General features: G+C 72.1%; 47 protein-coding genes (2 of these 47 running past the window's edge). 22 read left to right on the top strand and 25 right to left on the bottom strand.

Going from position 1 to position 57,225, the window contains the following annotated elements; genetic code table 11:
* Positions 1-1,083: the 3' portion of an effector-associated domain 2-containing protein gene (locus ACLQ27_RS05400; RefSeq protein ID WP_425865814.1), read on the top strand. 39 nt of this gene lie to the left of the window's left edge; 1,083 of the gene's 1,122 nt are visible here — the last part of the coding sequence; the start codon falls outside the window, past its left edge; it ends in the stop codon at positions 1,081-1,083.
* 352 nt (positions 1,084-1,435) lie between these two features.
* Positions 1,436-3,310, top strand: a complete 1,875-nt coding sequence (locus tag ACLQ27_RS05395; protein ID WP_425865813.1) for an aKG-HExxH-type peptide beta-hydroxylase — start codon at positions 1,436-1,438, stop codon at positions 3,308-3,310.
* Positions 3,311-3,333: 23 nt separating this feature from the next.
* Here the strand turns inward: ACLQ27_RS05395 and fxsT are convergent, their stop codons facing one another.
* The 4 genes from fxsT to ACLQ27_RS05375 all read right to left on the bottom strand — a co-directional run bounded on the left by fxsT (position 3,334) and on the right by ACLQ27_RS05375 (position 10,411).
* On the bottom strand, positions 3,334-7,224 hold the full coding sequence (gene fxsT, locus ACLQ27_RS05390) for an FxSxx-COOH system tetratricopeptide repeat protein (RefSeq protein WP_425865812.1): 3,891 nt from the start codon (positions 7,222-7,224) through the stop codon (positions 3,334-3,336).
* 88 nt (positions 7,225-7,312) lie between these two features.
* Positions 7,313-8,809, bottom strand: coding sequence for an effector-associated domain 2-containing protein (locus ACLQ27_RS05385; RefSeq protein ID WP_425865811.1), 1,497 nt, complete (start codon positions 8,807-8,809; stop codon positions 7,313-7,315).
* A 48-nt stretch (positions 8,810-8,857) separates the two neighbouring features.
* Positions 8,858-9,223: a hypothetical protein gene (locus ACLQ27_RS05380; protein WP_425865810.1), complete on the bottom strand. Its 366-nt coding sequence runs from the start codon at positions 9,221-9,223 to the stop codon at positions 8,858-8,860.
* Between the two features lie 207 nt (positions 9,224-9,430).
* Positions 9,431-10,411: a helix-turn-helix domain-containing protein gene (locus ACLQ27_RS05375; protein WP_425865809.1), complete on the bottom strand. Its 981-nt coding sequence runs from the start codon at positions 10,409-10,411 to the stop codon at positions 9,431-9,433.
* Between the two features lie 250 nt (positions 10,412-10,661).
* On the opposite strand from ACLQ27_RS05375, the gene ACLQ27_RS05370 reads away from it, so the two are divergent.
* A complete protein-coding gene (locus ACLQ27_RS05370) occupies positions 10,662-11,630 on the top strand; it encodes an MBL fold metallo-hydrolase (protein ID WP_425865808.1) in 969 nt (322 codons plus the stop codon).
* 122 nt (positions 11,631-11,752) lie between these two features.
* Here the strand turns inward: ACLQ27_RS05370 and ACLQ27_RS05365 are convergent, their stop codons facing one another.
* A complete protein-coding gene (locus ACLQ27_RS05365) occupies positions 11,753-12,691 on the bottom strand; it encodes a helix-turn-helix transcriptional regulator (RefSeq protein ID WP_425865942.1) in 939 nt (312 codons plus the stop codon).
* Between the two features lie 105 nt (positions 12,692-12,796).
* Here ACLQ27_RS05365 and ACLQ27_RS05360 point away from each other — a divergent pair, with 105 nt between their 5' ends.
* The 4 genes from ACLQ27_RS05360 (at position 12,797) to ACLQ27_RS05345 (ending at position 18,427) form a co-directional block, all read left to right on the top strand.
* Positions 12,797-13,495: an SDR family NAD(P)-dependent oxidoreductase gene (locus ACLQ27_RS05360; protein WP_425865807.1), complete on the top strand. Its 699-nt coding sequence runs from the start codon at positions 12,797-12,799 to the stop codon at positions 13,493-13,495.
* Between the two features lie 24 nt (positions 13,496-13,519).
* Positions 13,520-13,642 carry a hypothetical protein gene (locus ACLQ27_RS05355; RefSeq protein WP_357574129.1) on the top strand — a complete coding sequence of 41 codons (123 nt, stop codon included), beginning with the start codon at positions 13,520-13,522 and terminating at the stop codon, positions 13,640-13,642.
* A gap of 104 nt (positions 13,643-13,746) precedes the next feature.
* Positions 13,747-14,334 (top strand): hypothetical protein, encoded by a 588-nt coding sequence (locus ACLQ27_RS05350; RefSeq protein ID WP_357574128.1) that lies wholly within the window; start codon positions 13,747-13,749, stop codon positions 14,332-14,334.
* 157 nt (positions 14,335-14,491) lie between these two features.
* Positions 14,492-18,427 (top strand): ThuA domain-containing protein, encoded by a 3,936-nt coding sequence (locus ACLQ27_RS05345; RefSeq protein ID WP_357574127.1) that lies wholly within the window; start codon positions 14,492-14,494, stop codon positions 18,425-18,427.
* A 137-nt stretch (positions 18,428-18,564) separates the two neighbouring features.
* Here ACLQ27_RS05345 and ACLQ27_RS05340 read toward each other — a convergent pair whose 3' ends face one another.
* Positions 18,565-19,047: a septum formation initiator gene (locus tag ACLQ27_RS05340; RefSeq protein WP_357492619.1), complete on the bottom strand. Its 483-nt coding sequence runs from the start codon at positions 19,045-19,047 to the stop codon at positions 18,565-18,567.
* Between the two features lie 103 nt (positions 19,048-19,150).
* On the opposite strand from ACLQ27_RS05340, the gene ACLQ27_RS05335 reads away from it, so the two are divergent.
* The 5 genes from ACLQ27_RS05335 to ACLQ27_RS05315 all read left to right on the top strand — a co-directional run bounded on the left by ACLQ27_RS05335 (position 19,151) and on the right by ACLQ27_RS05315 (position 22,975).
* On the top strand, positions 19,151-19,834 hold the full coding sequence (locus ACLQ27_RS05335) for a response regulator transcription factor (RefSeq protein ID WP_357492617.1): 684 nt from the start codon (positions 19,151-19,153) through the stop codon (positions 19,832-19,834).
* Positions 19,831-21,120, top strand: coding sequence for a sensor histidine kinase (locus ACLQ27_RS05330; protein WP_357492615.1), 1,290 nt, complete (start codon positions 19,831-19,833; stop codon positions 21,118-21,120). The genes ACLQ27_RS05335 and ACLQ27_RS05330 overlap by 4 nt, the downstream gene beginning before the upstream one ends.
* Positions 21,121-21,148: 28 nt before the next feature.
* Positions 21,149-21,703, top strand: coding sequence for a DUF5872 domain-containing protein (locus ACLQ27_RS05325; RefSeq protein WP_234582732.1), 555 nt, complete (start codon positions 21,149-21,151; stop codon positions 21,701-21,703).
* A 94-nt stretch (positions 21,704-21,797) separates the two neighbouring features.
* Positions 21,798-22,343 carry a PepSY domain-containing protein gene (locus tag ACLQ27_RS05320; RefSeq protein WP_357574124.1) on the top strand — a complete coding sequence of 182 codons (546 nt, stop codon included), beginning with the start codon at positions 21,798-21,800 and terminating at the stop codon, positions 22,341-22,343.
* Between the two features lie 191 nt (positions 22,344-22,534).
* A complete protein-coding gene (locus ACLQ27_RS05315; protein ID WP_374109256.1) occupies positions 22,535-22,975 on the top strand; it encodes a cold-shock protein in 441 nt (146 codons plus the stop codon).
* A gap of 21 nt (positions 22,976-22,996) precedes the next feature.
* Here the strand turns inward: ACLQ27_RS05315 and trxA are convergent, their stop codons facing one another.
* The 4 genes from trxA to ACLQ27_RS05295 form a co-directional block, all read right to left on the bottom strand.
* The gene (trxA, locus tag ACLQ27_RS05310) at positions 22,997-23,344 is read right to left on the bottom strand and encodes a thioredoxin (protein ID WP_234582734.1); all 348 of its coding nucleotides are present in this window, start codon (positions 23,342-23,344) and stop codon (positions 22,997-22,999) included.
* Positions 23,314-23,706 (bottom strand): MerR family transcriptional regulator, encoded by a 393-nt coding sequence (locus ACLQ27_RS05305; protein WP_234582735.1) that lies wholly within the window; start codon positions 23,704-23,706, stop codon positions 23,314-23,316. Before ACLQ27_RS05305 ends, trxA begins: the two co-directional genes overlap by 31 nt.
* Before the next feature lie 133 nt (positions 23,707-23,839).
* Positions 23,840-25,054 (bottom strand): chitosanase, encoded by a 1,215-nt coding sequence (locus ACLQ27_RS05300; protein ID WP_425865806.1) that lies wholly within the window; start codon positions 25,052-25,054, stop codon positions 23,840-23,842.
* Between the two features lie 147 nt (positions 25,055-25,201).
* Positions 25,202-26,098, bottom strand: coding sequence for a LysR family transcriptional regulator (locus tag ACLQ27_RS05295; RefSeq protein ID WP_357492608.1), 897 nt, complete (start codon positions 26,096-26,098; stop codon positions 25,202-25,204).
* 70 nt (positions 26,099-26,168) lie between these two features.
* Here ACLQ27_RS05295 and ACLQ27_RS05290 point away from each other — a divergent pair, with 70 nt between their 5' ends.
* Positions 26,169-27,047: a dihydrodipicolinate synthase family protein gene (locus tag ACLQ27_RS05290; RefSeq protein ID WP_425865805.1), complete on the top strand. Its 879-nt coding sequence runs from the start codon at positions 26,169-26,171 to the stop codon at positions 27,045-27,047.
* 33 nt (positions 27,048-27,080) lie between these two features.
* On the opposite strand, the gene ACLQ27_RS05285 is transcribed toward ACLQ27_RS05290, so the two are convergent.
* Positions 27,081-28,706, bottom strand: a complete 1,626-nt coding sequence (locus tag ACLQ27_RS05285; protein ID WP_357492604.1) for a glycoside hydrolase family 43 protein — start codon at positions 28,704-28,706, stop codon at positions 27,081-27,083.
* Between the two features lie 249 nt (positions 28,707-28,955).
* On the opposite strand from ACLQ27_RS05285, the gene ACLQ27_RS05280 reads away from it, so the two are divergent.
* The 4 genes from ACLQ27_RS05280 (at position 28,956) to ACLQ27_RS05265 (ending at position 33,209) form a co-directional block, all read left to right on the top strand.
* Positions 28,956-30,251 carry an extracellular solute-binding protein gene (locus tag ACLQ27_RS05280; RefSeq protein ID WP_357492602.1) on the top strand — a complete coding sequence of 432 codons (1,296 nt, stop codon included), beginning with the start codon at positions 28,956-28,958 and terminating at the stop codon, positions 30,249-30,251.
* A 52-nt stretch (positions 30,252-30,303) separates the two neighbouring features.
* Entirely contained in the window at positions 30,304-31,302 is a 999-nt protein-coding gene (locus ACLQ27_RS05275) for a carbohydrate ABC transporter permease (protein ID WP_357492600.1), read from the top strand.
* Positions 31,299-32,138, top strand: coding sequence for a carbohydrate ABC transporter permease (locus tag ACLQ27_RS05270; RefSeq protein ID WP_425865804.1), 840 nt, complete (start codon positions 31,299-31,301; stop codon positions 32,136-32,138). The genes ACLQ27_RS05275 and ACLQ27_RS05270 overlap by 4 nt, the downstream gene beginning before the upstream one ends.
* Positions 32,139-32,228: 90 nt before the next feature.
* Positions 32,229-33,209: a LacI family DNA-binding transcriptional regulator gene (locus ACLQ27_RS05265; RefSeq protein WP_425865941.1), complete on the top strand. Its 981-nt coding sequence runs from the start codon at positions 32,229-32,231 to the stop codon at positions 33,207-33,209.
* 346 nt (positions 33,210-33,555) lie between these two features.
* On the opposite strand, the gene ACLQ27_RS05260 is transcribed toward ACLQ27_RS05265, so the two are convergent.
* The 5 genes from ACLQ27_RS05260 to ACLQ27_RS05240 form a co-directional block, all read right to left on the bottom strand.
* Entirely contained in the window at positions 33,556-34,161 is a 606-nt protein-coding gene (locus ACLQ27_RS05260) for a response regulator transcription factor (protein WP_234582745.1), read from the bottom strand.
* Positions 34,158-35,300, bottom strand: coding sequence for a sensor histidine kinase (locus ACLQ27_RS05255; RefSeq protein ID WP_425865803.1), 1,143 nt, complete (start codon positions 35,298-35,300; stop codon positions 34,158-34,160). The genes ACLQ27_RS05260 and ACLQ27_RS05255 overlap by 4 nt, the downstream gene beginning before the upstream one ends.
* Before the next feature lie 20 nt (positions 35,301-35,320).
* Positions 35,321-36,052 carry an ABC transporter permease gene (locus ACLQ27_RS05250; RefSeq protein WP_357492590.1) on the bottom strand — a complete coding sequence of 244 codons (732 nt, stop codon included), beginning with the start codon at positions 36,050-36,052 and terminating at the stop codon, positions 35,321-35,323.
* A gap of 1 nt (position 36,053) precedes the next feature.
* Entirely contained in the window at positions 36,054-36,947 is an 894-nt protein-coding gene (locus tag ACLQ27_RS05245) for an ABC transporter ATP-binding protein (protein ID WP_425865802.1), read from the bottom strand.
* Between the two features lie 184 nt (positions 36,948-37,131).
* Positions 37,132-38,466: an extracellular catalytic domain type 1 short-chain-length polyhydroxyalkanoate depolymerase gene (locus ACLQ27_RS05240; protein ID WP_425865801.1), complete on the bottom strand. Its 1,335-nt coding sequence runs from the start codon at positions 38,464-38,466 to the stop codon at positions 37,132-37,134.
* Between the two features lie 363 nt (positions 38,467-38,829).
* On the opposite strand from ACLQ27_RS05240, the gene ACLQ27_RS05235 reads away from it, so the two are divergent.
* Positions 38,830-40,896: a cellulose binding domain-containing protein gene (locus tag ACLQ27_RS05235; RefSeq protein ID WP_425865800.1), complete on the top strand. Its 2,067-nt coding sequence runs from the start codon at positions 38,830-38,832 to the stop codon at positions 40,894-40,896.
* 86 nt (positions 40,897-40,982) lie between these two features.
* On the opposite strand, the gene ACLQ27_RS05230 is transcribed toward ACLQ27_RS05235, so the two are convergent.
* From ACLQ27_RS05230 to ACLQ27_RS05205, 6 genes are all read right to left on the bottom strand, one after another.
* The gene (locus ACLQ27_RS05230; RefSeq protein ID WP_425865799.1) at positions 40,983-43,325 is read right to left on the bottom strand and encodes a VWD domain-containing protein; all 2,343 of its coding nucleotides are present in this window, start codon (positions 43,323-43,325) and stop codon (positions 40,983-40,985) included.
* A gap of 5 nt (positions 43,326-43,330) precedes the next feature.
* Positions 43,331-43,942 carry a hypothetical protein gene (locus ACLQ27_RS05225; protein ID WP_357492580.1) on the bottom strand — a complete coding sequence of 204 codons (612 nt, stop codon included), beginning with the start codon at positions 43,940-43,942 and terminating at the stop codon, positions 43,331-43,333.
* A 137-nt stretch (positions 43,943-44,079) separates the two neighbouring features.
* The gene (locus ACLQ27_RS05220) at positions 44,080-44,673 is read right to left on the bottom strand and encodes a hypothetical protein (RefSeq protein WP_425865797.1); all 594 of its coding nucleotides are present in this window, start codon (positions 44,671-44,673) and stop codon (positions 44,080-44,082) included.
* Between the two features lie 5 nt (positions 44,674-44,678).
* Complete coding sequence (locus tag ACLQ27_RS05215) at positions 44,679-46,010, bottom strand: EndoU domain-containing protein (protein WP_357492576.1); 1,332 nt, start codon at positions 46,008-46,010, stop codon at positions 44,679-44,681.
* Between the two features lie 12 nt (positions 46,011-46,022).
* A complete protein-coding gene (locus tag ACLQ27_RS05210) occupies positions 46,023-46,319 on the bottom strand; it encodes a WXG100 family type VII secretion target (RefSeq protein WP_234582755.1) in 297 nt (98 codons plus the stop codon).
* Positions 46,312-46,623 carry a hypothetical protein gene (locus tag ACLQ27_RS05205; protein WP_234582756.1) on the bottom strand — a complete coding sequence of 104 codons (312 nt, stop codon included), beginning with the start codon at positions 46,621-46,623 and terminating at the stop codon, positions 46,312-46,314. The genes ACLQ27_RS05210 and ACLQ27_RS05205 overlap by 8 nt, the downstream gene beginning before the upstream one ends.
* A 171-nt stretch (positions 46,624-46,794) precedes the next feature.
* Here ACLQ27_RS05205 and ACLQ27_RS05200 point away from each other — a divergent pair, with 171 nt between their 5' ends.
* Both ACLQ27_RS05200 and ACLQ27_RS05195 read left to right on the top strand, forming a co-directional pair.
* Entirely contained in the window at positions 46,795-49,350 is a 2,556-nt protein-coding gene (locus tag ACLQ27_RS05200) for a WD40 repeat domain-containing serine/threonine protein kinase (protein WP_425865796.1), read from the top strand.
* A gap of 10 nt (positions 49,351-49,360) precedes the next feature.
* Positions 49,361-53,626, top strand: a complete 4,266-nt coding sequence (locus ACLQ27_RS05195) for an FtsK/SpoIIIE domain-containing protein (RefSeq protein WP_425865795.1) — start codon at positions 49,361-49,363, stop codon at positions 53,624-53,626.
* An 87-nt stretch (positions 53,627-53,713) separates the two neighbouring features.
* Here the strand turns inward: ACLQ27_RS05195 and ACLQ27_RS05190 are convergent, their stop codons facing one another.
* On the bottom strand, positions 53,714-54,700 hold the full coding sequence (locus tag ACLQ27_RS05190; RefSeq protein WP_425865794.1) for an endonuclease domain-containing protein: 987 nt from the start codon (positions 54,698-54,700) through the stop codon (positions 53,714-53,716).
* Entirely contained in the window at positions 54,637-55,389 is a 753-nt protein-coding gene (locus ACLQ27_RS05185) for a hypothetical protein (RefSeq protein WP_425865793.1), read from the bottom strand. The genes ACLQ27_RS05190 and ACLQ27_RS05185 overlap by 64 nt, the downstream gene beginning before the upstream one ends.
* Positions 55,390-55,627: 238 nt before the next feature.
* Between ACLQ27_RS05185 and ACLQ27_RS05180 the strand changes: the two genes are divergently transcribed.
* Complete coding sequence (locus tag ACLQ27_RS05180) at positions 55,628-56,428, top strand: helix-turn-helix domain-containing protein (RefSeq protein ID WP_357492567.1); 801 nt, start codon at positions 55,628-55,630, stop codon at positions 56,426-56,428.
* On the top strand, positions 56,419-56,610 hold the full coding sequence (locus ACLQ27_RS05175) for a DUF397 domain-containing protein (RefSeq protein ID WP_357492565.1): 192 nt from the start codon (positions 56,419-56,421) through the stop codon (positions 56,608-56,610). Before ACLQ27_RS05180 ends, ACLQ27_RS05175 begins: the two co-directional genes overlap by 10 nt.
* A gap of 174 nt (positions 56,611-56,784) precedes the next feature.
* Here ACLQ27_RS05175 and ACLQ27_RS05170 read toward each other — a convergent pair whose 3' ends face one another.
* Positions 56,785-57,225: the 3' portion of a hypothetical protein gene (locus ACLQ27_RS05170; protein WP_357492563.1), read on the bottom strand. The gene runs 6 nt beyond the window's last position; only the last 441 of its 447 coding nucleotides appear in the window; the start codon falls outside the window, past its right edge — the gene reads right to left on this strand; the stop codon is at positions 56,785-56,787.

The raw sequence follows: 57,225 nt of genomic DNA, 5'->3' as shown, positions 1-57,225 counted from the left end.
GTGGTCGGTATCGACAGGTACGCGGCGGGCCCCGAGTGGAGCCTGGCCGGACCGGTCGACGACGCCGTCCGGTTCGCTCGCTGGTTCGTGGCCCAGGGCGTGCCGCCCGGGCAGGTGACAGTGCTGTCCTCGCCCGATCCCGGCCCGGACGCCCTCGCGCCGGGAGTCGTGCGGCGTCCGGCCGACCGGGCGACCGTACGCGAGGTGCTGTTGCGCGACCTGCCGGCGCGGCGGGCGCCGATCCTCTATGTGATCTGGGGCGGGCACGGCCAGGTCGACACCGGCCGGCACCGGCAGCTCTACTACGCCGATGCCACGGTCACCGATGCCGGCTCCCTCGACCTCGACGCCATGCTTGCCTCGTACGCCTCGGACCTCGTACCGGCATGCGACCGGCAGGTGTGGATCATCGACGCGTGTCAGTTGCACGGTCGATCGGACGGCGCTCACGTGCCCGGCAGCGAGACCTTTCCCGTGGGTGCGCCGGTTGTCGGCCGCCAGCAGGACGTCCTGTTCGCCGCCGGTCTCGGCCAGGTCGCGGCCAACCTGAGTGTGCGGCGTACCGGGTTGTTCAGCCGGGAGGTCCTGCGACTGCTCGACGGCGGGGAGGCCGGCGGCCTCGCGCAGCCGGAGCGGCTCATGGCCCTGCTGCGGGAGCGGTTCGTCGCGCTGCGGGCGAACGGGCTCACCGCGCAGACCCCGACCTACCTCTGGCACCGCAACGCCCTCGGCGACGAGGGCCTGGTCCTGCACGGGCCCGCGGCCGGGAGCGCACCGCCACCGGCTCCGGCGCCGCCGTCCCCGGCCCTGCTGGGTCCGTTCGTGGAGGCCCTGCTCGAGGTACCGGAGTTCCTGCGGCCGAACGACCGTGAGGAGATCCTGAGCCTGCTGCGTGGCCAGGTGTACGCGGCCATCCGGCGCAGCAGCGCGGCGCGGCTCGACGCGATCAGTGTCGTGCGCACCTGCCTGCGGTATCCGGGCGCCCTGTCCGAACTCGTCGAGGCGGTTCGCTTCTTCGCCACCGACGAGGCCGCGATGGCCCGGGTCGAGAACGCCGCCACGCGGCTGGTACCGAATCCCTGACGTCCGGCGCGGGTTTCGCCGGGCGTCCACATCGGATGCCGGGAACCCGGTTCCACCCTGGTGCCCGTCGCTCGCCGCTTTCGCCGCATGCAGCGGTACGTAATAATGTCGCTATCGACTGTCATCACTTGGGGGTTGCCGTACATGGAGGAACGCCTCGCCGGTATCGAGTCTGAGCTGCCTGACTTGTCGGCGGTGACCGTGGCGACGCTGCGATCCCTTGACCCCACCGGCATGACTGCGGCGATCTCGCGGGTAGCAGAAAGAGTCGCTGACTCGGGGGGCAGCATCAGTGGCTACAGCGGCTCCTTCCCGAGCCGGATACGGTCCGCCGGGCCGGATTCGGAGGAGCATGTCGTCTGATCCCCTCCCGTTAGGTCCGACCCGCCTCCCACACGCACACTTCCACGCCCTGGCCACCGGGGCCGGCGACGACCAGAGCATCGCGGCGCTCTGGCGCTCCGAGCGCAGCTGGCGGCTGATCGTGCTGCGGGCCCTGTTGGACATCTGCGCCGACCGGGCCGACGCCTGCGGTCCGCTCGCCCCCGCCAGTGACGCCTGGGACCTGCTGGTCCGGGCGTACGACGCCGCACCAGAGATCACCGAGGACATTCTGGCCCGGCCGCAGGTCGGCAGCTGGGCCGCACACACCCTGCGCCGGCTGCGTACCAGCGGCGACCCTGCACCGTCCTGGCCCGACGTCGGCTACCTGCACGCACTCGCGGCGGCGAGTGCCGTCCGGGCCGGCCTCTCGTTCGAACTGGACATCCCGGCGCGGCACGGGACGGCGGTCCTGCCCACCGTGGGCGCCGCGTCGGTACCGCCGGAGGCCGACGTCGTCCGGGTCCGGGCCCACGGTGGGGGAGAGGTCGACCTGGAGACCGGCGCCCGCACCGTACGGTGCCGAGCCGGCGACCCGGACTGGCACGAACCTGTTGTCATCGAGGTCCGCGCGGGCGGCACCGGGCTCCGGGTCGAACTGCTCGACCGCGACCTGTACCGCGACCTGCGCGGCCCCACGCCGCCGGACCAGCTGTCGCAGTCCGAGATCGCCGGCTGGCGCGCGGACCTCGCCCGCGCCTGGGCGTTGCTGGTCGACGAGCAACCCGGCCCCGCCGAGGCGATCGGCGGCATCGTGCGCACCTTCACGCCGGTGCCGTCCCGCGAGCGGTTCCGCCCGCTGTCGGCCTCCGGCACCGAGGCGTTCGGCGGCATCCTGCTCTCCCGACCCGACGACCCGCTGCAACTGGCGGTGACCCTGGTACACGAGTCCCAGCATCAGAAGCTCGGTGCCCTGACCCACCTGCTCACCCTCTGCGAGGCCGACGGCCGCCTCCGCTACTACGCCCCCTGGCGGGACGATCCCAGGCCGCTTCCCGGCCTGCTCCAGGGTGCGTACGCGTTCGCCGGCATCACCCAGTTCTGGCGGGTCCACCGACAGCGGGCCGCGCCGGGGCAGCGGGCAGCCGCCGACTTCGAGTTCGCGCTGTGGCGGCGACAGACCCTGAGCATCCTGCGGGCGCTCGCGGGGTCCGGTCGGCTGACCGGGCATGGTCAGCGGTTTGTCGACACCCTGTCCGCGGAGCTGACGGCATGCCAGGACGAGCCCGTGTCGGTCGCCGCCGGCGATGTGGCGCACGCCGCCGCCGTGGACCACCACGCGTTGTGGCGGGGTCACAACATCGTCCTCGACCCCGCCGACCACGACGCGCTCGCGGCAGCCTGGCGGCGCGGTACCCCGGCAGCGGACGCGGTACGCGCCGTCGGCACCGCGAAGGTGCGGGCCGAACCGCCGGTGGGCCTGCTCGACGCGCGGGCCGTGCTGAGCCGGTACCTGCTGTTCGACCCGGACGCCTTCAACCGGCTGGCCGCTCAGCCCGACGATGTCGGTGCGACGGTGGCCGGCGCCACAGCGGCCGACCTGGCCCTCGTCGCCGGCGACGTCGAACGGGCGCGTGCCGACTACCTCGGCGAACTGCGGCGGGACCCATTCAGCGTGCACGGCTGGGTGGGTCTCGGCCTCGCCCACGTCGACCAGCCCGGCGATCCGGTGACGCGGGCCCTCCTGGGCCGGCCGGAACTCGTCCTGGCCGTGCTCCACGGGCTGCGGTCACGCGGACCGGCCGCGGTCATCCCGGATCCGCTGGAGTTGGCCGGCTGGATCGGTGCCGGGCTGGGGGACCGGGAGCTCGACAGCGCAGATCCGGCGGGCTGGCCTACTGCCTGACCCGCCGGACCGCACGCCGGCCGCTACAGCGGCAGCGGGTCGATGTCGCAGTTGGCCCGTACGCCGGCGCCGACCGCCGCGACCGCCGGGTGCCGGGCGCCGAGGGTCTGCCGGAGTTGCTCGAGGCTCGTGTCGAACAGCGCGCCGGCCTCCGCGTCGCGTCCGAGATCGCGTAGGTCCATGGCGAGGTTCAGCGCGCACACGAGGCTGGTGGGATGCGTGGTGCCCAGCACCCGACGGCACTGTTCGAGGGTGTCCGCGTCGAGGGCCCGCGCCGCGGCGGCGTCGCCGAGGTCGTAGTGGTCGCTTGCCAGGTTGATCCGGGCGACCAGCACCAGGGCGTGCGCATCGCCGAGCCGCCTGGTCAGCCGGTCCAGCGCCGCCTCGTCGAGCTCGCGGGCCTGTTCGCTCTCGCCCAGCAGGCGCACCGTCACGGCCAGGTCGACCTGCGCGCCCGCCGCGTGCGGGTGGTGCTCGCCGTACAGCCGACGCAGCCCGTCCACCGCCACCTCCGCCGCTTCCCGGGCGGCCCGCAGGTCACCGGTCAGCCGCTGGTCGATGGAGAAGGTCAACGTCGCGAGCACGGTGTCCGGATGGTCGTCGCCGTAGCGCGTACGGAACCGGCGGAGCACGTCGCTGGACAGGTCGAGGGCGTCGTGGTGGTGGCCGGCCTTGCGCCTGAAGCTCGCCAGCATGTGGCTCTGCCGCAGGACCTCCGGGTGGTCGTCGTACCTCAGCATCCGGCGGGCCGTGGCCACCACCGTCTCCTGGTTGGCATGCGCCGCGACGTAGTCACCCAACTCCCGGCGGTCGAGGTTGATGCCGCCGAAGGTGCTCAGGCTGTCCAGGTGGTCGGTGCCGTAGATCTGCACTCTGCGCTGGTAGGACTGCTCGTCGAGCTGCAGTGCCCGGCCGAACAGGCCGGACAACCGCATGCTGACGGCGAGGTTGTGCGCGGCGCGCAGCGTGAAGGGCTCCTCCTCACCGAAATTCCGCTTCGCCTGCTCGTACACGGCCAGTGAGCGGTCCAGCGCACCGGCGAAGTCGCCGGCGACGCGGTGGTCGGCGGCCACCGCGCCGAGCGCGTTCAACGTCTCCTCCTGGTCCTCGCCGAGGGTCTGCCGGTAGAGCTTGAGGGTCTCGGCGTTCAGGCTGGCCGCGGCGGCGTAATCGCCCACCACGAAGTGCATGAAGCCGAGCCAGCTGGCCATCCGAAGGCTGTCCGGGTCGGGCTCGTTGCCGTCGGCCCGCCAGGCCGTCCACGCACGCTGGGCCAGGTCCCGGGCGCCGAGGTGGTCGCCCCACCGCCAGAGGTACTGGGCCTCGTTGCGCACCATGTCCCGGACGAGTTCGTTCCCGCACCGCTCCGCCCCGGAGGCGACGATGTGCGGGTAGAGCTGCGCGTACCGCGGCCAGTGGTCGGCGTCGTCGGGCTGGTCCGGGTCGTTGCCGGCCAGCAGCATGTGAGCGCCGTGCCGCAGGGCGTCCCGGTCCTGCGGGTCCATCTGGTTGATCAGCACCCGTTGGACGAGGCGGTGCATCTGGAAGGAGTTCGTCCGGTGGTCGATGCGCGCCAGCGAGAGCCGGCCGATCGTGCGGATCGCCCGGTTGAGGCGGACCGGGTTGCGGACGAGGAGATCGAGATCGGGATGGATGCGCAGCGCGCGCGGCTTCGACAGGAGCACCTTGCCGATCGGCTCGGGCGCGAAGAACGCGCACATCTGCAGCAGCCGCAGCGCCGGCAGGTCCTGGCCGCGCAGCCAGTTGAGCGACACGTTCCACGCCGCGGCGACGAGCTCCGGATAGTCCTGCTGGGTGCTTTCGTCGTCGAGCAGCGGCCGGTTGGCGTCGAGGAGTTCCAGGTATTCGTCGGCCGGCATCCGCGTCTCCGCGCGCCAGGCCGCCGCCTGCTCGATGGCCAGCGGTAGGTCACCCAGTGCCGCGGCGAGCCGGTCGGCGTCGTTGACAGCCAGGTCGGGCCCGCGACGGCGGAGCAGATCGATGCTCTCCTGCCGTTCGAACACGTCGACCGGGAGGCTGTTGGCCACCTCCCGCCACGCGCCGTTGCGGGAGGTGACGACGATGCTGCCGGGACCGCCCTTGGGGAAGAACTGTTCGACGCTCTCCGGGTCCTCGGCGTTGTCGAACACGAGCAACCAGTTGGAGTACGGGCGCCCGATGCGCAGTGCCTCCAGGGCCGCAGGTACCGCCGTGTTGGCGGTGGACGGGACCGGCAGCTCCAGGCGTGCCGCCAACTCGACGAGCGCGGACTGGATCTGGGCCGGTCGTTCGGCCGGGATCCACCAGATCAGGTCGAAGTCCTGCTGATGGAGGTAGACGTACTCGATGGCGAGCTGGGACTTGCCCACCCCGCCGGCGCCGTGCAGCGCCTCCGGCAACACGGCGGTGGTGCCGGCACGCAGCCGCTGGTGCAGGCCGTCGAGCAACTCGCGCCGCCCGGTGAAGTTGGTGTTTCGCAGCGGCAGGTTGCCGACGATGGCCGGCAGTTGCCCGTCGAGCCATTGCGCGGGCTGCAGGTCGTTGCTCGGCCGGCTGCTCGGGATGATGCCCCGCGCGGCGTCCAGCGTGAGGTGGGGCGCGCTGCCGAACGAGCCCCCCTGGTCCGGCGAGTTCACTCTGTCAGACATTCCGGACTCCATGGTCCTGTGGGCGATAACGGAAGGCGGCTGCAGTACTCGACGTACCTGCCGTGGGATGGGAGAGCCGAGCGACTCACCCAGCCGTGCGGCTGCGACGAGGTTCGGCCCACCCAGCGAGAGGTGAACAGCCAGTTCGACCCGCAGGTAGGGCTCGGCGACCGGAGTGACGCGGTCGTACGACGCGTTCCGCGGGTCCTTCACGCGGAGGGCGAGGTTGCGCACCGCCTCCACGTCGTGTGCGAGTTCGTACTCGACGAGGTGCTGGACCTCGATCGTGCGGTCGCGGTATCCGAGCGTGAGGAGCCGCTCGCGTGCGCCGTGCACGAACTCGTACCTGATGCTGGTGTCGCCGCTGGCCGCTGCCGTGCGCGGAACCGGGCGTACCAGGTCGCTCGTCAGCACCTCGGTCACCTGCTCCGGCCCGGAGCGGACCGTGGTGCGCGCCACGGCGCGGATCATCCGGACATTGAGCGGTGCGGCCGCCAGCCGTGTCGCCAGCGTGAACGCGGCGGGCGACACGGTGGCCCGGAACCGGGCGACGAGATCGTGAGCGGTCAGTGACCGGCCCGGTCGGCGGGCTGTCGGCTCGTCGGACGGCAGGAGCAGCGCGGGTGTCCGCAGCTCGCCCGCCGACGGTTCGGCCAGTAGTCGGCTCCACCGCTGCAACCAGTCCATGCCACGTTCGATGACCGGCACGGCCGTCGGCTGGGCGTCGTCCCGATCGTCGGGGGCGCGCAGATCCGGGCCGGTGAGCCGCCAGGGCGACCGGGCGGTCGCCGATCCCGCGCCGTCGAGGCGCCACGCCACCTCGGTCGTTTCCATGCCCCGCTCGCGCCAGCGCTGCTGCGGCAGCAGATTGACCACGGCGACGGGCACGCTGCCGGCCCACGCGGCCAGCACGGGATGGACCAGTCCGGTTCGCCAGGCGTCCGACCCGCCGTGCGTCACCAGGAAGATGACCCGCTCGCCGGCGGAGTCGACCAGGCTGGCGGGCGGGGCCTTGCCCGCCCCTGACTCGCCGGCCACCCACACCGCGCCGTCGTCGACAGTCAGGCGCATCACCTCGACCGACGTGAAGGCGCGCTGGGCCCGCAGCACCGCCACGAACGTCGAGACCTCGTCGGCCCAGAACTCCATCACCGGGTCGTGGTCGACTACCACGACGAGCTCGCGCCCGCCGCGTGCCGGAACGAGCCCGAGGGCCTCGGCCTGCCGACTCCCCGCGGTGGCGGTCGCCGAGGCCGGCCGGCTCATCGCGTACCCGCCGAGGTGGAGGTGAGCCGCGCCGATCGCTGGCGGCGGGCCCCGTCGGCGGCACACCACGTCCGGTGGTCGGTGCCGCTCATGCCAAAACCTTTCGCCTGCCGTCGTCGGTGGCGGCCGTGCCCCCTGGCTGCCGGTCCGGGTCGTCGAACAAAATCACCAAGCCGTGTCCCATGTGCGGGCCGAGCACGTCGGGGTCCTCACTCCACGCGAGCTGCCGCAGGCGCGCGGCATGACGCGGAAGCTCGACCACCCCTCGGCCGGACACGTGATCGCCGATCATCGACGCGACAGTCTCGCACAGGTCCTTTGTGGATGGTGCGTTCCGGTGCCAGACGATTGCCGGAACTCCGGACCGCAACCCGACGAGCAGTTGCCGCTCACCGTCGCTGTTCGCGGTCGGGGTTTCGCTGAGCACCAGCACCGCGACGCTGCTCTTGCTGTTGAGGGCCGCCTGGAGCTGGACGTCGACCTGGTGCCGCGACGCGCAGTGGATCAGCTGCCGGTCGCCGTCACTTCGGGTCAGGCCCTGCCAACGGTTGCGCCAGACCCGGTGCCAGTGGCCGGCGCGGATGCGGTCCAGGCTCCTGATCACCAGCGGATATTCCGTCGTCAGCGGGCTGGGCAGCGGCGACTGGAGTTCCTTGCGCCAGGTGTCGACCGGCTCGTTGATCAGCTGCCAGGGCAGCACGAACTCGATGGTCACCGCACCGCTCTGATCCGCCCATCGGCGTTCGGTCTCGTTGATGACCTGGTCGACGGCCGCCTCGAGCTCCCCGTACCAGACGCGCCGATCCTCGCCGCGGATCGGCTGCCACACCGGGGACGACCACTGATACCAGTGCGACATGATGTAGCTGTCGTCGTCGCCGCCGTACTTCTCGAACTGGATGACCAGGTAGGCGGTGCCGACGGGCGCGGGAAGCTCCGGCTGGGACGCCTCGATCTGTTCGGTGGCCCCCCAGTCCCGGGCCAATTGCGCGACCAGGTCCCGCATCCGCTCCTGAACCGCCTCCGGTACGGCAGGTGTCACCCTGTCCAGCAGCGCCAGCCACGGCGGCACCGAGGCGTGCGAGTTCGCCGACGCGAGGTGGGTGAGGAGATCCCAGGCCGTCCGGCACCAGGGCGGGGGCGGGGTCGCGCGGGTCTCGGCGACGAACCGCCGCAGCTCCCCCGTCACATCGACGGCCGACAGCGCGTCGCGCAGCCAGGGGACGTCGTGGTCGATGAACAGCTCGACCGTGTGCCACTCGTCGGCCAGGCGCAGCAGCGTGATGGTGTGATCGCTGCCTGGTTCGAGTAGCTCCATGCAGTCGACGAGGCGGCGCAGCCCGCCCGGGCGATCCACGCACACCGTCACGAGCTCGACGATCTGGGGTCGCAGCAGGCTCAGCTCCCGGTAGCCCAGCGCGCCGGCCAACGCGTGGTTCAGTTCCTGGAGCAGCAACTGCCGGCTGCCCGGGTCACGGATGATCGAGGACGCCTGCATGACTGTCGCGATCTGCCCGACGAGCCGGCGGCGTTCGTCCACGACGGCCGGTGAGTAGCGCCGCGAGGCCTCCCGGGCGGGCCTCATGTCACCGCTCGCTGGCGGGGACTCGGCGGGCCATCCCGGCCAGCGCCATCAGGAGGGCTCCGACCGGAACGGGTCGAGCATCCCCAGCGCCTCGACGACGTCGGCGGCCTCGCCGGTCACCTCCACGCGCCGCCGCTGGACGCCGTCGTCCACGACGGCGCGGACGGTGACCTGCCCGGTGCGCCGGCGCAGCAGCGACAGCAGGGCATACCACCCCGCGGAGGAGCCGACCCCGGCGACGATCTGGAGCAGAGTGTCGGTTACCGGGCCACGCGACGCGACGAACTCGCATTCCGCGGCGGGATGCCAGGTCTCAGCCACCAGACCCGCGGCCGCCAGCTCCCGTATCAGCGTCGGGGTCGAGGTGGGGTAGACCGGGACGCCGTCGTCCTCGCCGAGCGGCAGAAAGGTCACGTCGGCACCGGCTCTCGGGCCCAGATCACGGTGGCGGTCCGTGACGACAATCGAGACCTTTGGTGACATGGGCCTATGGTATTAGTCGAGGCCGGAACCGTGTGATCGACAAAGTGTCGCCAACTTGACAGATCTCGATGCTTCTCGGCCTTGACCTGCGGCGTCGTCCACTCTGCGGCCTCCGGCCGGGCCGGCCTCCACAGGCGCTCACGCGGTCCCGGTCGGAGCGCGGCGGGCACGGAAGCGGGCGCGGTACGCCTGGGGCGATACCCCCAGCTCGCGCCGGAAGGTGTGCCGAAGGTTGGCGGTCGAGCCGATCCCGGTCCGCGTGGCGATCCGGCCGATCGGCTCGTCGCCGGCCTCCAGCATGCGCTGGGCGGCGAGCACCCGCTCCCGAGTGAGCCACTGGTGTGCGCTCATCCCGGTGAGTCGGTGGAAGTGCCGGGCCAGGGTACGCGGACTCATGTGCACCCGTTCGCCCAGCGACCGCAGCGACAACGGCTGGTGCAGGTGCCCGCGCATCCACTCCAGCAGCTCCGGTAGCGGGTCGCCGGGCGGGGATCCGAGCGGCGCGTCGACGAACTGGGCCTGACCGCCGCTGCGGTAGCCGGCGAGCACCAGACGGCGGGCGAGCGCGGCGGCCGCGTCCGCGCCGTAGTCCCCGCGTACCACGTGCAGGGCGAGGTCCATGCCGGCGGACATGCCGGCGGCGGTGAGGACCCCGCGGTCGTCGACGAACAGCGCTCGCGGGTCCACAGTCGCGGCGGGGAAGAGCGCCGCCAGCAGCGGCGCTGTCGCCCAGTGCGTGGTGACCCGCCGGTGGTCGAGGAGACCGGCGTGGCCGAGGATGAAGGCACCCGTGCAGATCGACATGATGCGTGCCCCGCGCCGGTGTGCCCGCCGCACGGTGGCCAGCAACGGCTGGGGCGGCACCTCGTGCTCCCTCGTCCAGCCCGGTACCACGAGCAGGTCGGCGGCCTCCGCCTCGGTCAGCCCGTACGGGGCGGACACGGTCACCCCGCCGTCCAGTTCGACCTGCCCCGCGTCGATGGCGCAGGTTCTGGTCCGGTACCACGAGCCGAACCGGTACGAGTAGTCCACCCCGAAGATCTCGTTGACCGTGACGTAGTCGAAGCTGCCCGCCCCCGGGTACGCCAGCATCGCCACGCTCGGCCCGTCGACCGCCATCGCAGACCCCCCGCCTCCTCGGCCGCGCGGCCCTCCCGGATCGGCACCGAAGCGCGGCGCGGCACCCAACCGATTCTAGAAACGGGGCCCGGCCCTACCGGCGGTCCGATCCGGACAGCCGTCGACAGGATCAGGTCAGTGCCGTCGCGGGCGGGGCGCACCCGGTCGGGTCCGCCCTAACGTCGTCGCCGAACCCCCGGAGGGGACCGATTCGGCCCTCCCGATGACCTGCGACGAAGGGTAGTCACCCATGTGTGAGGCAACCGCGGAGTTCGGCCGCAGGCGCTTCCTGCTCGCCGCGACGGCGGTGACCGTGGCGGGCGCGTTGAGCGTCGCCGACCCGGCGAGCGCCGGCCGCGTACCCACCCGGGACCGCGAGGTGCGCCACGCCGGCCGACCGAGGGCCGGGCGGCCGGTCGGCCCGTTCGAGGTGACGCCCCTGCTGGACGCGTCGGGGCCGTTCTTCCTCGACCGGCAGTCGGCGTTTCCCGAGGCGACGCCGGGAGACTGGGAGCTGGCACGGGCCGTCGACCCTGACGCGTTCGGCCCGGGACAGACGTGGCAGCTGGACTTCCGCTGCTACGCCATCCGCGGCCCCCGGGACCGGTTGACGCTTGTCGACGCCGGGGTCGGCCCCGCGGACAGCCCGGCCGCGGCCTGGGCGCCGGTGCCGGGCCGGTTGCCCACCGAGCTCGGTCTCGCCGGCATCGACCCGGCCGACGTCGACACAGTGGTCCTGACCCACCTGCACGAGGACCACTTCGGGTGGTCGGTGATGCCGGACGGCACGCCTGTGTTCCCCAACGCGCGGTACGTGGTGCAGCGGCGGGAGGTGGCAGCCCTGGGTGCCGGCCAGACCGCCAGGACGTACGTGGTCGACCCGCTGCGGGCGACCGGTCAGCTCGACGAGGCCGACGGCGTGGCCCGCCTTGCCACCGTGGGGCGGGGGGCGGGCGGCTGGGTCGGGGTGGTGCCGACGCCAGGTCACACCCCGGGTCACCAGTCGGTGATCGTGGACGGGGGCGGTCGCCAGCTCATCGTCACCGGTGACGTCCTGGTGCACGCGGTGCAGCTGGTCGACCCGGCCGTGGGCTACCGGTTCGAGGCGGATCCGGTGGCGGCCCGGCGCAGCCGGGAGTGGGTGCTGGCCGAAGCGCGCGCCCGGGGTGCCGTGTTGGCGACCGCCCACCTGACCCGGCCGTGGATCGGCGTCGACTGAGCCTGCCTGCCCAGATACTCGCGGTCCGTGTCTGGACCGTCGCACCCGGGTCCACACATCGATGGCTCGTCATTCAGGGTTGGCGAGCATGACAACTGGTCACAGTGGACAACAACGCGGAGTCATGCTCGACCGTCCGCCCTCGCGCCCGGCGGTGCCGTGGCGGGGGGTTGACGCAGGCCGTGCCGGGCGGCCTCACCAACGGACTCGGGCGGGCTGGCCACCCCGGCCACCGCGGCGAGGCGCATGCTGGCCTCGTCCCTGGTGCCGGGCGCCGCGGTGAGGATCACGATCTTCAGCTCGGCGTCGCCGTCGGTCAGAACGTCGCAGTCGACAGTGACGGCACCGACCGACGGGTGCTTGACGATCTTGCGGTCTTCGCGGTGTGCGGCTACCGTCCCGGCGGCCCACAACTCGGCGAACCGATCGTTGCCCTCGGTGAGGTCGCGGATGAGCTTCGCCAGACGTCTGTCGTGTGGAAACCGGCCGGTGGCACGCCGGAGGTCGGAGACGACTGCGGCGCTCGTGGCGTCGGCGTCCAGTGAGATCACCGGCCAGCGCGACATGGCCGGCCCGTCGGAGGTCACCGGGAAGGTGTCGCGGGCGAAGTTGCGCAGGCCCGGCGGGGACGCCGACGGATCCCCCAGCAGCGCGGCCCAGCTCCGGTTCCACCAGATCACCTGCCAGTCGGCGGCGAAGACGGCGACGGCGGCGTCACCGAGGCGACCGACCACCCGCTGCACACCCGGCGGGATGTGGTCGGAGATCTGGTCCGCCGCCGGGGGAGCGAGGTGAGCCAACCGGAACAGGTGGTCGCGCTCGGCGGTGGTCAGCTGGAGGGCGCGGGCGAGCGCGGCGGTGACCTGCGCCGAGGGTGTGGTCGCCCGGCCCTGCTCCAGTCGCACGATGTAGTCGACCGAGACGCCGGCCAGCTCGGCCAGTTCCTCCCGTCGCAGTCCGGCGGCCCGGCGCCCACGGCCGGCGGGCAGACCCGTGGTGGCCGGCGACAGGCGGTCACGCCAGGCGCGGATCGTCGCCCCCAGCCCCGCGGCCTGCGTCATCACGTCTCGATTGTCACGCACACCCTGGCCATGAGGGTGGTATCGCTTGTCCTACCGTTGTGACGTCTCTGGCACGGCGATGCGCCACGGCAAACGATGGACCGCATGACGATCACCTTCATCACCGGAGCCAACAAGGGCCTCGGCCGCGAGACAGCCCGCCGCCTCATCGGCCTGGGTCACACCGTTCTCGTCGGGGCGCGTGACCCCGAGGCCGGCGCCGCGACGGCCGACACCCTCGGCGCGCGGTTCGTGCAGATCGACGTCACCGACGACGAATCCGTCGCCGCTGCCGCCGCCGATGTCGAGAGGCACGAGGGCCACATCGACGTACTGGTCAACAACGCCGGCGTCCACGGGCCGTTCGGCGACCCGAGCCACCTGACCGGCGACGTCCTGCTCGACGTCCTCAACGTCAACCTCGTCGGCGTGGTGCGGACGACCACCTCCTTCCTGCCGCTGCTGCGCCGCTCGACCGACCCCGTGATCATCAACGTGAGCAGCGCGATGGGCTCCCTGTTGGCCACGCACGACCCGTCGCGGGCCGAGTCGGGCGTCATCGCCCCGGTCTACACCTCGTCGAAGGCGGCGCTGACCATGCTGACCACCCAGTACGCCAAGGCGCTGACAGACGTGCGCATCAACGCCGCCGACCCCGGTTACACCGCCACGGACCTCAACGGCCACAGCGGGCCACAGACCGTCACCGAGGGCACGGACGCCATCGTCATCCTCGCCACGGAGGGGCCCGGCCATCGCTCGGGCCGCTTCGTCGACCGTCACGGTGAGATCGCATGGTCCTGACGACGAACGGTTAGCCTGCCTGCTGTGGCCCGCCTGCCCGGCCTGGCGGGGCTGGTCCTGGCCGCCGTGGTGCTCGGCCTCGTCGGCGGGGCCGACACGCTGGTCAGCCACCGGCTTGGCGCCGATGATCCGCCGTCACCGGCGTGACGGGGATCAGGGTTGCTCGGTGGAAGACCTGAGGTGGAAACCGGGGCCGCACCGGGGCTGCGCCCGGAGGCCAACCGAGTGCCGCCCACCTGACGATGGCTGCCATGAGACGCGCCGCATTCTTCGTCATCGCCGGGCCGGCCTGCATCGTGGGTTACGGGCTCGTACGCCTGTGGGGAAAGTCCGACGGGACGTACGGCCCGGGGTTCGACTGGCAGGCGGCGCACCTGATCGGCCTTGCGGGCATGGTGTGCTTCGTGCCGGTGGTCCTGGCCCTGGCCGGCCTGCTGCGCCGCAGCCCGTGGCGCACGGCGGTGGTGGCTGTCACGCTGGTCGGGCTCGCCGCCACGATGGTGCAGTTCGGGGCGGACATCGTCGAAGGGCTGCTGGCCGCCGACCGGGCGGAGATGTCGGCGCTCGGGGCGGACTTCAAGGACGTCCCCGGTGTCGAGGTGGTCTTCTACGACGTCGTACCGCAGCTGTTCTTCCTCGGTCTGGTCGTCCTGGCGGGCCTGCTCGCCGCCCGCCGGCGGCTGCCGTGGTGGAGCGTCGCCGTGCTGCTCGTGGGCATCGTCCTGCCGGCCGTCACGCTCGACCTGCTGCCCCTGGGCGGGCTGTGCATGCTGGTGGCGCTCGCGCCGGCGCTGCCGGCGCTGCGAGGGTCGCGAGCCGGCGTGGAAACCGTAATCTGATCTTTCCGCTGAGAGTCGCTGTGAGCTGCGGAGATAACGCTCTCACGGATGGCGCGAGAACCCTTGACGCGCCGGGTATCGAGCCGCAACGATGCATGGACACCACCACCCGGCGTGATCGGCGCACGTCGTCCCGCATCCGCGAAAGGACCTACCCGTGCGCAGATCCCTGAGAGCGTGGTTCGGCGCTGCGCTGAGCGCGATCCTCGTGGTGGGCGGCGTCGTCGCCACCCCACCCGCGGCCAGCGCCGCGCCGTTCACCGTGCTGGTCTTCAGCAAGACCGCCGGATTCCGACACGGATCCATCACCCCCGGCATCACCGCGATCCAGCAGCTCGGCGCCGCCAACGGGTTCACCGTCGAGGCCACCGAGGACGCCGCCCAGTTCACCGACGCCAACCTGGACCGGTTCGCGGCGGTGATCTGGCTGTCCACCACCGGCGACGTGCTCAACGCCGCACAGCAGGCGGCGTTCGAGCGCTACATCACCGGCGGCGGCGGGTACGTGGGCGTGCACTCCGCCTCCGACACCGAATACGACTGGCCCTGGTACGGCGGGCTCGTCGGCGCGTACTTCGCCTCGCACCCGGCCGAGCAGACCGCCACCGTCACGGTCGCCGACCAGGCGCACCCGTCCACCCGGGCGCTGCCGCAGCGGTGGAGCCGGTTCGACGAGCTGTACAACTACCGCGCCAACCCCCGGGGCAACGTGCACGTGCTGGCCACCCTGGACGAGAGCACCTACACCGGCGGCAGCATGGGGTACGACCACCCGATCTCCTGGTGCCAGAACTACTCCGGCGGGCGGGCCTGGTACACCGGCCTCGGCCACACCGACGCCTCGTACACCGACTCGGCCTTCCGTCAGCACCTGCTCGGCGGCATCCAGACCGCGGCCGGGGCGGTCGACGCCGACTGCGGTCCCACCGTCACCACCAACTTCCAGCAGGTGGAGCTGGCCAAGGGGGCTGCCGAGACCGGCGAGCCGATGAGCCTCACCGTCCTGCCCGACCGGGGCGTGCTGCACACCTCGCGCGACGGCGTGATCCGGCACACCGACGCGGCCGGCAACACCAAGATCGCCGCCACGCTGGCCGTCTACACCGGCGACGAGGAGGGCCTGCAGGGCATCAAGGCCGACCCGAACTTCGCCACCAACCGCTGGGTGTACGCCTACTACGCGCCCCCGTTGAGCACACCCGGCGGTGGCGCCCCGGCCACCGGCACACCTGCCGACTTCGCCGTCTGGGACGGCGTCAACCGGTTGTCCCGCTTCACCGTGAACGCGGACAACACCATCAACCTGGCCAGCGAGACGCTGATCCTCAACGTGCCCACCAGCCGGGGCATGTGCTGCCACGTCGGCGGCGACATGGACTTCGACGCGGCCGGCAACCTGTACCTGTCCACCGGCGACGACACCAACCCGTTCGACTCGGCCGGGTTCACCCCCATCGACGAGCGGGCCGGTCGTAACCCGGCCTTCGACGCCCAGCGCACGGCGGCGAACAGCAACGACCTGCGCGGCAAGGTGCTGCGCATCAAGCCGGGCGCGGCCGGCGGGTACACCGTCCCGGCCGGCAACATGTTCGCGCCCGGCACCGCGCGGACCCGCCCGGAGATCTACGCGATGGGGTTCCGCAACCCGTTCCGGATGAGCGTGGACAAGGCCACCGGCGTTGTCTACCTCGGTGACTACGGCCCCGACGCGGGCACCGCCGACCCGAACCGGGGGCCGGCGGGCAACGTGGAGTTCGCCCGGATCGACAGGCCCGGTTTCTACGGCTGGCCGTACTGCACCGCCCGCAACGACGCCTACAACGACTACACGTTCCCGTCCGGGCCGTCCGGGCCGAAGTTCGACTGCGCGGGTGGGCCGGTCAACAACTCGCCCAACAACACGGGCATCACCCAGCTGCCGCCGGCCGTCCCGGCCTGGCTGCCATACGGCGGTTCGGGCTCCCCGCCGGAGTTCACCGGCGGTGGGCTGTCACCGATGGCCGGACCGGTCTACCGGTACGACCCGAACAACACCTCCGCCGTGGCGTTCCCGCAGTACTACGACGGCACCTTCTTCGCCGGTGAGTTCGGCCGCCGCTGGATCAAGAACGTCAAGCTCGACGCGACCGGCCAGCCACTGAAGATCAACCCGTTCCCGTGGACCGGCACGCAGGTCATGGACATGGAATTCGGCCCGGACGGCGCGCTCTACGTGCTCGACTACGGCACCGGCTGGTTCAACGGCGACGCCAACTCGGCGCTCTACCGCATCGAGTACGCCCGCGAGGGCAGGGCGCCCGTCGCGAAGGTCACCGCCACCCCGACCAGCGGCACCGCGCCGCTGACCGTCGCCTTCTCCTCGGCCGGCACCCTCGACCCGGACGGCGACCCGTTCACCTACGCCTGGGACTTCGACAACAACGGCACCACCGACTCGACCGCGCCGAACCCGAGCTTCACGTACACCACCAACGGGACCCGCAGCCCGACCCTGACGGTCCGGGACACCACCGGCAAGACCGCCACCGCGAGCGTGGTCGTCACCGTCGGCAACAGCGCCCCGGTCGTCACCGTCAACACCCCGTTGAACGGGCAGACCTTCACCTTCGGCGACGCGGTGCCGTTCAGCGTCACCGTCACCGACGCACAGGACGGCGCGATCAACTGCGCCCGGGTCAAGGTGAACTACGTCCTCGGTCACGACTCGCACGGCCACCAGCTCGGCAGCGTGCAGGGCTGCACCGGGGTCATCCAGACCTCGGCCGACGGCGAGCACGACACGGCGGCGAACATCTTCGGCATCATCGACGCCGAGTACACGGATCTGGGCGGCGGCGGCCAACCGGCGCTGACCACGCACACCCAGGCCGTGCTGCAACCGCGGGTGCGCCAGGCCGAGCACTTCGGCGACTCCTCGGGTGTCCAGATCGTCGCCGGGGCGGCCGGGCACGGCGGCGCGGCGGTCGGCTACGTCGACAACAACGACTGGATCTCGTTCCGCCCCTACAACCTGACCGGCATCCAGTCGTTCAGCGCACGGGTCGGCGCCCCGGCCGGCGGCGGCGGGACGCTGGAACTGCGCGTCGACTCGCCCACCGGGCCGCTGGTGGGCTCGGCGACTGTCACACCCACCGGCGGGTACGCCAATTTCGCCACGGTCACCGGCGGGGTCACCGCGCCGACCGGCACCCGCACCCTGTACCTGGTCTTCAAGGGTGCCGGGCCGTGGTTCGACATCGACGAGTTCACCCTCTCCACCAGCCCCGGCGGTCCCGGGCCGGACCCGGACCCCGACCCGGACCCCGGCACCAACCTGGCCAAGGGAAAGCCGGCGCGGGCATCCAGCTACGAGGGCGCCTTCGTCGCGGCGAACGCGTTCGACGGCGTGGCCGGCACCCGCTGGGGCAGCGCCTTCGGCGATCCACAGTGGATCGACGTCGACCTGGGTGCCACGTACGCCCTCAGCCGGGTCAAGCTGACCTGGGAGGCGGCGTACGGCAGCGGGTACCAGATCCAGACCTCGACGGACGGGGTCACCTTCACCACGGTCCGGACGGTGACCGGCGGCGACGGCGGGGTGGACGACCTGACCGGGCTCACCGGCTCCGGCAGGTACGTCCGGCTCCTCGGCACCACCCGCGGCACGGCGTGGGGCTACTCGCTCTACGAGTTCGAGGTGTACGGGAGCGCCGGCGGCCCGACCGGCGGCAACCTGCTGCTGAACAAGCCGACGACGACGTCCAGCACCGAGGGGGCCGACGTGACCGGCGCGCAGGCGGTCGACGGCAGTCTCACCACCCGCTGGTCGAGCACGTTCTCCGACCCGCAGTGGATCCGCGTCGACCTCGGCAGCCCGACCGCCATCGGTCGGGTCAAGCTGAGCTGGGAGGCGGCGTACAGCAGCGCGTACCAGATCCAGACCTCGAACGACGGCACCACCTGGACCACGGTGAAGACGGTTACCGGCGCCGACGGTGGCGTGGACGAGCACAGCGGCCTCGGCGCCAACGGCCGTTACCTGCGCATCTACGGCACGGCCCGGGGGACCGGCTACGGCCACTCGCTCTGGGAGGTGGAGGCGTACAGCAGCTGAACCACAGCGACGACGTGGCCGGCACGGCATCCCCTGCCGGCCACGCCCGTCGCTCAGCTGCTGGACTTCGGGTCGGGCTGCTTGTCGAACGCCCACCGGGGGTTCGACAAGCAGCCCGGTGCACGGTGCGGGGCCCGCTAGTCGTCGGCGACGGCCACCGGCTCGGCGCCGATGCACCGGACCTTCAACTCGTGCCTGCCGGCCGCACCCTCGAACGTGACCTCGACGTCGTCGTCCGGGCCCCGGTCCACCTCGTGCACCCGATAGCCCTGTGCGGGCGCCCAGGAGACGAGGCGTACGCCGGCGGGGCCGCACTCGGCCACGGCCGTGCCGCCGCCGGTGGCGAAACTGCGGCGGACCCCGGGGTTCGGTGACGCGGCGCTCGCGGTGCCGGGGCCGGGTGACGCGGTGCCGGGTGCGGCCGGGCCGGTGCCCGTGCTGCCGGTGGGCACCGGCTCCGGCGAGGCGAGCGCCCGTTCGATCTCCGCCTCGCTGCGTATCCCGCCCGGGGTGCCGGTGATGCTCTCGCCGACCAGCCGGATCGCGCCGAGCCCGATCACTGTCGCCACGGCGACCGTGGCCACCCAACCGGCGGCGACGAGGACAGAACGACGGCTCATGCCACCGACTATCCCCGATCGGTGGTTGTCGGCAGCACATCCGGAGGCTAAGGCACGGTTAACGTGCGTCCCGCCGGCACCGGCAGCGGCTAGCCTGCCTGCTGTGGCCCGCCTGCTGCTCATCGAGGACGACCTGACGATCCGTACGCCGCTGATTCGGGCACTGCGGGAACGCGGCCATGCGGTGGCCGCGGCCTCGACCGCGATGGCCGGGCTGCGCGACGCGCTGGAGGACCGACCCGACCTGGTCGTGCTCGACCTGGGCCTGCCCGACCTGGACGGACGCGAGCTGCTGCGGATGCTGCGCGCGGTCAGCTCGGTGCCGGTCATCGTCGCCACCGCCCGCGACGACGAGACCGAGATCGTCCGGGTCCTCGACGCGGGCGCCGACGACTACGTGGTCAAGCCGTTCACCGCCGCGCAGCTCGACGCCCGCGCCCGAGCGGTGCTGCGACGAGGCCCCACCAGCGCCGACCCGCAGGACCCGTCCCTCGTCGTGGGCGGGCTGCGTATCGACCCCCGGTCCCGGCAGGTCACCCTGGACGGCACGCCGGTGGAGCTGACGCCGCGCGAGTTCGACCTGCTGCACCACCTGGCCGGCCGGCCCGGCCAGGTGGTCACCAAACGCGAGCTGCTCACCCAGGTCTGGCAGATCCCGTACGGCGGCGCCGACAAGACTGTCGACGTGCACCTGTCCTGGCTGCGCCGCAAGCTGGGGGAGAGCGCCCAACAGCCCCGCTACCTGCACACCGTGCGCGGCGTCGGAGTGCGACTGGAGGCGCCGTGAGGGCGCGGCTCGCGCTGCTGGTCGCGGCGGTCAGCGTGCTCACGCTCGTCGCCTTCCTGGTGCCGCTGGCGCTGCTGGTCCGCACCGTCGCCCAGGACCGGGCCACCGTGCGGGCCACCGCCGACGCGCAGAGCCTCGTGCCGGTGGTCGGCACCGCCGACGCGTCGACCATCCGGCTCACCGTCGAGCAGCTCGCCGCGGAGTCCGGTCGACAGGTGAGCGTCTTCCTGCCCGACGGCACGGTGCTCGGCGCCCAGGCACCCCGTACGCCCGCGGTGGCGCTGGCGGCGCGCGGCCAGAGCCTCACCGGGGAGTCGGCGGCCGGCCGGGAGGTGGTCATCGCCGTGCAGGGCCGGGCGGACGGCACCGGCGTGATCCGCATCGTGGTGCCGCGGCAGGAGTTGACCGCCGGGGTGACCCGGGCCTGGCTGGTGCTGGCGCTGCTGGGTGTGGTGCTGGTGCTGATCGGGTTGGCGGTCGCTGATCGGCTGGCGCGCAGGCTGGTGCGGCCGATCAGCGACCTCTCCGCCGTGTCGCACCGGCTGGCGAACGCCGAGCTGGACGCCCGGGTCACGCCCGCCGGCCCGGCGGAGCTGCGTGAGGTGGCCGGTGCTCTCAACCACCTGGCGGCCCGGATCCAGGTTCTCCTGGTGCAGGAGCGCGAGCAGGTCGCCGACCTGTCGCACCGACTGCGGACGCCGCTGACGGCGCTGCGGCTGGAGGCGGAGTCGCTGCGTGACCCGGACGACGCGGCCCGGATCGCCGCCGCCGCCGACGGGCTCGAACGGGCGGTCACCGGTCTGATCCAGCAGGCCCGCTGGCGTCGCGTGCCGACGACGGGGACGGCCGCGTCGGATGCCGCGGCGATCGTCGCGGACCGGGTGGCGTTCTGGTCGGTGCTGGCCGAGGACACCGGTCGGGCCGTGCACCTCGACCTGACCCCCGGCCCCCTCACCGTCGGGGTGCCCGCCGACGATCTGACGGCCGCCGTGGACGCCCTGCTCGGCAACGTCTTCGCGCACACCCCCGACGGCACACCCTTCACCGTCCGGCTCGCGCGCGACGACGGCGAGGTGCTGCTCACCGTCGCCGACGAGGGACCGGGCATGCCGTCGGGCGCGGTCCGGCGGGGTGCCAGCGCGGCCGGGTCGACCGGGCTCGGCCTGGACATCGCCCGCCGCGCCGCGCAGGCCGGCGGCGGTCGGCTGGAGCTGCGGTCCGGTCCGCAGGGCGGGGCGCAGGTGCTGCTCCGGCTCGGCCCGCCGACGTCGCGTCGAGAGGCATAGCCGCTGCGGTGCCGGGTAGCTGCCACCCATGGCGCGGTATACGAAACCCGAGCTCAGAGAGCAGATCAAGGAAGAGATCAAGGCGTCCGACAAGGGCGGCCGGCCGGGACAGTGGTCGGCGCGCAAGTCACAGCTGGTCACCCAGGAGTACAAGAAGCGCGGCGGCGGTTTCCTGGGCGAAAAGGACGAGCGGCAGAAAGCGCTCCAGCGCTGGGGCAACGAGAAGTGGCAGACCAAAGAGGGCGACACCCGTGCGCGCAAGGACGGCACGACGAGCCGCTACCTGCCCAAGAAGGCCTGGGACGAGATGTCGGAGAGCCAGAAGCGCGCGACCGACACCAAGAAGCGGGAGGCCTCCCGCACCGGCAGGCAGTACGTCGCCAACACCGGGCCGGCGAAGAAGGCACGTCGGGACGCCACCACCGCCGGCCGGATGTCGGAGATGTCGGTCGCCGAGGCCAGCAAGCTGGTCCGTGGACTCGACACGCGGCAGCTCAGAACGGCCCTGCGCAACGAGCACGCCGGCAAGGACCGCAAGACGCTCGTCCAGCGGCTCGAAGCGGAACTCCACCGACGCGGCTGAGGGACTTAACCCGGCCTTAGGGTCCGGACAGCGCGGTGCTATCGCGATCCGACCGATCCTCGGAGTCGACAACCGAGGAGAGGTGGACACCACGATGAAGCGCACCAATCTGCTTCTGGCGACGGTCGGCGGTTCGGCGGTGCTGGCCGTGGCCGGGATCGCGCTGGGCGTCGCCGCCGCGAACGACACGCGGGGCGGCGACACGGCGCTCGCCGCGGCGACCATCGCGCCGACGGGCACGGACGCGCCGGACGACAGCGCCACCGCTGTCGCGCCGGGAGCCAGCGGCACGCCGTCGGCCGCAACCCCGTCGGGTACGCCGTCGAGCGGCACGCCGTCCGCCGGCACCGCGCCGACGGGCAGCGCGGTCGACGCGCAGCGCGCCGGTGAGATCGCGCTCGCCAGGGCCGGTGGCGGCCAGATCGTCGAGGTCGAGGCCGAGCAGGAGAACGGTCGCCCGGTGTGGAGCGTCGAGATCGTCGCCGGCGACACCGAGCACGAGGTGGACGTCGACCGGGACAACGGCTCGGTGATCAAGGCCGAGCAGGAGCCGGTCGACGACGACGACAAGGGCGACCGGTCGGACGACAAGGGCGACAAGTCCGACGACGATGACGACGACTCCGGCGACGACGACTGACCAGGACTGGCGACGCCCCGACCGCATCAGTCACAGCGGTCGGGGCGTCGCCGCGTACCGGGCCGGTGCCACCACTGACTCGGATCGTCCGATCGGACGAGATCGCTCACCACGGGCCACCCACTGTGCTCCGGTACCGTTGGCAGACCGTGTGCGAGCCGGGTCGGGGGCCTGGTCCAGTGGTGGAGTGGGTGGTGGCGGTGGGTGCGGTAGGTAAGGTCATCCGGTTCGACGACGCCCGTGGTTACGGGTTCATCGCGCCGTCGAAGGGTGGAGAGGACATCTTCGTCCACGCGAACGACTTCGGCGAGCAGCGGCATCTCGTGCATCCCGGCATGCGCGTCGAGTACGAGGTGGAGGCCGGTGAGCGCGGTCTGAAGGTGGCGTCCCTGCGGATCATCGAGCCGGTCGGGGTCTCCCGGCCGGAACGGGCGCCGACCGTCACACCGAGCCGGACCGGGCTGGCCGGCGAGGACGACGGGATGTGCGACGTGCTGTCGCCGCGCGAGTTCACGTACGAGGTGACGGAGTTGCTGATCGAGCGGGTGCCGACGCTGACCGGGGCCCAGCTCTCCGCGATCCGACAGTCGCTTGTCGACCACGCCAGATCACACGGCTGGGTCGAGAGCTGAGCCGGTGATCCGGCACGGCGGTCAGAGGCCGGCGTGCAGGGTCAGGCTCTGCCGCAGGTGGAGCTTCGGCCGGGAGCCGACGACCGAGCCGACGACCTCGCCCCGACGGAACACCAGCAGCGTCGGCAGCGACATGACCGCGTAGCGGCGCGTGGTCTGCGGGTTGTCGTCGGAGTTGAGCTTGGCGATGGTCATGCGGTCGCCGAACTCCTGCGCCAGCTCGACGAGGCTCTTCTCGATCATCTTGCAGGGCGGGCACCACTCGGCCCAGAAGTCGACCACGACGGGCCGGTCACTGGCCAGCACCAGCTCGGCGAACGTGGCGTCGGTGACGGTGGTCAGGGGGCGGACTGTCGTTTCCTGGGGCATGTCTTCTCCCGGTGCGCGATGGCGTGGGTGAGCTGGGTGCGTAACTGCTGACGGACCGCGGTGAGCCGATCGAGGTAGTCGTCGACCTCGGCGAGCTTGCGCCGCAGCACCAGCACGGAGTCCGGGCAGACATCGCCGGACGCGTTGCCGGCGCGCAGGCAGGCGACGAACGGTCGGACGTCGTCGAGGCCGAAGCCGACGTCGAGCAGCGCCCGGATCTCCCGGACGACCCGCAGCTCCGCCTCGTCGTAGACGCGGTAGCCGTTGGCCGAGCGCTGCGGGCGTACCAACCCGTGCGCCTCGTAGTAGCGCAGCGTCCGGGTGCTCGTGCCGGCCCGTTCAGCCAGCTCGCCGATCAGCATCGAACCTCCTCGCCCAGCCCGTCGTGACCACGCTAAACCTTGTCGTCAGCGTCAAGGCAAGGGTCGTGCCCGGGCACGGCTCAGGGCGCCGCGGTGCAGCGCCCTGAGCGTCGGTGCGTGTGCCGTGGGGGTACTAGCCGATGCGGAACTGCTCGCCGTAGACGGCGAACGTCAGTGGCGTGTTCAGGTTGAAGTTGCCGTTGTTGAGGAACACCCGCTGGGCGGTGTCGACGCGGGAGGTGTCCGAGTGCGCCTCCTCCTTGCGCATCTCGATGACCCGCTCGTCGAGGAACGCGTTGAGCCAGGTCCGCTCGTCGCCACCCTGGGCCGGCGGCTTCGCGCGGGCGAGGGCGCGGCTGCGGATCTGGCGCATCCCCTCGTACCCGTGCATGACCGCCGCGTCGTAGTAGGCGAACTGGCCGAGTGCGCGTACCCCGTCGTTCTTGCCGTCGCGGACCGACGGGTTGAAGTAGACCCGGTCCCGCTCGGCTTCCTGCGCGGCGCGGAACACCGAGTCGTTGGCTGCGGTGCGCCAGTCGCGGGGGAAGTTGGGGTCGAGGCCGGCGTGCGACGCGGTGCCGTTGACGGCGCGCAGCGCCGGCAGGTAGCCGGCCAGCACGTTGCCCGGCTTGGTGTTGGTGTACGCCTGGACCAGTTCGAGCATGTCTCCGGTGCCGGAGCAGAAGCCGATGATGCCCGCGGTGTAGCCGCGGCCGTCGCCGATGTCCTCGATGTAGGAGAACTGCGCGCGCCAGTCGAGCGAGGAGTTCTCCGCCGCCGAGACGAGCTGCATGGCGACGTCCTTCTTCGCCGGGTCGTCCAGGTTGGTGCCGGCCGGGACCGTGGCGGTCGGCGTGGGGGTGGGGGTGCCGCCGCCGGGAAGGGTCCACTGCTGGTTGGTGGTGCCGCCGCAGGTCCAGATCTGCAGTCGGGCGCCGTTGGCGGTGCTCCGGTCGGTCACGTCGAGGCACTTGCCCGAAGCGGTGTTGATCAGGGCGCCACCGCTGGCGGCGCTCCACTTCTGGGCGCCGGTGCCGTTGCAGTCGTACAGCTGGATCTTGGCGCCGTTGGCGGTCGACGCGGCGGTGACGTCGAGGCACTTGCCGAGCGCGCGGATCGAGCTGTCGCTGTTGCCGACCGTCCACGTCTGGGCCGCGCTGCCGTTGCAGTCGTAGAGCTGCACCGGCGTGCCGTTGGCCGGATTGGCGCCCGCGACGTCGACGCACTTGCCACCGAGGCCGGTGATCGGGCCGGCGGTCGCGGCGCTGGCCGACGGGAGGCCGTAGCCGACCGCCGCGACGCCGGTCAGCAGGGTGCCCACGACGTAGGCGGCTGTTCTCTTGCGCACCATGGTGTTCCTCGGGGAAGGGGCGGCGTGCCGCCGGCCGGTCGGTGCCCGACGCGGCGATCGGCCCCGGCGGGCACCGCGAGCTTCAGGAAACAGTATTAACAGATAGCGGTACGTCGATCAACTGTCGATCGGCGACTATCGGGATCAATCGCGGAAGGCGGTGGCGGCGCCCCGCAGCGCGGAGACGCACGCGAGGACCGCGGGGTGGCCGCCCGCGCCCCTGCGGTAGGCGACGCGCGTGCGGCGGCGCATGGCCAGCGGCAGCAGCCGGACCTGCGGGGAGGGCTGCGCGATGGCGAGCTGCGGAATGAGGGCGACGCCCTGACCGGCGGCCACGAGAGCGAGCGTTGCGGTGAAATCGTCGGCGTGATGCCGCACCGCCGGCGTGAAGCCGGCCAACTGGCAGGCGTGCAGGGCTACCGAGTGGCAGAGCGTGCCGGGACTGCCGAGGATCCACTGCGCGTCGCGAGCCGCGCTGATCGGCTCGGCGGCGGTGTCGTCGGCGGTGGTGCGGGGCACGGCGAGGAAGACCGTCTCCTGCAGCAGCGCGATCGAGTCCACCGTCGGATCGGGCGGGGTCGGCGCGATGTCGTAGTCGTGCAGCAGCGCGACGTCGAGCCGTCGGCTCCGCAGGGCGGCCGGCATGTCGACCGGGTCCAGCTCACTGATCATGAGATCGAGCGCGGGATGCTCGCGGGCCAGCGTGGCCAGGGCTGCCGGCAGCAGGGTGCGTACGGCGCTGGGGAAGGCCCCGATGCGTACGCTCGCGCGCAGACCGGTTCGGGCGGCCGCCACTGTCGCGTCGGCGGCCTCCAGCGCGGCGAGGATGACCTCGGTGTGCTGCACGAGCGCGGTGGCGGTCGACGTGAGGCTGACCCGGCGTCCGGTGCGCTCCAGCAACCGGGTGCCCGCCTCCCGTTGCAGGGCGGCCAGCTGCTGCGAGACGGCCGACGGCGTGTAGGCGTGCGCCTGGGCGACCGCGGCGATGGTGCCGAGGCGGCCCAGGTCCCGCAGCAGGACCAGGCGGCGGACATCAAGCATCAGCTCAGCTTACGGATAGGTCGAGCAATCGGAACTGGACCTTCCTGGTCGGTCGACCGAGAGTGGAGGCATGACCCTGACCGGCCTGTACGTTCCGCTCATCACCCCGTTCGACCTCGCCGGAGGCGTCGCCATCGACGCCCTGGCGGCCCTCGCGAATGACGCCCTGGACGCCGGCGCGGCCGGCGTGGTCGCTCTCGGCACGACGGGAGAGCCGGCCGCCCTCAGCGACGACGAGCGCGGCTCGGTGCTCGACGTCCTGTCCGCGGTCTGCCGTGCGCGCCGCGCGCACCTGCTCGTCGGCGCCAACACCGTCGAGGCGTTGCGCGCCCTGTCCGACCGGCCCGAGGTGACGGCGGCGCTCAGCCTGGTGCCCCCGTTCCTGCGGCCGGGCGGCGCGGGAGTGCTCGCCCACTTCGCCCACCTCGCCCAGGCCAGCCCGGTGCCGCTGGTCGTCTACCACGTCCCGTACCGCACGGGGCAGCAGCTCAGCCCGGACGACCTACGACAGCTCGCCGGCCTGCCCGGCGTCATCGGCATCAAGTACGCCACCGGAGGGATCGACGGGGACACCGTCGACTTCCTCGCCGACATCCGGCCCGGTTTCGCCGTGCTCGGTGGCGAGGACCCGCTCATCTCGCCGCTGCTCGCCCTCGGCGCGCACGGCGCCATCGTGGCCTCGGCCCAGGTCGCCCCCGCGGACTTCGTCCAACTGGTCGCGCTCTGGCAGGCCGGGGACCTCGTGCGGGGGCGGGCGCTCGGCCATCGGCTCGCCGGCCTGTCCGCGGCGCTGTTCGCCGAACCCAACCCGACAGTGATCAAGTCGGTGCTCCACGCGCAGGGTCGCATCCCGACGGCCGGCGTACGGCTGCCGCTGGTGCCCGCCGGTCCGGACGCCGCCCGGCGGGCGCTCCGGCACCTGGACGAGCTGACGAGCGCGTCGAGGTGACCGGACGGCGCCCGCCGGGCCGCGTCCGCGCGGTCAGTGCTCCCGGTAGGTGGCCCGGTCGAAGTCGGCGTACACCCCGTCGCCGCCCAGATCCTGCACCCACAGGCCGACGAACGCCCCGGTGAAGCCCCACGCCGCCGGCTCCCCGTCGATGATCAGGGCGGCGTGCTCGTCGGACAGGATCGTCGCGTCCAGATCGACCGGCAGCCGCTGCCAGCCCGCGCCGAGGTCGTAGTCGAAGCGCACCACGGGCCCGTCGAACACCGCCCGCAGACCGACCCGGTCGACGCCGCTGGCATCGACGGTCAGCTCGGGGTACGGGGTGCGCCGCCCGTTGTCGGAGCTGAGCAGCTCCAGCACCGTACGGCCGTCGTCGGCGCGGGTCAGGTAGAGGTGATGCCAGTTGAGGGTGTTGTAGTACGCGGTGATCCCGGCGAGCTGACGGTGGTCGACCGGGTCGAACTCGACAACTGTCTCCAGCGAGCAGTGCGTCGCCCCGACGCGTCGCGCGACCAGGCTCGGCGCCTGCCGACCCACCGGTGACTGTCCACCGTGCACCCGCAGGTGCGAGGGGCGCGACGTCAGGTCGATCCAGTCCGCGCTGGCCGGCCGGCGCAGCGTCGACCAGCAGGAAGCCAGCTCGGCGGCCTCGAAGTCGTCGGTCGCCGGCTCCGTGGGCCACGGATGCGGGGACAGGTCGGGCCCGGCGACCTCCTCGGCGGGCACCCCGCCGGGAATCCGGGGCCAACCGCCCGAGGGCCACTCGACCCGCTGGATCGCCGTCTCCCGGCCGAGCACACAGTTGCCCAGCGGTGAGTAGGGGCGGCCGACCAGGTGGGCCAGGTACCACCCGCCGTCCGGGGTCTGGACCAGGCTGCCGTGACCGGCCTTCTGCAACGGCAGGTCCGGCCGACCGACGGAGGTGAGCAACGGACCGTCCGGGTCCACCTCGTACGGACCGAACAACTCCCGCGAGCGCGCCACGGTGACCTGGTGCTCCCAGCTCGTGCCGCCCTCGGCGGTGATCAGCCAGTACCAGCCGTCGTGGCGGTACAGGTGCGGGCCCTCGGTGACCCCGACCGGCGTGCCGGTGAACAGGATGCGGGGCCGGCCGACGAGACGACGCGCCGCCCGGTCGTACTGCTGGATCTCGATGCCGCCGAAGCGGTCGCGGCCGGGACGCCAGTCGGCGCTCATGCTCAGCAGCCAGCTGGTGCCGTCGTCGTCGTGGAACAGGGCGGCGTCGAAGCCGCGCCCGTGCAGTTTCACCGGATCCGACCAGGGGCCGGCGATGTCGGGTGCGGTGATCAGGAAGTTCTGCGGATCCCAGTAACCGCTGGCGAAGCTGGCCACGTCGCTGTAGACGAGGTGGAACTCCCCATCGTGGTACGTCAGGTCGGGCGCCCACACACCGTTGGAGTCGCCGCAGCCCCGAAGGTCGAGCAGGCGGCGGTCGGTGATGATCCCGCCCAACGGGCGCCAGTTCACGAGGTCGCGCGAGTGGTGCACGCGGACCCCCGGATACCACTCGAAGGTCGAGGTGGCCAGGTAGAAGTCATCGCCGACGCGCAGGATCGACGGATCCGGGTGGAACCCGGCGAGGACGGGGTTGCGGATCGACCAGGCAGCGGTCGCCACGTCAGCGGTGTCGGTCGACACGGGGGCTCCTCTGTGCGGCTATGAAACTTCCGGAAACTTGCAGGGACCAGATCACTGGAAGCCCCTCGTACGGTAGCCGGTCTTATCGCGATAGGACAGGGGTCTTGACCGCTGGGGGAACTGCTCGTAGCGTCCCGGCCATCGATCGGTAATACCGACGAAGCAATGAAAGTTCCGGAGATCCAGGTTCGAACCCTTGCCGGCTCGGCCGGCGTCCGAGCACCCCGTGAGTCCCCGAAGGGATGGATCATGACAGCGCACCTTTCCCGCCGATCGCTGCTCGGCCTCGCCGGCGCCGGCGCCGGCGCCTACCTGCTGAGCGCCTGCAGTGGCGACGAGAAGTCCAGCGACCCGAACGCCCCGCAGACCATCAACTGGTGGCACATCCAGAACACCGAGCCGATGCTGCCGGTGTGGGCCGCGATGGCCAACGAGTACAAGACCGCGCACAGCAACGTCACGTTCACCATCCAGCCGCTGGAGAACGAGGCGTTCAAGGCCAAGCTGACCACCGCCACCCAGGCCGGCGACCCGCCGGACCTCTTCCAGTCCTGGGGCGGCGGCGTGCTCAAGCAGCAGGTCGACGCGGGCCTGGTCAAGGACCTCACCGACGACGTGAAGGACCTGGTCGGCGGCATCCTGCCCGCCGCCATGCAGCCGTACACGATCGACGGCAAGATCTACGGCATCCCGTTCGACATCGGCATGGTCGGGTTCTGGTACAACAAGGACCACTTCGCCCGTGCCGGCATCACCGAGCCGCCCGCCACCTGGGCCGCCCTGCTCGACGCGGTACGCAAGCTCAAGACCGCAGGCATCACCCCGGTCGCCCTGGCCGGCAAGGACAAGTGGCCGGCGCACTTCTACTGGTCCTACCTCGCCATGCGTATCGGCGGCGTCGGCGCGCTGCAGAAGGCCGTCGACGACAAGAACTTCGACACCCCCGACCTCGCCGCCGCTGGTGAGCGACTCAAGGAACTCGTCGACCTCCAGCCGTTCCAGAAGGGCTTCCTCGGCGCCGAGTTCGGCTCGCCCGACGGGCAGGCCGCCACCATGGGCAACGGCAAGGCCGGCATGGAGCTGATGGGGCAGTGGGCGCCGGCGGTCCAGGCGTCCAGCTCCACCAGCAAGAAGGGTCTCGGCGACAAGCTGGGCTTCTTCCCGTTCCCCGCCGTCGACGGCGGCAAGGGCACCGCCACCGAGGTCTTCGGCGGTGGCAACGGCTTCGCCGTCGGCAAGGACGCGCCGGCCGCCACCATCGACTTTTTGAAGTTCCTGCTGAGCGCCGACAACCAGCGTCGTTCCGCGAAGACCGGCGCGGTGCTGCCCACGGTGAAGGAGGCCACCGACGCCATCAGCGACCCCAACAACAAGGTCGTCGCGGAGACCCTGGCCAAGAACACCGGCTTCCAGCTCTACCTCGACCAGGCGTACGCGCCCGCGCTCGGGCAGCAGATCAACGACAGCGTCGCTGAGATCATCGCCGGCAAGAAGGCGCCCGCGGCGATCCTCAAGGACATCACGCAGGTGGCCAAGACCGTCTGACCGTGACCCCGTATCCATCCCTAGCCGGCGATAGAACCCGAGTGGAGCAGGCATGACCAGGCCATCGACCGTGTCGGACACGAGGCGCGGCGACACGGCGACCGATCCGCCGGCACCGGGGCCGGGCACCACGCGACAGCGTGGCCGCCAGCCCCGGCCGGGGCGGGGGGGCGTCCTCGCCGTCTTCCTGGCGCCCGCCCTGGCGCTGTTCCTGCTGCTGGTGGTCGCGCCCATCCTGGTGGCCGGCTACGCCAGCCTCTACAAGTGGAACGGCTTCGGGCTGCCCGAGAACTTCGTCGGGCTGGACAACTACACCCGTGCCTTCGGCGATCCGACCTTCCGGGGTGACCTGTGGCGCGGCCTCGTGCTCGTGCTGCTGTCCCTCGCCGTGCAGCTGCCCGCGGCGCTGGCCCTGGCCATGCTCCTCAACCAGCCGCTGCGCGGCCGGGCCGTGTACCGGCTGATCTTCTTCGCCCCGTACGTGCTCTCCGAGGTCACCACTGCCGTCCTGTTCACCCTGGTGTTCTCGCCGAACCGGGGCCTGGGCGAGTCGGTCTCCCGCTGGCTGGGCGCCGACGCGGGCGCCGTCTTCGCCGACCCGGACACCGTGCTGTTCGCCGTCTTCCTGGTGGTGTCCTGGAAGTACTTCGGCCTCTACATGATGCTCTTCCTGGCCGCCCGTCAGGGCATCCCGAAGGAGCTGTCCGAGGCCGCGGTCACCGACGGCGCCACCGCCTGGCAGGCGTTCCGGCACGTCACCCTGCCCCTGCTCGGCCCGACGATCCGCATCAGCATCTTCCTGTCGGTCATCGGCACCATCCAACTGTTCGACATGGTGTGGGTGCTGACCGGCGGTGGCCCGATCCACACCTCGGAGACCATGGCCGTCACGATGTACCAGTACGGCTTCCGCCGCTTCGAGGTCGGCTACGCCAGCGCGATCAGCATCGTCATGTTCCTGCTGAGCCTCGTCTTCGCCCTGTTCTACCAGCGCATCGTCCTGCGTCGGGACACCGCGGGCGCGATCACCAACCAGGGAGGCCAGCGATGACCGCCACCACCGGCAGCGCCCAGCGGACCCGCAGCCTCGTCCTGCACCTCATCTGCATCGGCGTCGGCGCGCTCATCGTCGTGCCGGTCTGGTTCGGTGTGATCGGCGGCTTCAAGGACAACGGCCAGTTGTCGACCAACCCACTGGGCCTGCCCGACCCGTGGGTGCCGGAGAACTACACCGACCTCTTCGCCTCCGGGGTGTTCTGGCGGCAGCTCGGCAACAGCCTGCTCATCGCCGTCAGCAGCACGTTCATCGTGGTCGCCGCGGCGGCGATGGCGGCGTTCGTCTTCGCCCGCTATGCCTTCCGGGGCCGTGAGTTTCTGGTCACCCTGTTCGCGATCGGCCTGATGTTCCCGTTCGCGGTGGCGATCCTGCCGCTGTTCGTCCTGCTGCGGGGCCTGGGCCTGCTGGACAACCCACTCGGTGTCATCCTGCCCCAGGCCGCGTTCGGGCTGCCGATCACCATCATCATCCTGCGCCAGTTCTTCCGGACCATCCCCGCCGAGGTGGAGGAGGCAGCCGTCCTCGACGGCTGCAGCTCCTTCGGGTTCTTCTGGCGGGTCCTGCTGCCGATGGCCCGTCCCGCCCTGGCCACCGTCTCGGTGCTGGCCGTCGTGACGAGCTGGAACAACTTCATGCTCCCGCTTGTCGTCTTCAGCGACCAGAGTTGGTGGACGCTCCCCGTCGGGGTCCAGGCGTTCCAGGGCCAGTACGCCGACGACACCGCCCGGGTGCTCGCCTACGTCGTCCTGTCCATGATTCCCGCCCTGGGCTTCTACGCCGTGGCCGAACGCCAACTCATCGGCGGCCTGACCGGCAGTGTCAAGGGGTGACGACACCGGATCGTCAACCCACCTGAAGCGTCCCGCCAGACAAAGGAGCGGACCGTGGGCTCCGACAACGGCCGAAACGTCACCATCGCGATGATCGCGCGGCTGGCCGGTGTGTCAGTGCCCACGGTCTCCCGGGTCATCAACGGTCGCTCCGACGTCGCTCCCGAGACCCGGGAGCGCGTCGAGCGGCTGCTCAACCACCATGGTTACCGCCGGCGCACCCAGGCCCGGCGGACCGAGGCCGCGCTGATCGACCTGGTCTTCAACGACCTGGACAGCCCGTGGGCCGTGGAGATCATCCGCGGGGTGGAGGACGTCGCCCGGGCCAGTGGCGTCGGGACCGTCGTCTCCGCCATCCACTGGCGGATCTCCTCGGCCAAGCAGTGGCTGGACAACATGCGTACCCGCTCCACCGAGGGCGTCATCTTCGTGACCTCGATGGTGAACCCACCTCTGCAGGCGGAGCTGCGCCGGCTGCACCTGCCGGTGGTCATCATCGACCCCGCCGGTGTCGACCCGCAGGAGTCGCCCACCATCGGCGCCACCAACTGGGCGGGCAGCCTGAGCGCCAACCAGTACCTGCTCGGCCTCGGCCACCGCCGCATCGGCTTCATCGCCGGACCACCACACCTGATGTGCAGCCGGGCCCGGATGGACGGGTACCGCGCGGCGCTCGGCGCCGCCGGCGTCGCCGTCGACGACGCCCTGATCAGGCCCGGCAACTTCTACCACGAGGCCGGCTTCACCTCGGGTACGCAACTACTGGCCCTGCCCGACCCACCGACCGCCATCTTCGCCTCCAGCGACCAGATGGCGCTCGGCGTCTACGAGGCCGTCCGCAAACGCGGCCTGCGGGTGCCGGACGACGTCAGCGTGGTCGGTTTCGACGACCTGCCGGAGGTCCGCTGGTGTTCGCCGCCGCTGACCACGGTCCGCCAGCCCCTGGCCGAGATGGGCATGCTGGCCGCCCGGACCGTGCTGCGTCTCGCCGGGGGCGAGAAGACCGAGAGCCCGCGCATCGAACTCGCCACCGAACTCGTCGTGCGCGACAGCGCCGGCCCGCCCCGCTGACCGCACGACCGTCGCGGCACCCCAGGATCGCGTCCACCCGGCCGGCGCCGAACAACCGCCGGGCGATCTCCAACCGGGCGGCGAGGACCGGCGAGGGCGTACCGTCGGCGTCCACCTTGGTGCCGAGCACCAGGGCGACCGGCGCCGCCGGCACGTCGGCTTCGCTGAAGAGGTGGCCGTCCGACTCGTCGCGGACCCACGACACGCTGGCCACGGTGCCGCCGGCCAGGACCACCGCACCCACCACCAGAACGAAGAGGGTACGACGGACGAGCCGCCGGTGCTCCCCGTACCACCGCGCCACACCGAAACGTCCCCGCATTCGGGCGAGACTAGTCCGGCCCGATCAGAGCCAGCCGTTGGCCCGCGCGGTGCGGGCGGCCTCGATGCGGTTGCGGGTGCCGGTCTTTCCGATCGCGGCGGAGAGGTAGTTGCGCACGGTGCTCTCGGACAGGTGCAGCCCGGCGGCCATGTCCGCGACGGTTGCCCCGTCGACGGCGGCGGCGAGCACGTCGCGTTCCCGGTCGGTGAGCGGGTTCGGGCCGGCCGCGAGGGCCGCGGCGGCCAGTGCCGGGTCGATCACCCGCTCGCCGGCCAGGACCCGTCGGACGGCCACCGCCAGCTCCTGCACCGGCCCGTCCTTGACGAGGAAGCCGTGGGCGCCGGCCTCCATCGCCCGGCGCAGGTAGCCGGGCCGGCCGAAGGTGGTGAGGATCAGCACCCGGCAGGAGGGCAGCTGGTCGCGCAGCGCGGCGGCGGTGTCGAGGCCGCTGCCGTCGGGCATCTCGATGTCCAGGAGCGCCACGTCGGGACGTACCCGCAGAGCCACCTCCGTCGCCTGGGCCCCGGTCGCGGCCTCGGCGACCACCTCGATGTCGGGTTCGAGGTTCAACAGCAGGGCCAACGCCCCGCGCATCATGCCCTGGTCCTCGGCGAGCAGCAGTCGGATCACCGCGCCCACCGTCCCGTGGGGGAGTGGGGGATCCGGGCGGTGAGCAGCAGGCCCCCACCGCGCGCCGGGCCGACGTGCAGCGTCCCACCGGCCTGCGCCAACCGCTCGGCGAGGCCGCGCAGACCGTTGCCGAACTGCGGACGACCGCCCACCCCGTCGTCGCGGATGGTCAGCACCGCCTCGTCGGCGTCGGAGGTGACGTCGACATCGCACCGCGATGCCCGGCTGTGCCGCACCACGTTCGTCACCCCTTCCCGCAGCACCCAGCCGAACGCGTCGTCCGCCTCCACGCTCAGCGGGCGGTCGATGTCGGACACGCTGACGGTGATGCCGACGTCGGCCAGGGCCGTCCGGACGCCGTCGAGTTCCCGCGCGAAGCTGCGCTCCCGATAGCCGGTGACCGCCTCGCGGACCTCGGTGAGTGCCGTCCGTCCGATCCGCTCGATGTCCGCCGCCTCCGCCGCGGCCCGTTGCGGGTCCGTCGGCGCGAGCCGGCGTACGACCTCCGCCTTCACGACCACCAGGGACAGCGTGTGGCCCAGCAGGTCGTGCAGGTCCCGGGCGAAGCGCAGCCGTTCCTGCTCCACCGCCGTGCGGGCCAGCTCCCGTTGGGTGCGGCGCAGCTCCTCGACCAGTCGGGCCGTCCGGGCGAACGCCAACGTCAGGGCGCCTGCGAGCACCGTGATCAGCGCCATCTGGGCGGTGTCGGTGGCCGACGCCCGGTCCACCACACCGATGATCACGACGGCGGCGGCAGATCCGCCCACCCAGGCGAACCCCCAGGCCACCCGCACGAAACCGACCGCGCCGGCCGTGGCGACGTACAGGAGCAGGACCAGCCAGCCCTCCGGGCCGCCGGCGTACGCGAGGGCGAGCCCGACCCCGAGCAGCGCGAAGGCGACCAGCCCGGCGTGGTGCACCGCCGGTCGGACGACCAGGTCGGCCACGGGCACGGCCACCAGCGCGAGATAGAGCAGCGCGAAGGCGCCCAGCCCCACCGTCGCCGGAGTCGCGGGGTGCACCTGCCCGCGCACGATCGCGGCGGCCGGCGTCAGCAGCAGCCACAGCCAGAGGGTGTGGGCCGCGACGAGCACGAACCCACGAGGGTTCCGGCTGAGCGCGGCGGCCCCGGACGACATGCTGGACACCGTATCGAGGGTCACCGGCGGGCGGTGGACCGCCGGTACGCCCAGGCCGAGAGGCCCAGGAACGCCACGGTCCACCCCGCGAGCACGGCGAGCCCGGACGGGGTGGGTGCCAGACCTGCTGCCGAGCGCCATCCGAGTTCCGCGAACCGGTACGTCGGCAGGGCGTGTGCCAGGTGACGCAGCACGGCGGGAAAGTACGCCACCGGCACGAGCAGGCCGCCGAGGACCGACAGGCCGAGAAAGACGAGGAAGTTGACCGACTGGGCGAACTGCGGGGTGAGGCCGTACCCGATGGCGAGCCCCAGCAGCGCGAACGGCACCGTGCCCACCCACATCAGCAGCAGCAGCGCCGCCCACCGGCCGGCGCCCAGCTCGACGTGGTGCTGGATCCGTCCGGCGCAGCCGACCGCCAGCACCGACGGCACGCCGCTGAGCGTGCAGACCAGGGCCTTCGCGGTCACCGCCTGCCAGGCGGGCAGCGGGGTGACACGCAGCTGGCGCAGCCAACCCGACGCGCGCTCGTGGGCGACCGACGCGCCCACCGAGAGCACACCCGCCACCGCGCCGTAGCCGGCCAGGCCGACCATGAGGGCGGCGGCGGCGTCGACGCCCTCCAGCCGGTCGTCGCCGGGGCCCACCGACGAGAAGATGACGTACGTGACCACCGGTGAGAGGACGGTGAACAGCAGCAGCCGTGGGTCGCGGGCCAGCCGGCGCAGCTCGAATCGCAGGTACGCGCGCATGTCAGTGCTCCGTCGAGGTGGTGGTGAGGGTGAGGAAGGCGGCTTCCAGGGCGACGGCGGTGACCTCCAGGCCCCGGAAGCCGCGGGTGCCGGCCAGCGCGAGCACCGTGGCGTCGGCGTCGTCGGTGGTGAGCACGACCCGCTCGCCCCGGAGCTGCACCGACCGGACTCCGGGGAGCGTGTCGAGGCCGTCGACCGGCCCGCTGGCGAGGTCGAAGGAGACGGTACGGCCGCCGGCAAGCGCCCGGATCTGCGCCGGCGGTCCGTCGGCCACCACCCGCCCCGCGGCGAGCACCACGACGCGGTCGGCGAACTCGTCCGCCTCGTGCAGGTGGTGGGTGCTGAACAGGACGGTGTGCCCGTCGGCGGTGTACCTGTGGATGGCCGCCCAGAACGCCTGCCGGGCGGCGACGTCCAGCGCGGCCGTGGGTTCGTCGAGGACCAGCAGGTCCGGGTCGCCGGCCAGCGCGAAGGCGAACCGCGCCCGTTGCGCCTCACCGCCGGAGAGCTTGTCGAGGCGGCGGTCGGCGCGTTCGGTCAGCCCGGCCAGGGCCAGTACGCGGTCGGTGGCCACCGCTCGGGGGTAGAGCGCCCGGGCGAGGTCGACGACCTCCCGGATCGTCGCGCTCGGCACCCAGCCGGCGTCCTGGAGCATCGCGCCGACCTGTCCCGCCCGCACCGCCTCGGCGGGGGGTCGACCGAACAGGGTCACGGTGCCGCTGTCGGGCCGGTCCAGACCCAGCAGGAGCGAGAGGGCGGTGGTCTTGCCGGCGCCGTTGGGGCCGAGCAGGGCCACCGTGCTGCCCCGCGCGATGCTCAGGTCGAGCCCGTCGACGGCCCGGACGGGACCGAACCGCCGGGTGAGGCCGCTGAGGCGTACGGCTGTGTCATCCATGCCCGTCACGCTATGCACGCTCCGGCGGCGCGGGCAGAGCCACCGGTACGCGGTCGGCCAGGACATTTGTCCCGCGGATGGCCGTCCGTCCACTGTGCGGCCGGGTCGGGCCACGGATCCCGGGGGACCGCGGGCCCGACCCCGGACGGAGCCCGGGGCCGGGCCGCGCGGTCGGGCTACCGTGTCAGCTTCTGGTCCACCGCTGGCTGGTCCCGCCGTTGCAGGTGGAGAGGACCACCGGGCTGCCGTTGGCGGTGCCGGCGGAGTTCGGGGTGAGGCACAGACCCGACTGGACCCCGGTGACCGTGCCGTCGGATCCGAGGTTCCACTGCTGGTTGGCGCCACCGTTGCAGTCCCAGATGATCACCCGGGTGCCCGAGGTCGTCCCGGCGCCCTCGGCGTCCAGGCACTTGGTGCCGTACACCTGGAGTTGCCGGCCGGCCGTCGACGTCCACTGCTGGTTGGTGCCGCCGTTGCAGTCCCACAGCGCCACCTGGGTGCCGTTCGTCTGCGAGCGGGACGGGACGTCCAGACACCGGCCGGCGTTGACGTTGCGCAGGGGCGCGGCCGTGCCGCCCGGCGGCGGGGTGGTGGGGGTGGTGGTGTCGAAGCCGAGGAAGCGGATGGCCTGGGCGGCGTCGAACGGGATCGAGTGGCCGTAGCCCTGGAAGCTGATCGCCTCGACCGGGGCGGTCGGGCCGGTGCCTCCGTAGCGGGTGCGGGTGGCGCTGGTCTGCGGGTAGTCGGTGTAGCTGGGGGTCTGCGAGACGCCCAGCACGTTGGTCCACTGTTTGATCTGTTCGCCGAAGTTGACGTAGCTCAGCGTGGTGTCCGTGGTGCCGTGCCAGATCTGGACGCGGGGGCGGGCGCCGGTGTAGCCGGGGTAGGCGTTGCGGACCAGGTCACCCCACTGCTGGGGGGTGCGGGTGATCCGTCCGCCGGAGCATTCGCTGTTCCATTCCGCGCCGTTGGTGGTGGCGAAGCAGCCGAACGGGACTCCGGAGGAGCTGAAGCCGGCGCTGAACACGTCCGGATAGAGGCCGAGCATGACGTTGGTCATCATGGCGCCGGAGGAGAAGCCGCCCACCGCGATCCGGGTCGGGTCGACCGGGTAGCGGGCGCGGACGTAGTCGAGCATGGACTTGAGGCCGACGGGGTCGCTGCCGCCGTCGCGGCGCAGGGCCTGCGGGGAGGAGACGTCCCAGCACTTGCTGCTGCGGGTCACCGACGGGTAGATCACGATGAAGCCGTAGCGGTCGGCCAGGGCGCTGAGGCCGAAGCCGGTGTGCACGGCCGGGCCGCTGCCCGTGCAGTAGTGCAGGGCGAGCAGCAGCGCCGGGCGGGCCGCGACCCGGTCCGGCACGTACAGGTGCATCTGCAGGTTCGTCGGGTTGGTGCCGAAGTTGCTCACCTGGGTGAGCGTCGCGGCCGACGCCGGCGTGGCGGGCGTGACCACTGCCGTCATCGTCGCCAGGGCCGTCGCCAACCCGGCGGCCAGCAGCGCGAGCCTTGTTCTCATCGGCGGTTCCTTCACAGTGTGCGTGCGGCGGTGGCGGTGAAGCGTGCGGAAAGAAGGCCCGGACGCATCGACTGTGAGCGATAACATTCGGTTCGTCAAGGCGTGCCGTATGACGTCAATTCACCCGTGCGAGCGGGTCCACTTGAGATCCCCGATTCGGCCATGACATTCTTGGCCGTCGATAACTCGCTGCGCGCGGGGCTGACGCCCGTCCACTGGGCAGCCGGGACCGGACCACGGATCCCGGGGGACGGAGCACGAGCGATGGGGCGCCGGGGCCTGTCCGTCCACGAGTCCGCCCGCCGCCGCGTCGCTGCATGCCGGCCGGGTGACCCACTGTCGTTCACGCAAAGGAACCCGACCATGCGCAAACCGATCCGCCGTGCGGCGCTCCTGGCGGGCGTGCTGCTCGCCGCGACCGCACTCCCCGGCATCGACCCACCCAACGCCAGCGCGGCAGCCGACCCCGACACCGTCGCCGTGACCGTGAACGCCCGCGCCGGGCTGGCGCGGGTGTCCGACACCGCGTTGGGCGTCAACCACGCCATCTGGGACCAGAACCTGGGCACCGCCGAGACGTCCGACCTGCTGCGCGACGCCGGTGTGCAGATGATGCGCTATCCCGGCGGCTCGTACGCCGACATCTACCACTGGAAGGACCACAGCGCGCCCGGTGGGTACGTCGCCCCGGACACCGACTTCGACACGTTCATGGCGGCGGTCAGGCGGGTCGGCGCCCAACCGATGATCATCGCGAACTACGGCACCGGTACGCCGGCCGAGGCCGCCGACTGGGTGCGCTACGCCAACGTGACCAAGGGCTACGGCGCGAAGTACTGGACGATCGGCAACGAGAACTACGGCAACGGGCACTACGGGTCGGCGTGGGAGGCGGACGACCACCCGGACAAGAGCGCCAGCCAGTACGCGCGGCTGGTCGTCGAGTACGCCGACGCGATGAAGGCGGTCGACCCGAGCATCAGGGTGGGCGCGGTGCTCACGATGCCGGGGAACTGGCCGGACGGGATCACCGCCGGCAGCGACCCCGGCTCCTGGAACCAGACGGTGCTCTCAATCGCCGGCCCGAAGATCGACTTCGTGGACGTGCACTGGTACCCGGGTGGCACCGCCGCCGAGTCGCTGACCCGCACCAACCAGCTCCCCGACGCGACGTACCTGCTCCGGCAGCAGCTCAGCAGGTACGCGGGCCCGAACGCCGACCGGATCGGCATCAGCTTCACCGAGCTGAACGTCGGCGCCGGCCAGAACACCCAGCCCGGGGCGCTGTTCCTGGCCGACGCGTACAGCGGGCTGCTGGAGAACGGCGTCTTCACCGCCCAGTGGTGGAACGTGCACAACGGCATCGGCACCGTGAGCGAGGTGGCGGGCCAGACCGACTACGGCGACTTCGGGATGCTGTCCAGCGGCGGCTGCACGGCGGACGGCTCGGTGTGCGAGCCGCCGTTGAACACGCCGTTCGCGCCGTACCACGCTCTGACGATGATGAAGCTCTTCGCGAAGACCGGCGACCAGTTCGTGCGCGCCGGCACCGACGAGCCACTGGTCAGCGCGCACGCCGTCCGGCGGGGCAACGGCGACCTGGCCGTGCTAATGATCAACAAGGACCCGGAGGCGGCCCACGACGTCGCCATCGACTACGCCGGGTTCACGCCGTCGACGGCCGCGCCGACGGTGTCCACCCTCACCAACGGCACGACGGGCATCGCCACCGACCAGTCCGGCTCGGCGACCAGCCGGACGCTTCCGCCGTACTCGCTGACGACGCTCGTGCTGCGCCCGGCCGGCACGACCGACGGACGGCCGTCGGCCCCGGGCCAGCCCACCGCCAGCGGCGTCACCGACCGGAGCGCGACGATCACCTGGCCGGCGGCCACCGCCGGCAGCAGCCCGATCGCCAAGTACGAGGTGTACCGGCAGAACGGCGCGGTCAGCGAGCAGCTCGGCGAGACGGCGACGACGTCGTTCACGGTCGGCAACCTGGTGCCGGGCAGCAGGTACACCGTCAACGTGCTGGCCCGTGACACGGCCGGCCGGGTGTCCTGGGCCTCACCGCCGTTGACGTTCGCCACCGGCAGCCCGGCGACCAGCGCGTGCACGGTCCGCTTCACCGCCGCCAACGACTGGGGCAACGGCTACATCGGGGGCGTCGAGATCACCAACAACGGGACGAAGCCGATCACCGGCTGGACGCTCACCTGGACCTGGCCGACCGGCTGGCAGCAGGTGAGCAGCGGCTGGAGCGCCGGCTGGGAGCAGGTCGGCACGGCAGTGCGCGTCACGCCGACCGACGACAACCGGCAGATCGCTCCGGGCGCGAGCGTGAGCGCCGGATTCGTCGGCGCCTACAGCGGGCCGAACGTGCTGCCCACCGCGTTCACCCTCAACGGCACCGTCTGCACGAGCGGCTGACACCGCCGCGATGAGCGTGATGCCTGTGCGTCATCTAGATGACTCACAGGCATCACGCTCGTCAGGACAGGAACTGCCCGCCGTGGTCAGCCCGCCTGTCGTACGGTCACCGTGGCCGACCCGGTGTCGTCCGCCCACGGGTCGAGAACCAGGGTGTACGTGCCCTTCTTCGGCAGCGGGCCCGCCTCGAACCTGCCGCTGCCGCCGATCACACAACCGGTGGCCACCGTCGCACCGTCCGGACCGTTCAGCAGCAGGATTCCGCACCTGTCGGACAGGCTGGCGCCGGTCACCTCGACGGTGACGCGGCGACCGGCGTCGGCGGGGAACCGCAGCCGGCTCACCGCGCCCGGCCGGCCGACGGTCAACGTGACGGCCCGCCCGTCCGCCACGGTGTCGGCCTGCTCGTCGTGCGCGTCGCGCAGCCGCACGTCCGCCCAGCCGGTGTCGGTGGAGGTCCCGTCGACCTCCAGGACGTAGCGGCCCGTGGCCGGTAGGACGAACCCGTCCACGTTGCCCTGGCCGCCGATCACGCAGCCCGTGGCCACCTCCACTCCCGCCGGGTCGCGCAGGCCCAGCACGCCGCACCGGTCCGGCAGGGTCGCGGCGGTGACCTGGAGGAAGACCTTCTGGCCGGCACGCCCGTCGAACGCCAGGCGGCTCACCGCCCCCGGTTGGGCGAGCGTCGCCCGCACCGCCGGCCCGTCCAGCGTGAGTGTCTTCTCCTCGTCGGTGACGGTGACGACCCGTACCGTCGCGCGGCCCAGGTCGGCGTCGGCCGGGTCGAGCACCACCTGGTGGTCGCCGGTCTCGGTGAGCGTGGTGGTGTCGATGAAGCCGACACCGGAGATGACGCAGCCGGTCGCCAGTTGACGCCCCTGCGGGTCGAGCAGCAGCAGGATGCCGCACCGGTCCGGCGTGGTGGCGGCCGGCACCTCGACGAAGATCTTCTGACCGGCGCGGCCGGGCACCTTCAGGGCGGCGGTGGCACCGGGTCGGGTGACCTCCAGGGTGACGTCGCCGACGCCGGGGACGTCCCGCTGGGCCCGCGCGGCGTCGGTGGCGAACGCGACCTGTCCGGTGAGGGCGACGTCGAGCGTGCAGTCGGCGAGGGTCCGCGGGTCGGTGACGCCGGCCCGCCGGCAGATGAGTTCGGCGGTGGCCCGGTTGGGAAGGTCGCCGACGGTGAGCAGCCGGTCGGGGAAGCGCCGGTCGGTGAATGTGCCGGTGTCCTGACCCGGTTCGTAGTCGAACAGCGACCGGGGGGCCTCGACGCGCCAACTGTCGGCGAAGCCGGGGTAGAGCGCCTCGAACGTGGGCGGCTGGGCCACCCGCTTACCGTCGCGGACGGTCAGATCGTCGCCCGGGTCACCGTCGTGGTCACCGAGCAGACCCTCCAGCGTCCCGGCCCGGGCGTCCGGCGCGCTGACGCTCACGCTCAGCCCCCACACGCCGAGGGGGTGCGCGGTGAGCCGGGTACCGTCCGGCCAGTCCACCGTCACCGTGCCGTCCCACCAGGTGGTGACCGTGCCGCCGTGCGGCAGCTTCGTCCCGGTCGGCGCGACGGTCGCCGGTGCGCCGTTCACCCGGACGACCGGGCCGCCGGGCGTCGCGTACACGGCGACCCGGTCGCCGCGCACCCGTGCCGCGACCGCGGAGTTGACGGCCACCGTCGAGCTGGCCGGGAACATCGTCTGTCGGGTCTGGACCTCGAAGTCGTCGGTCGTCGAGCGGCTGAGCACGAACTCGCCGGCGGCCTGGAAGTCGTACCGGAGGCCGTCGTAGGTCAGCAGGTGCGGGTCGCCGTTGCTGTTCGCGCAGCGGTAACCCTTGCCGATCACGGAGATCGAACAACCCCCGCCCGAGGGCGGGCGCGGCGCGGGCGGATCGCAGTCCTTGCCGTTCGCCGGCAGCTTCATGCCGCTGTACGTCGTGCGAAGCGGCAACCCGGCGCCTGCGCGGTACGCGTTCTCCGCCAGGACCGCGTGCACCTCGCCGGGATCCACGCCGCTGGCGAACTGGCCGCCCTGGGTGCAGAACTGACCCCGATCGGTGTCGTTGGCCAGGTCTAGGGCGTGGTTCATCTCGTGGATGAGGGTGGCGCACTGGTCCTCGGTGAAGTCCTTCCCCTCGCCCGGCAACGCGCGCCCGTCGTTCTCCGGCACCCAGTTGATCTGCACGTCGCTGCCCGGGACGTACGTCGTCGTGTCGCTCTCGTTGCCGACGATGGGCCGGCGCACCTTGATCGTCTTCTTGTGGGCCTGCAACGCGTCGAGCACCGCGCCGTTGCCCGAGCCGCGGATCTGCCCGACGCAGCCCGCGTACTCCGTCTGCACGTCGGAGTTGACGCTGATCACGGCGGACGCCGACTGGGGGGCCAGCAGCACCAGCACCCCGGCCAGGACCACGCCCAGACGGATCGCGCGCACGCCGGTCACCCGCCCCTCACCTCGAAGTCGACAGGGCCCTGCTCGGCCGTCGCGGCGCAGGCGTCCGCCGGCACGTCCGGCAGGGGTGCCCGCAGGTAGCCCACCACCAGCCGGTACGCCCCCGGCTGGTCCACCGGCCACCACGTCACCGTTGCGCCGCCGCGCCCGTCGGAGGCGGAGGTGGTCAGCGCCGCCCCGACGGGGCTCTGCGGGTCACTGCCGAGGGTCAGCTCCACCGAACCGCGCGGTGGCACCGGGACCAGGTTCTCGATGAGGTACGCCGTGAAGTCCCGGTAGTAGGCGGCAGCACCGATGGCGGGGGCGACCGGCGCTCCGTCGCGCGTGAGCGACAGCACCGTCACCGCCCCGTCCGGCACCCGGCTCAGCCGGCACTCGGCGTCCCGGTTGTTGACCAGCTTGAGCCGCAGGTTGACCTGTTCACCCACCCGGTATGCGGGCTGCGACGCCGTGACGGTGAGGCCGACAGTCGCCGTACCGCCGGAGGGGGCCGGCGCGGGACGCGACCGGCGGCATCCGACAGTCGTGGCCAGTAGCAGCACGGCGAGGCAGCCGGCGAGCGCCGCCCGCCCTGCCGACCCTGCCCGGGGTACGCCCATGGGCCGCGCGCCTCCTCGGACCGACGTCCGTCGTCGGCGATACCGGCCAGCCTGCGCCGCAGGTGCGGGTGAGCGCTGTCGTCATCCGGCCCGGCGGATGTCCAGTAGCCGACGCGCCCGACGGCCGGGCGCGGCCGTCAGGGGCGCCAGATCGCGGCCGCGCCGGCCAGTGCGGCTTCGTGGTACGGCGTCCGCGTTGAGCCGTCGGCGATGACCTCGACCGGCCACTTCTGCCGCAGCGTCGTCCACAACTGCGCCATCACTCCCGAGTACGTCGCCAGCTCGTCGGCGCCCTCGGCCACCTGCAACACGTACAGCCAGGCTGCGTTGTCCGGTGCGCCGTCGAGCGGCGCCCGCCAGACGCGGTGCAGGCTGCGGCCACCCCGACGCGGGGCATCGGTGGACAGAAGGTCGTCGGCCGGTGTCGGGTCGGGGGCGTCCGCCGGGCCGGTGGGGCTGAACCGGTAGGGCGGGGCCGGCACCTCGGCGATGATCGGCACCTCGGCCAGGTCGCTGCCGTCCGGGTCACCGAGGAAGGAGCGCATCAGGGCCTGCTCCTCGGCGGTGATGCCGACCCCGTGGTACGCGAGGTTCAGCAGCAGCGTGTCGTCGGCCAGGTCCAGTTCACCTGCGGAGTAGTGCTCCCGCACGGTGCCGAGGGTGTCGTCGGCCAGCCGCCCCGCGAGGCGGCGGCACACCTCGGCGACCGCCGCGTACGACTTCACATCCATGGTGTTCATCTCTTGTTGTAGGGGCCGAGATCGGTCGTCGTGACGTTCCCCTGGGCGTCCTGGACAACCCTGACAATCCTTCTGCCCTTCGGGCCTTCCCAGGTCCAACTGCCGTCGCCGCCGACAGCGGGATTACTGTAACGAGGCGCGACGCTGCCCGGGACTCCCCGGGGAGCGGGGGTCGGCGCATTCGGGTTCTTGATGACGCCCGGGTCGCTCGGGTCCACCGGGTAGGACGTGCGTATCTCGCCGTCGGCGAGCACCGTCGTCTTGACCTTGACGCCGTCTACAGCGCCTTCGTAGTCGTACGCCCACCGCCGATTGCCGTCCGCGTCCTTGGTCAGGTACGGCCCTTTCACCGGTGGGCCCTGCTGCGTCACCTGAATCGCGGCGTCGCGAATCTTCGACTCGTCCCAGGTCTTCGGGAACTCCGTCTTGTCGCGCAAGCCGGTGCCCGCGAGGTGGCCGCCCTGCCGGCCGCCGTCACCCTCGATGATGTGCTTCTTGGACGCATCGGTGTACCGGATGTCGCCCGGGTTCGGCGGCCGCGTCGGCTTGGCTGGCTGGGTGGGCTGCGTCGACGCGGGCGGCGTGCGCGGTGCGCTGCGCTGCGTCGGGGCGGAGTTGGTGGCGCCCGAGCCGCTCGACCCGGCCCGGGGCCGCTGCTGCGACATCCGCACCGTCGTCGGGGGGCCACTGGAGATCGGCGAACCTCCGGGCTGCGGACGGCCGAGGGGCGCCAGCGCCGCGCGGATCGCGGTGGCGCAGCGAGCCGCCGCGGCCTGATAGAGGCTCTTCGCCGCAAGCGCGGAAGCCCGAGCCTGCTCGCGTTCCGCCTCGCACAACCGCGCGGCCTGCCCGATGCGGACGACCATCGTGAAGACCGGCTCTCGTTGCCCCGCCGCGTACGACTCGTTGAGCCCGCGCCAGACACCCGGCCCGTAGGTGCGCCGACCGGTCAGGCCGCAGAACTGACCGAGCAGGTTCCGGTACTGACTGTCCGCGGCCATCGCGAGGCGCAGCGCGGCCCGGGACTGTGCCTGGGCACGCGCCAGCTCGTTCGCGAAGGCGGACAGGGCCTGTGCGCCGGCGAGGTAGGCGTCGGCCAGGGCCTTCGCCTGGTCGGGCAGTTGCGCGAGTTCGCGGTCCACGGTCGCGGCGAAGTCGCCCCGCAGGGCCAGCGCGCCGCTGCTCGCCGCGATGGACCGCAGTCGGACGTGGTGCCCGTCGGCCGCCGCGGCCCGGCGCTGGAGATCGGCCGCCATGGCCTGGATCGAGGCTGGTTCGCCGGGGGTCGGATCACCGTCGTAGAGGTCGAGGACCTGCCAGTCGTCCATGTCGGCAGGTGCTCAGCCGTTGATGCCCCCGGCCAGCCGGGCGTCCAGCTCCTGGTGCTCGCGGACGACCCCCACCAGGAACGACGACATGCCCTCCAGCCCACCGATCATGTTCTGGGCGCCGGTGGTCCACTGCTGGTAGGAGTCCTGGAAACGGCCCGACGCCAGCTGGGTGCGGAACTCGCTGTTGACCAGTTGGTCGATCATCGCCTTCAGGGCGTTCAGCTTCTGGGTCATCTCCTCCTGCCCGCTGGTCAGGCTCCGGGCCGCCGACTGGAGACCCTCGTAGCCGACGCTGACGTCACTCATGAGTCTTCCCCTTCGAAGGTTGGTTGGTCGGCAACTGACTGCCGAGTGCGCTGTCGAGCTGGGCGTGGCCCGCGACCACACCGTCGAGCCGGGCCGCGGCCGCCGCCACGGCAGCCAGCAGGCCGGCCCGGTGCCGCGTCGCCGCCGTCGTGAAGTCCGTGAGGGCGACGTCGACGTCTCGCGAACCGGTGGCCGCGAGGCGCGGGGTCTGCTGCCCGGTCGACTCCAGATCCGAGCGTACGTGCGTCAACTGTCGGGCGGCGTCGACGACCGCGTCCCGATCAAAACCGAACCCGGTTGCCATCGCCCCGTGACCCTTTCGGGAAGCCGTGTCTCCGGCGATCGGAGTCGGCCTCGCGGACCACTGGCGACGGACCCACCGGGCGGGTCGGTCTGTTGTGGACGGACACCGGCCCGTGACCGGGCGGAGTATCGTACGCGCCGACTGTAGTGCTCGACGGCAAGGAGCGCGAGGGTGTCAGATCCCCAGCCGGCGCAGCGGCTCGTCGCGGGTCGCTACCGGTTGGAGAGCGTGCTCGGCCGGGGTGGCATGGGGGTCGTGTGGCGCGCGACCGACGAGCTGATCGGGCGCGTCGTCGCGGTCAAGGAGGTCCGCGCACCGGCCGGCCTGACTGGTGAGGAACGCCTGCTGTTCGGCGAGCGGGCGCTGCGGGAGGCGCGGACCGCCGGGCAGATCAACCATCCGGCGGTCGTGGCGATCCACGACCTGGTGCCGGCCGGCGGTGACGACGAGGCCGTCTACATCGTGACGGAGCTGGTGGACGCCCCCACGCTGGCCGACCTCCTGGAACGGGAGGGGGCGTTGCCGCCGGCCCGGGTGACGGCGATCGCCGTACGCATGCTGGACGCGCTGGACGCCGCGCACTCGGTAGGTGTCGTGCACCGTGACGTCAAGCCGGGCAACATCATGGTGCTCCCCGGTGACGCGGTGAAGTTGCTCGACTTCGGCATCGCGCAGGCGGTGGGGGACGCGCGCCTGACCCGGCACGGGATGATGGGCTCGACCGGGTACCTCGCACCGGAGCTGTTCCACGGCAGCGATCCCACGCCGGCGGCTGATCTCTGGTCGGCGGGCGTGACGCTCGCCCAGGCTGTCACCGGTGAGCTGCCGTTCGAGCGGGCGTCCACCGCGGCCACCCTGCACGCCGTTTTGTACGACGACATCCCGGCCATGACGTGTGGGGAGCCGTTGGCCACGGTGATCAGTGGCCTGCTCACGCGGGATGTGGCGCACCGGCTCACCGTCCAGCGGGCCCGCGATCTGCTCGCCGTTCCGGTCGACGCCGGGGCGACCGGCCGCCGGGACACCACCGCCTCGGCGGCAGCCGCCGACCCCGACCCACCCGCCTCGGACGGCGTCGACGCCGACGCCGACGCCGACGGTGAGCCGGTGGGCGAGTCCTGGGAGCGGCAGGCCACGACCGTGCACCCGGACCGGTCAACGCCACCTCGCCAGCGGCAGAGCGCGGCGTCACCACCACCGTCGACCGGGGCGGTGGCGACCACGTTCCCGGTCGAGGTGCCGGAGAAGACCCGGGGCGCCCTCGTCCTGGCTCAGCTGGCCCTGATCGTCCTCACGATCTGGGCGGTTGTCCTGTTCGTCGAGGTGGTGACGGCAAGCGTCCTTCCCGAGTGGATGCCGATCCCCGCCGCCCTCACCATCGGGGTGCTGGCGTTTTGGACGGCGGCGGATGCGATCGTCGACCCGTGGCACGGCACGCTGCGGTTCGGCCCGGATTCCCTCCGCTTCCAGGGCGCGCGCGGATCACCGCCCGACCTGCCTTTCGAGCATGTCGCCAGCATCGCGGTGTGGCCTGGCGCCGGGTCGTCGACCGGCACCTCGCGGCTGGGGATCGAGCTGTCGGCGCGTGCGCCCGCGCCGGCGCACGGGAGGGTGTTCCAGGGGCCCCCGCAGGGGGACGGCCGAGGGCCGATGTGGGTCGTCGGGGACATCGGCATAGGCCCGAAAACGATGGCAGCCAGACTGGGCACCCTCGTCCCTGAGGACGTCCGGATCGATCAGTCCCGGGAGGTGCCGGTCTGGTCGGCTCGGGCGTTCCAACCGCTCGGCCCCCGGCGGCCGGGGCTGCTGCTGCGGTTCGTGTTGGTCGCCAGCCTCATCCTGTGCGGTCATCTCCTTGTGCACCAGCGGAATTCCACGATGGTGACGTTGGACGACGCCGAGGTCAGCGCGGTGGCGTTCAGCCCGGACGGCGTCACGCTCGCCAGCGCGGACGCCGGGAACTTCGCGATCACGTTCTGGGATGTGGCGACGCGCAAGACGGCAGCCGTCGCCGCGGGGCACCGCGAGGAGATCAAGGTGCTCGTCTTCAGCCCCGACGGCAAGACCCTCGCCAGTGGTGGGCGGGACGGTGTCGTCAAGCTCTGGGATGTCGCCAGCCGGCAGGTCCGGGCGACACTCGTCTTCGGCGAGTACGACACGGTGACCCGGCTGCTGTTCTCTCCCGGTGGGGACAGCATCGCGGCCGTCGGTTCCGGCGACGTCAAGGTGTGGCCGATGGCGTCGTTGGGCAAGCCGGTCGACCTGTCGGCGGGGGACATGGGGGTGCAGACGATTCGCTTCACTCCGGACGGACGTGTTCTCGTGGGCATCGACGGGCAGGGCGGGGTGCGTGCCTGGGAGGTGGCCAGCGGCCGCAGCGCCGCCCGGATCACCGGGCCCATCGCGCCGTGGGCGGAATTCAGGTCCGACGGTGACACGGTGATCCGTGCCTCCGGCACCGGCGCCGTCGTGGCGACCCTGGACGGCGGGACGACGCCTCCCGACGCGGCCGCGTTCGGGCCGGGCGACCTCTTCGTCACGGCTGAGCGGGGCGAGGTGCGGATCTGGCACACCACCACCGCCCGGACAGTCCACAGGTACAAGGAGGGCTTCCTGGACTCCGGCGTCCTGCCGTCCGAGGCGGTGGTGATGGCGCCGCGCGGCGAGGTCGTCGCCCTCGGCGGCGACGAGGGGCTGCGGCTGTGGACGTACGGCCCGTCCCGGTGAGGACTCGGCGATGATCCTGCGAGTGACCGTGCGGGACGCCGACACGGGGGCGACGCACGACATCGAGGTGAGCGCCGCACCGGCCACCAGCGTGCGATCCCTGCTGGCCGCACTGCCCATCCCGGCCACCGGCCGTCGCTGCTTCGCCGGGGCCGTCGCGCTGGATCCGGCCGCGCGTCTGGCGGACACTCCGCTGCTGGCCGGCTCGGTGCTCAGTGTGGGTGGCCCCGGACCGGCCGGTCGTCTCGTCACCGACGGCGCGGTGGGCGTACTCGAGGTGGTTGCCGGCCCGGACGCGGGCCTGGCTGTCGCGTTGCGGCCCGGAACCCACCCGATTGCTCGCACGTCCTCGGCGGCGCTGCCGCTGCGCGACCCGGACGTCTCGCGCCGCACGCACGCCCTGCTGGAGGTGTCGGCGGACGGCACGGCCACCCTCACCGATGGCGGATCGAGCAACGGCACGTACGTCGACGGTGCCCGGATCACGCACCCGACCGCCGTGGCACCGACCAGCGCACTCCAGATCGGCGGGAACGAGCTGCGGTGGACACCCCTGCCCGCCGAGGCGCGGCGGACGGTCCGGGCCGCGGATGGTCGGGTCGACTTCGACCGCGCCTTCGCCCGCGCACCGGTGATCGGAGTCGTCGAGGTGTCCATGCCGGTGCGACCCATCGTCGCCCGGGGGCCGGTGGCCGCCGGGATCCTGCTGGGCGGCGCGGGGTCCGTGGCGGCCGCCCTGTTCACCCACACGCCGATCCTGCTGCTCGGCGCGGCGATCTCCGTCGGCGCTCTCCTGCTCAACCAGTCGGCGCAGGAGAAGCAGGACGCCGAACGCCAGGCCGAGTTCACCAAGGCGAAGAAGGCAGTCGAATCGGCTGTCGCCGCCCAGGTCGAGGCCGAGCAGCGGGTACGCCGGACGCTCGCGCCGAGCCCCGCCGAGATCGTCGAGATCGCCGGCGGTGTGCGGTCCGGCCTGTGGACCCGCCGCGCCGGGGCACCGCACGCGCTGGCGCTGCGGGTTGGCGTCGCCGACGAGCCGGCGTCGGTGACGGTCCGCGGCGAGCCCTGGCCGGAGTTCCGCACCCCGAAACTGTCGGCGGTCCCGATCACCGTGGACCTGGGCGTCGTCGGTGTGCTCGGCGTGACCGGCGCGGACGAGGCGGTCCACGACGTCCTGCGCTGGCTGCTGCTGCAACTGGCCACCCTGCGCGCCCCCGACGATCTGCGGATGGTGCTGCTCAGCGCCGCGGAGGTCGGCGGCCTGACCTGGGCGCGCTGGCTGCCGCACGTCGACGCGGGTGACGCGGCGGCGTACTCGTGCCGGATCGGCAACACCGCCGCCACCCGCACCGAGCGGGTACGGGAGCTGCGTACCCTCGTCGCGTCCCGGCGTGCCGAACGCGACCCGCAGCGGTTCGTGGACGTGGTCGTCGTCCTCGACGGCGCGCTGGCGCTGCGCGACCTGCCCGGGATGGACGAGGTCCTGCGGGACGGGCCGGCGGTCGGGGTGTATCTGATCTGCGCCGACCGGCACAGCATGAACGAGTGCCGGGGGCTGATCGAGACGTCGGGCGACTCGACGCGCCTCACCGCCAGCCCGGACGGCCAGGCGGTGACTGTCGACGCCGACGGGGTCGACGCGACGACCGCCGAGCGGCTGGCGCGGGCGTTGGCGCCGATGCGGGACCGGGCGACCCGCGGGGCGGCCCAGAACGCCATCCCACGGTCGGTGCGTCTGCTGGATCTCCTCGGCCTCGGCACGCCCACCGCCGCCGACGTGCTGGAGCTGTGGGAGCGGGGTCGGGGTCCGCGGACCCGTGTGCTGCTCGGCGCGGACGCGACCGGGCCGGTGGCCGTCGACCTCGCCGGCCAGGGCCCACACACCATGCTGGGCGGCGCGACGGGCGCCGGAAAGAGCATCCTGCTGCAAACCCTGGTCACGTCGTTGCTGCTGGCCAACCGGCCGGACGAGCTCAACCTGGTGCTCGTCGACTTCAAGGGCGGCAGCGCCTTCCTGCCGTTCGAACACTGCCCGCACGTCGTCGCCCTCATCCGGTCCACCGGTGAGACCCCCGCCGACGTGTTCGACGACGCGGCGGCGGCCCGGGTCCTCGCCTCGCTCCGGGCGGAGGTGAGCCGGCGCGAGTCCCTGCTGGCCCGCCACGACGGCGAGATCGACAGGTACTGGCAGAAGCGCCTGGGCGGGACGGCCCTGCCGCCGCTGCCCCGACTGGTGCTGATCTTCGACGAGTTCGGCCGGGTGCTGGACGCCTCTCCCGACTTCGTCAAGGAACTGGTGAACGTCGCCGCGAAGGGCCGCTCGCTCGGCATGCACCTCGTGCTGGCCACGCAGTCGTTGCAGGGCAAGCTGTCGCCGGAATTGAAGAACAACGTGTCCCTGCGGATCAGCCTGCGGCAGAACGAACCTGCCGACAGCACCGAGGTCCTCGGCGTGCCGGACGCCGCCAGCATCCCGGGCGCGCTGCGCGGACGCGGCATGATCCTGTGCACCACCGCCGAAAGCCGCGTCCCGCAACCGTTCCAGTCCGGATATCTCGGCGACCCGCCGCCGGCGGGCGGGGCCACCCCGGCTCTGGTCCGGGTCCTGAGCCCGACGGACCTCGGCGCCGCGCGACCCACCGCCGCGCCGAGAGCCGGCAGCGGGCCCACCGACCAGGAACTCGCCATCGCGGCGATCGAGGAGGCCGCACAGCGGTCCGGGCTACCGGCCCCCTTCCGACCGGTGCTGCCCCCGCTGCCCGCCACGCTGACGGCGGACGAGCTTCCCGCACAGTGGACCTCCGCCGCGCCGAGGACAGCCGTACCATTCGGCCTCGCCGACGACCCGGCACGCCAGGCGCAGCCGGCCGACTTCCTCGACCTCGCCGGGGTCGACCGGCTCCTCGTCGCCGGTGGCCCGCAGTCCGGGCGGACGACCTTCGCCCGGACCCTGATCACCGGCCTGGTCGGCCGCTTCCAGCCCGACCAGGCCCACCTGTACGTCGTGGAACGGCACCCGGCGGGCCTGGCCGAGTACGCGGCGTTGCCGCACTGCGGCGGGGTCTTCTCGCCCGCCGAGCCCGACCGGATCCGTCGCCTGGTCACCTGGCTCGACGAGGAGATCCAGCGCCGCTCCGGCAGCGCGTCCCCGCCGGACGCGGCGCGACCGTACATCGTGGTCGTCATCGACGGCTGGGAGCACTTCGAGGACCACGGCGACCCGACCTTCGTCGAGACGTCCCTGGTCGCCACCCTGCGCGGCGTCATCAGCGCGGGTACGCCGCTCGGAGTGCACGTCGTGCCGATCGGTGGTCAGGACATGCTCACCCACCGGTTGCCGACCCTCTACAACCGTCGGCTGCTCCTGCCGTTTCCCAAGGAGGAGACCCGGCGGATGCAGCTGCTGACCAGCATGACCAGTCCGCCCGTCCTCCCCGGGAGGGCCATCGACGCCGGCAGCGGGCGGCACGTGCAGATCTGCCTACCGACCCGGTCGGTAGCGGACCTCGCCGCCGAGCCGCACGACACGCCTGCGCACCGGCGGCCCCGGCGGTTCCCCGCCCTGCCGTCCCGCGTCGACCTCGCCGCGCTCGACACCACCGCGGCGGCCCAGGGCCGGTCGACGTGGATACCGCTGGGTGTCGGTGGGCCCGACACGACCACCATCGGCGTCGACCTGTTCGAGGCCGGGCCGCACCTGATGCTGATCTCCGGGACCGGCGGGACCGGCCGTACGACGGCCGCCGCCACTGTGGTCCACGCGCTGCGCCGACGCGGCATCGGCGTACTCGCCGTCGCGCCGCCACAGTCCCCGCTGCCGGGGCTGCTCTCCGACGACCCCGGGCTCCGGCTGGTCACCGGCGTCGCGATCAGGGACACCGACCTCCGCGAGGCCGTCGTGGCCTTCGGCGACAGGCCGTACGCGGTGGTCGTCGACGACGTCGACCGGGTCACCGTGCTGCCCACCGAACAGGGCTTCGCGAGCAGCCCCACGCTCCTCGACGACATCGTCCAACCGGCGGCTCGCGGCCGGCGGGCATTGATCGTCAGCGCCGACGCCGCGCCCCTGTTGACCGGTTTCCCCAGCCCGCTCACCCGCCTGGTCAACGCCGTCATGCTGGCCGGGACACGCCTCGTGCTGGCCCCGGGCGACCGGACGACGGCAGTGGCCCACAACATCACCCTGGAACCCGACCAGTACCTCACCGGCCCACCCGGGCGCGGCTACCTCTCCACCGGTCGTACCCCGGTGTTGGTGCAGGTGGCAGCACCCTGAGCCGCGCCGGACCGCGCCGGGCCGGGTGGTGTCGATCTGGCGTCGACCGCAGCGGCGGGCGGGCGTAGTCGCCCGGTCCGTTCGGGATCAGTGGGTACGTCGCGCCGGCCGTACCTCGGAGTGCGTTGAGGTTGGGGTCCAGCCGCCCGCGACGAGAGCCCGGCGGACGGCTTCGGCGACCTCCTCGGGGCGGGCGCGGACCAGCCAGGCCGGGAAGCGCAGGATCCGGTCGCCGCTGGTCCAGACGTCGTTCTGCCGACGCATGTCGGCCGCCCACTGCCGGGCGTCCATGTGGTGCGCGCCGTCGATCTCCACCTGCACCCGCCATTTTTTCCAGTACGCGTCCAGCCAGCGGTTGCGGCCCGCCGCGTCGACCCGGTGTTGTTGCAGGTCCGGTGCGGGCAGCCGATGCTGTCGGCACAGCCGCACAAAGTTGATCTCGGACAGCGCCTGCGCGCCGCCGCTGATGTCGCCGACGGTCTGCCGGATCAGTCGTCGGCGGGGTGCCCGGGGCAGGACGTCGAGCACGGCATCCAGCTCCGCGGGCAGCACGCGGCGCTGTTGGCAACCGGCGGCCAGCACCCCCTGCGCCTCGTCCACACCGGCCGCCCATCCGGCGGCGTCCACGAGGGCGCGTGCGGTCGTCGTGCGCGGCGGGCGGGCGAGCTGGAGATGAGCGTCGGGGAGGACCGTGGTGCGATGGACCAGCACGGCGGGCATGTCGATCGGAAGCCGCCGGAGGCTGGTCCGCGCGGCGCGACGGTCGGCGGGCACCAGCACGTGCAGGGGTTCACGCCGCAGTCCCCGTACCCCGGCCTCGGCGGCGGCGGTTGCCCCGGCCAGGACTGCTCCCGCGCCCGCCGCCAGCACGGCCACCCACAGTTGCTGGTCGCGGGTCAGCCGGCCGTTGCCGGTCAACAGGACCCCTCGGCACATCGACCGCCAGCGGCCGGTGCGGATCCGGCTCCGCACCACCCCCTCGCCGAGCAGTCGCGCGGCTTGCGCGGTCGTCAGCACGCCCGCCTGCTCGAAGGCGAGCCATTCGAGAGCGTCAGCGTCATCGGCGGGCAGCATGTCGTCGAGCGTTGCGGTTGGTTGGTCCCCGCGCCACCAGATCTTGGACAGTTACCGTCCGCAGAGGACGGTAACTGTCCAAGATCTGCGCGGACGCTGTGAGGGGAGGCCCAGGCGGTGAAGCGTTCGGTCAGTTTGGCGGGTGGGGGTGGGGTGCTCGGGTTGAGTGCGGCGAGGTGGGCGGCGGCCTCGGCCTGAAGCGCCGCCAGGTGGGCCAGTCGGGCCGGGCGATCCAGCCGGTATGTCGCGAGGAGGCGGAGCTTGGCGGGCGAGCAGGGCCACGCGATGCCGCACGTGCCGCAGCGCCACGTCGGACGGGCCGGCTGGTGGTTGGGAGCGCGACGGGGCATCAGCCGACCCGTACCGGGCCGCGCCGGATCGGTCGCCGAGCACCGGGCGGGGCGGGCGCGGCGGGTCCCGAGGACGTGGGCCGGGTGGGTGCGGAGGGCCGGGAGGGCGCGGTGGGCGGGGAGGTGAGCCAGCATCAGGTACAGCTCGCGGCGGGCGATGGCGTCGCCGTTTGGGCCGAGCTGGTAGGCGTCTATCCACAACAAACCGTGGTACGTGTGCCGGTCGGTGAGGGCGCGGATCACGCGAACGGTGATGGGGCGGGTGAACTGCGGGCTCGCGGCGCGGGTCAGGTACAGAAGGTCACCGGACCGCACCTGCGGTGGCTGGTCGATGGGCATGGTCATCCCCCTGGCAGGCGTTGGGAGGGGCCGCCCCTTGAGTGCTCGCCCAGAGGGCGGCCCCGGTACGAACGCGTCCGCCGGGTCTCGGGTCCTCCACCGGCCGCGCCGCTGGTGACACTCTGCTGTGGAGTCCATTACGCTCGGAAGGTGGTTCGCCGGCTCGGGCTGAGCTGGCGAAACGTTCCACGCCGGGCAGTGGCGTGAGTAATTGATCTTCCGGCTTGGGGAGCTTTGAATGGCTGATCTGCCGCACCCGCTCGCCGCGTTCATCGTGGGCGAGATCCGTCGCGCCCGAGGAGCCGCCGGGATGACGCAGGAGGCGTTCGGTCGGGGTGCCGGCTTCAGTGCCTCGCATGTCAGTGCCGTCGAGGGCGAGACCCGGGCGCTCACGATGGACTTCATCAAGGGCGCCGACCGCGCCTTCAAGAACGGCGGCCTGTTCGAACGCATGGTGGGCAAGCTCGGCGCCCCATCGTGGTTCCTGCCGTGGCTCGACGCGGAGCGCACGGCGACGCAGCTGCGGTGCTTTCAACCGAGCCTCGTCCCGGGTCTGCTCCAGACCGAGTCCTACGCCCGCGCGGTCATCCGCTGCGATGACACGTTGAGCGATGACGAGGTCGAGAAGCGGCTGGCGCACCGGATCGATCGGCAGGCGGTCCTCACGAGAGCGAACGCCCCGCAGTTCATCGCGGTCATCGCCGAGGCGGTGCTCCGCCGCGCCGGCACAGACTTCCGCGACACCATGGCCGGGCAGATCAAGCAATTGACCACCCTCGCGGAGCGACCGAACGTCAGCGTCCATCTGCTACCGGACGAGGTCAGCATGCACGTCGGCCTGACCGGGCCGTTCAGCCTGGCACGCCTTCCCGACCACAAATGGGTGGCTCAGATGGAGAACCAGCTCGGCGGTGTTGTCATCGACCGCGACGACGACGTGGATACTCTGATCTCTAGGTGGGAGACGGTTCGCAATGAGGCGTTACCCCGCCGCCAGTCCCTCGATCTGATGAAAGAAGTGGTGACTTCATGGACCTGATCGGAGCTGTGTGGCGTAAGTCCACCCGAAGTGGTTCCGGCGGCGGCGACTGCGTCGAGGTTGCGGACAACCTGCCGGGCATCGTCGGTGTGCGGGACTCCAAGGACCCCGACGGGCCGGCCCTGGTCTTCGGGCCGGCGTCGTGGCAAGCGTTCGTCACCCAGGTCGCCGGGCGGTCGTAGCCGGCGGGCGGAGGACCGCCCCGGTACGGGAGGGCGGCGCCATCGGATGAACGCCGTGGAGCTGATGTCGCGCCTGATTCGTCGACGACATCAGCTCCACAGCCTCCATTGCCGCCCCGGGTGCCAACGCGGGGCGACGTGGTCGACATCCTCGGTGCTGGCGAGCGCCTTTCGTCAGCCGTCGATGCTGCGGAAGGTGTTGGAGGCGCAGGAGTAACCCGAGTAGTCCTCAGGACCGTTCGCCCCGCAGATCTCCATCCGGACCACGTCGTTCGCGTAGACCTGAGCCGGGTCCCAAATGACCGAACTCCCGGAGCCGCCGCCGTTGTACCTGGTGCCCCTCAGGACGCCGTTGACGTAGACCCGACCCAGGACTCCGTCGCCGTTGGCGCAGGTGTCCCGCACGACGAAATAGTCGTCGTTCATGCCGCCGCCGGGCGCACCCTCGCCGTAGTCGACGAAGTCGAGCCGACCGCCCTCGCACATCGCGTAGTCGTCCCAATAGGTCACGTCATGGTCGTCGTTGCCGGCCGCGGAGGCCGGGGAGGCGCCGACGACCAGGGCACCGGCGACCGCCGCGATCGCCATCGACATTGTGAGCGCGAGACGCTGGAC

This window comes from Micromonospora sp. DT63 (assembly GCF_049841615.1).
Taxonomy (GTDB): domain Bacteria; phylum Actinomycetota; class Actinomycetes; order Mycobacteriales; family Micromonosporaceae; genus Micromonospora.
The sequence above is the reverse complement of the archived record's forward strand: the minus strand, read 5'-3'. Positions and strand labels throughout refer to the sequence as shown.

What these genes read in the sequence shown, in the direction of transcription:
- ACLQ27_RS05350 (WP_357574128.1), top strand. Translation starts at nt 13,747, where the DNA reads ATGAGACGCGCCGCATTCTTCGTCATCGCCGGGCCGGCCTGCATCGTG.
- ACLQ27_RS05175 (WP_357492565.1), top strand. Translation starts at nt 56,419, where the DNA reads ATGGACCTGATCGGAGCTGTGTGGCGTAAGTCCACCCGAAGTGGTTCC.
- ACLQ27_RS05395 (WP_425865813.1), top strand. Translation starts at nt 1,436, where the DNA reads ATGTCGTCTGATCCCCTCCCGTTAGGTCCGACCCGCCTCCCACACGCA.
- ACLQ27_RS05210 (WP_234582755.1), bottom strand. Translation starts at nt 46,319, where the DNA reads ATGAGTGACGTCAGCGTCGGCTACGAGGGTCTCCAGTCGGCGGCCCGG.
- ACLQ27_RS05340 (WP_357492619.1), bottom strand. Translation starts at nt 19,047, where the DNA reads ATGAGCCGTCGTTCTGTCCTCGTCGCCGCCGGTTGGGTGGCCACGGTC.
- ACLQ27_RS05225 (WP_357492580.1), bottom strand. Translation starts at nt 43,942, where the DNA reads ATGGGCGTACCCCGGGCAGGGTCGGCAGGGCGGGCGGCGCTCGCCGGC.
- ACLQ27_RS05250 (WP_357492590.1), bottom strand. Translation starts at nt 36,052, where the DNA reads ATGCGCGCGTACCTGCGATTCGAGCTGCGCCGGCTGGCCCGCGACCCA.
- ACLQ27_RS05365 (WP_425865942.1), bottom strand. Translation starts at nt 12,691, where the DNA reads ATGACGCAGGCCGCGGGGCTGGGGGCGACGATCCGCGCCTGGCGTGAC.
- ACLQ27_RS05255 (WP_425865803.1), bottom strand. Translation starts at nt 35,300, where the DNA reads ATGTCGTCCGGGGCCGCCGCGCTCAGCCGGAACCCTCGTGGGTTCGTG.
- ACLQ27_RS05275 (WP_357492600.1), top strand. Translation starts at nt 30,304, where the DNA reads ATGACCAGGCCATCGACCGTGTCGGACACGAGGCGCGGCGACACGGCG.
- fxsT (WP_425865812.1), bottom strand. Translation starts at nt 7,224, where the DNA reads ATGAGCCGGCCGGCCTCGGCGACCGCCACCGCGGGGAGTCGGCAGGCC.
- ACLQ27_RS05245 (WP_425865802.1), bottom strand. Translation starts at nt 36,947, where the DNA reads ATGGATGACACAGCCGTACGCCTCAGCGGCCTCACCCGGCGGTTCGGT.
- ACLQ27_RS05205 (WP_234582756.1), bottom strand. Translation starts at nt 46,623, where the DNA reads ATGGCAACCGGGTTCGGTTTTGATCGGGACGCGGTCGTCGACGCCGCC.
- ACLQ27_RS05305 (WP_234582735.1), bottom strand. Translation starts at nt 23,706, where the DNA reads ATGCTGATCGGCGAGCTGGCTGAACGGGCCGGCACGAGCACCCGGACG.
- ACLQ27_RS05265 (WP_425865941.1), top strand. Translation starts at nt 32,229, where the DNA reads ATGATCGCGCGGCTGGCCGGTGTGTCAGTGCCCACGGTCTCCCGGGTC.
- ACLQ27_RS05235 (WP_425865800.1), top strand. Translation starts at nt 38,830, where the DNA reads ATGCGCAAACCGATCCGCCGTGCGGCGCTCCTGGCGGGCGTGCTGCTC.
- ACLQ27_RS05215 (WP_357492576.1), bottom strand. Translation starts at nt 46,010, where the DNA reads ATGGACGACTGGCAGGTCCTCGACCTCTACGACGGTGATCCGACCCCC.
- ACLQ27_RS05240 (WP_425865801.1), bottom strand. Translation starts at nt 38,466, where the DNA reads ATGAGAACAAGGCTCGCGCTGCTGGCCGCCGGGTTGGCGACGGCCCTG.
- ACLQ27_RS05180 (WP_357492567.1), top strand. Translation starts at nt 55,628, where the DNA reads ATGGCTGATCTGCCGCACCCGCTCGCCGCGTTCATCGTGGGCGAGATC.
- ACLQ27_RS05295 (WP_357492608.1), bottom strand. Translation starts at nt 26,098, where the DNA reads ATGCTTGATGTCCGCCGCCTGGTCCTGCTGCGGGACCTGGGCCGCCTC.
- ACLQ27_RS05195 (WP_425865795.1), top strand. Translation starts at nt 49,361, where the DNA reads ATGATCCTGCGAGTGACCGTGCGGGACGCCGACACGGGGGCGACGCAC.
- trxA (WP_234582734.1), bottom strand. Translation starts at nt 23,344, where the DNA reads ATGCCCCAGGAAACGACAGTCCGCCCCCTGACCACCGTCACCGACGCC.
- ACLQ27_RS05360 (WP_425865807.1), top strand. Translation starts at nt 12,797, where the DNA reads ATGACGATCACCTTCATCACCGGAGCCAACAAGGGCCTCGGCCGCGAG.
- ACLQ27_RS05375 (WP_425865809.1), bottom strand. Translation starts at nt 10,411, where the DNA reads ATGGCGGTCGACGGGCCGAGCGTGGCGATGCTGGCGTACCCGGGGGCG.
- ACLQ27_RS05290 (WP_425865805.1), top strand. Translation starts at nt 26,169, where the DNA reads ATGACCCTGACCGGCCTGTACGTTCCGCTCATCACCCCGTTCGACCTC.
- ACLQ27_RS05190 (WP_425865794.1), bottom strand. Translation starts at nt 54,700, where the DNA reads ATGCTGCCCGCCGATGACGCTGACGCTCTCGAATGGCTCGCCTTCGAG.
- ACLQ27_RS05320 (WP_357574124.1), top strand. Translation starts at nt 21,798, where the DNA reads ATGAAGCGCACCAATCTGCTTCTGGCGACGGTCGGCGGTTCGGCGGTG.
- ACLQ27_RS05220 (WP_425865797.1), bottom strand. Translation starts at nt 44,673, where the DNA reads ATGGATGTGAAGTCGTACGCGGCGGTCGCCGAGGTGTGCCGCCGCCTC.
- ACLQ27_RS05385 (WP_425865811.1), bottom strand. Translation starts at nt 8,809, where the DNA reads ATGAGGCCCGCCCGGGAGGCCTCGCGGCGCTACTCACCGGCCGTCGTG.
- ACLQ27_RS05185 (WP_425865793.1), bottom strand. Translation starts at nt 55,389, where the DNA reads ATGCCCATCGACCAGCCACCGCAGGTGCGGTCCGGTGACCTTCTGTAC.
- ACLQ27_RS05370 (WP_425865808.1), top strand. Translation starts at nt 10,662, where the DNA reads ATGTGTGAGGCAACCGCGGAGTTCGGCCGCAGGCGCTTCCTGCTCGCC.
- ACLQ27_RS05280 (WP_357492602.1), top strand. Translation starts at nt 28,956, where the DNA reads ATGACAGCGCACCTTTCCCGCCGATCGCTGCTCGGCCTCGCCGGCGCC.
- ACLQ27_RS05270 (WP_425865804.1), top strand. Translation starts at nt 31,299, where the DNA reads ATGACCGCCACCACCGGCAGCGCCCAGCGGACCCGCAGCCTCGTCCTG.
- ACLQ27_RS05325 (WP_234582732.1), top strand. Translation starts at nt 21,149, where the DNA reads ATGGCGCGGTATACGAAACCCGAGCTCAGAGAGCAGATCAAGGAAGAG.